This is a genomic window from Bacteroides sp. 11BF (assembly GCF_019633765.1).
GTDB classification, from domain to species: domain Bacteria; phylum Bacteroidota; class Bacteroidia; order Bacteroidales; family Bacteroidaceae; genus Bacteroides; species Bacteroides hominis.
Window position 1 is genome coordinate 230,685 of sequence record NZ_JAFKPJ010000004.1, and the last position, 57,671, is coordinate 288,355.

At 44.3% G+C, this 57,671-nt stretch carries 47 protein-coding genes and 2 pseudogenes (2 of these 49 cut by a window edge); 41 read left to right on the forward strand and 8 right to left on the reverse strand.

Going from position 1 to position 57,671, the window contains the following annotated elements; all coding sequences use genetic code 11:
• From JZY04_RS05870 to JZY04_RS05885, 4 genes are all read left to right on the forward strand, one after another.
• A protein-coding gene (locus JZY04_RS05870; RefSeq protein ID WP_250707167.1) for a DUF4906 domain-containing protein crosses the window boundary here: on the forward strand, window positions 1-1,720 show its 3' portion. The gene continues 749 nt to the left of window position 1, outside the view; 1,720 of the gene's 2,469 nt are visible here — the last part of the coding sequence; its start codon lies off the left edge, out of view; the stop codon is at window positions 1,718-1,720.
• 7 nt (window positions 1,721-1,727) lie between these two features.
• Complete coding sequence (locus JZY04_RS05875; RefSeq protein ID WP_220577420.1) at window positions 1,728-4,097, forward strand: DUF4906 domain-containing protein; 2,370 nt, start codon at window positions 1,728-1,730, stop codon at window positions 4,095-4,097.
• 89 nt (window positions 4,098-4,186) lie between these two features.
• Complete coding sequence (locus JZY04_RS05880) at window positions 4,187-5,758, forward strand: ATP-binding protein (RefSeq protein WP_122141733.1); 1,572 nt, start codon at window positions 4,187-4,189, stop codon at window positions 5,756-5,758.
• Window positions 5,759-6,041: 283 nt separating this feature from the next.
• Window positions 6,042-8,378 carry a DUF4906 domain-containing protein gene (locus tag JZY04_RS05885; RefSeq protein ID WP_255584427.1) on the forward strand — a complete coding sequence of 779 codons (2,337 nt, stop codon included), beginning with the start codon at window positions 6,042-6,044 and terminating at the stop codon, window positions 8,376-8,378.
• 127 nt (window positions 8,379-8,505) lie between these two features.
• Here the strand turns inward: JZY04_RS05885 and JZY04_RS05890 are convergent, their stop codons facing one another.
• On the reverse strand, window positions 8,506-8,910 hold the full coding sequence (locus JZY04_RS05890; RefSeq protein ID WP_005806973.1) for a DUF2721 domain-containing protein: 405 nt from the start codon (window positions 8,908-8,910) through the stop codon (window positions 8,506-8,508).
• 47 nt (window positions 8,911-8,957) lie between these two features.
• Window positions 8,958-10,145, reverse strand: a complete 1,188-nt coding sequence (gene kbl / locus JZY04_RS05895; protein WP_005806971.1) for a glycine C-acetyltransferase — start codon at window positions 10,143-10,145, stop codon at window positions 8,958-8,960.
• 136 nt (window positions 10,146-10,281) lie between these two features.
• On the opposite strand from kbl, the gene JZY04_RS05900 reads away from it, so the two are divergent.
• The 5 genes from JZY04_RS05900 to JZY04_RS05920 all read left to right on the forward strand — a co-directional run bounded on the left by JZY04_RS05900 (window position 10,282) and on the right by JZY04_RS05920 (window position 15,692).
• The gene (locus tag JZY04_RS05900; RefSeq protein ID WP_005780013.1) at window positions 10,282-11,235 is read left to right on the forward strand and encodes an NAD-dependent epimerase/dehydratase family protein; all 954 of its coding nucleotides are present in this window, start codon (window positions 10,282-10,284) and stop codon (window positions 11,233-11,235) included.
• Window positions 11,236-11,330: 95 nt separating this feature from the next.
• Window positions 11,331-12,185 carry a DUF4348 domain-containing protein gene (locus JZY04_RS05905; protein WP_122141834.1) on the forward strand — a complete coding sequence of 285 codons (855 nt, stop codon included), beginning with the start codon at window positions 11,331-11,333 and terminating at the stop codon, window positions 12,183-12,185.
• Window positions 12,186-12,203: 18 nt separating this feature from the next.
• The gene (murB, locus tag JZY04_RS05910; protein WP_032530492.1) at window positions 12,204-13,202 is read left to right on the forward strand and encodes a UDP-N-acetylmuramate dehydrogenase; all 999 of its coding nucleotides are present in this window, start codon (window positions 12,204-12,206) and stop codon (window positions 13,200-13,202) included.
• Between the two features lies 1 nt (window position 13,203).
• A complete protein-coding gene (locus tag JZY04_RS05915; RefSeq protein ID WP_022011891.1) occupies window positions 13,204-13,962 on the forward strand; it encodes an MBL fold metallo-hydrolase in 759 nt (252 codons plus the stop codon).
• A 92-nt stretch (window positions 13,963-14,054) separates the two neighbouring features.
• Window positions 14,055-15,692 (forward strand): hypothetical protein, encoded by a 1,638-nt coding sequence (locus JZY04_RS05920; RefSeq protein ID WP_005806963.1) that lies wholly within the window; start codon window positions 14,055-14,057, stop codon window positions 15,690-15,692.
• 78 nt (window positions 15,693-15,770) lie between these two features.
• Here the strand turns inward: JZY04_RS05920 and JZY04_RS05925 are convergent, their stop codons facing one another.
• Window positions 15,771-16,145: a DUF3127 domain-containing protein gene (locus JZY04_RS05925; protein WP_005780004.1), complete on the reverse strand. Its 375-nt coding sequence runs from the start codon at window positions 16,143-16,145 to the stop codon at window positions 15,771-15,773.
• 152 nt (window positions 16,146-16,297) lie between these two features.
• Here JZY04_RS05925 and dnaN point away from each other — a divergent pair, with 152 nt between their 5' ends.
• The 7 genes from dnaN (at window position 16,298) to JZY04_RS05960 (ending at window position 24,395) form a co-directional block, all read left to right on the forward strand.
• Window positions 16,298-17,422, forward strand: a complete 1,125-nt coding sequence (dnaN, locus tag JZY04_RS05930) for a DNA polymerase III subunit beta (RefSeq protein ID WP_005806961.1) — start codon at window positions 16,298-16,300, stop codon at window positions 17,420-17,422.
• 128 nt (window positions 17,423-17,550) lie between these two features.
• Window positions 17,551-18,324 carry a 3'-5' exonuclease gene (locus JZY04_RS05935; RefSeq protein ID WP_022011889.1) on the forward strand — a complete coding sequence of 258 codons (774 nt, stop codon included), beginning with the start codon at window positions 17,551-17,553 and terminating at the stop codon, window positions 18,322-18,324.
• 2 nt (window positions 18,325-18,326) lie between these two features.
• A complete protein-coding gene (gene coaBC, locus JZY04_RS05940) occupies window positions 18,327-19,520 on the forward strand; it encodes a bifunctional phosphopantothenoylcysteine decarboxylase/phosphopantothenate--cysteine ligase CoaBC (RefSeq protein ID WP_032530450.1) in 1,194 nt (397 codons plus the stop codon).
• A 3-nt stretch (window positions 19,521-19,523) separates the two neighbouring features.
• Complete coding sequence (gene recN, locus JZY04_RS05945) at window positions 19,524-21,209, forward strand: DNA repair protein RecN (RefSeq protein ID WP_005806955.1); 1,686 nt, start codon at window positions 19,524-19,526, stop codon at window positions 21,207-21,209.
• Between the two features lie 61 nt (window positions 21,210-21,270).
• Window positions 21,271-22,011, forward strand: coding sequence for a 23S rRNA (guanosine(2251)-2'-O)-methyltransferase RlmB (gene rlmB / locus JZY04_RS05950; protein ID WP_005779999.1), 741 nt, complete (start codon window positions 21,271-21,273; stop codon window positions 22,009-22,011).
• Between the two features lie 16 nt (window positions 22,012-22,027).
• Window positions 22,028-23,725 (forward strand): serine protease, encoded by a 1,698-nt coding sequence (locus JZY04_RS05955; protein WP_122141731.1) that lies wholly within the window; start codon window positions 22,028-22,030, stop codon window positions 23,723-23,725.
• A gap of 295 nt (window positions 23,726-24,020) precedes the next feature.
• A complete protein-coding gene (locus tag JZY04_RS05960; protein WP_122141730.1) occupies window positions 24,021-24,395 on the forward strand; it encodes a RidA family protein in 375 nt (124 codons plus the stop codon).
• On the opposite strand, the gene JZY04_RS05965 is transcribed toward JZY04_RS05960, so the two are convergent.
• On the reverse strand, window positions 24,363-25,739 hold the full coding sequence (locus JZY04_RS05965; RefSeq protein WP_122141729.1) for a folylpolyglutamate synthase/dihydrofolate synthase family protein: 1,377 nt from the start codon (window positions 25,737-25,739) through the stop codon (window positions 24,363-24,365). The two genes, JZY04_RS05960 and JZY04_RS05965, sit on opposite strands and share 33 nt — an antisense overlap.
• 128 nt (window positions 25,740-25,867) lie before the next feature.
• Here JZY04_RS05965 and JZY04_RS05970 point away from each other — a divergent pair, with 128 nt between their 5' ends.
• Entirely contained in the window at window positions 25,868-27,193 is a 1,326-nt protein-coding gene (locus tag JZY04_RS05970; RefSeq protein WP_005779995.1) for a PhoH family protein, read from the forward strand.
• Between the two features lie 160 nt (window positions 27,194-27,353).
• Window positions 27,354-29,258 (forward strand): nucleoside-diphosphate sugar epimerase/dehydratase, encoded by a 1,905-nt coding sequence (locus JZY04_RS05975; protein ID WP_005806946.1) that lies wholly within the window; start codon window positions 27,354-27,356, stop codon window positions 29,256-29,258.
• A 98-nt stretch (window positions 29,259-29,356) separates the two neighbouring features.
• Here JZY04_RS05975 and JZY04_RS05980 read toward each other — a convergent pair whose 3' ends face one another.
• Window positions 29,357-29,728, reverse strand: coding sequence for a hypothetical protein (locus tag JZY04_RS05980; RefSeq protein ID WP_122141728.1), 372 nt, complete (start codon window positions 29,726-29,728; stop codon window positions 29,357-29,359).
• Between the two features lie 376 nt (window positions 29,729-30,104).
• On the opposite strand from JZY04_RS05980, the pseudogene JZY04_RS05985 reads away from it, so the two are divergent.
• Both JZY04_RS05985 and JZY04_RS21455 read left to right on the forward strand, forming a co-directional pair.
• Window positions 30,105-30,260, forward strand: a pseudogene (locus JZY04_RS05985) (fused response regulator/phosphatase); the annotation flags it as partial.
• 121 nt (window positions 30,261-30,381) lie between these two features.
• Window positions 30,382-31,120: pseudogene (locus JZY04_RS21455) on the forward strand (N-acetylmuramidase domain-containing protein).
• Window positions 31,121-31,232: 112 nt separating this feature from the next.
• Here JZY04_RS21455 and JZY04_RS06000 read toward each other — a convergent pair.
• The 3 genes from JZY04_RS06000 to JZY04_RS06010 form a co-directional block, all read right to left on the reverse strand.
• Window positions 31,233-32,207, reverse strand: a complete 975-nt coding sequence (locus tag JZY04_RS06000; RefSeq protein ID WP_122141727.1) for a dihydroorotate dehydrogenase-like protein — start codon at window positions 32,205-32,207, stop codon at window positions 31,233-31,235.
• A gap of 54 nt (window positions 32,208-32,261) precedes the next feature.
• Window positions 32,262-32,930: a YggS family pyridoxal phosphate-dependent enzyme gene (locus JZY04_RS06005; protein ID WP_122141726.1), complete on the reverse strand. Its 669-nt coding sequence runs from the start codon at window positions 32,928-32,930 to the stop codon at window positions 32,262-32,264.
• Between the two features lie 136 nt (window positions 32,931-33,066).
• Entirely contained in the window at window positions 33,067-33,531 is a 465-nt protein-coding gene (locus JZY04_RS06010) for a DUF4494 domain-containing protein (protein ID WP_005788684.1), read from the reverse strand.
• A gap of 601 nt (window positions 33,532-34,132) precedes the next feature.
• Here JZY04_RS06010 and JZY04_RS06015 point away from each other — a divergent pair.
• The 21 genes from JZY04_RS06015 to JZY04_RS06115 all read left to right on the forward strand — a co-directional run.
• Window positions 34,133-35,770 carry a bifunctional UDP-sugar hydrolase/5'-nucleotidase gene (locus JZY04_RS06015; RefSeq protein ID WP_122141725.1) on the forward strand — a complete coding sequence of 546 codons (1,638 nt, stop codon included), beginning with the start codon at window positions 34,133-34,135 and terminating at the stop codon, window positions 35,768-35,770.
• Window positions 35,771-35,944: 174 nt separating this feature from the next.
• The gene (locus tag JZY04_RS06020) at window positions 35,945-36,202 is read left to right on the forward strand and encodes an OadG family protein (protein ID WP_005820754.1); all 258 of its coding nucleotides are present in this window, start codon (window positions 35,945-35,947) and stop codon (window positions 36,200-36,202) included.
• Between the two features lie 34 nt (window positions 36,203-36,236).
• Window positions 36,237-38,072: a biotin/lipoyl-containing protein gene (locus JZY04_RS06025; protein WP_032530457.1), complete on the forward strand. Its 1,836-nt coding sequence runs from the start codon at window positions 36,237-36,239 to the stop codon at window positions 38,070-38,072.
• Window positions 38,072-39,307 (forward strand): sodium ion-translocating decarboxylase subunit beta, encoded by a 1,236-nt coding sequence (locus tag JZY04_RS06030; protein WP_005806889.1) that lies wholly within the window; start codon window positions 38,072-38,074, stop codon window positions 39,305-39,307. Before JZY04_RS06025 ends, JZY04_RS06030 begins: the two co-directional genes overlap by 1 nt.
• Window positions 39,308-39,530: 223 nt before the next feature.
• A complete protein-coding gene (locus tag JZY04_RS06035; RefSeq protein WP_122141724.1) occupies window positions 39,531-40,070 on the forward strand; it encodes a DUF4255 domain-containing protein in 540 nt (179 codons plus the stop codon).
• On the forward strand, window positions 40,067-40,819 hold the full coding sequence (locus JZY04_RS06040; RefSeq protein WP_122141723.1) for a hypothetical protein: 753 nt from the start codon (window positions 40,067-40,069) through the stop codon (window positions 40,817-40,819). The genes JZY04_RS06035 and JZY04_RS06040 overlap by 4 nt, the downstream gene beginning before the upstream one ends.
• 37 nt (window positions 40,820-40,856) lie before the next feature.
• Window positions 40,857-42,350 carry a phage tail sheath C-terminal domain-containing protein gene (locus JZY04_RS06045; protein ID WP_122141722.1) on the forward strand — a complete coding sequence of 498 codons (1,494 nt, stop codon included), beginning with the start codon at window positions 40,857-40,859 and terminating at the stop codon, window positions 42,348-42,350.
• A 175-nt stretch (window positions 42,351-42,525) separates the two neighbouring features.
• Entirely contained in the window at window positions 42,526-42,978 is a 453-nt protein-coding gene (locus JZY04_RS06050; protein ID WP_122141721.1) for a phage tail protein, read from the forward strand.
• A gap of 14 nt (window positions 42,979-42,992) precedes the next feature.
• Complete coding sequence (locus JZY04_RS06055) at window positions 42,993-43,454, forward strand: phage tail protein (RefSeq protein WP_122141720.1); 462 nt, start codon at window positions 42,993-42,995, stop codon at window positions 43,452-43,454.
• A gap of 1 nt (window position 43,455) precedes the next feature.
• Entirely contained in the window at window positions 43,456-43,626 is a 171-nt protein-coding gene (locus JZY04_RS06060) for a DUF5908 family protein (RefSeq protein WP_181996269.1), read from the forward strand.
• 1 nt (window position 43,627) lies between these two features.
• Entirely contained in the window at window positions 43,628-44,302 is a 675-nt protein-coding gene (locus JZY04_RS06065) for a hypothetical protein (protein ID WP_122141719.1), read from the forward strand.
• A 10-nt stretch (window positions 44,303-44,312) separates the two neighbouring features.
• A complete protein-coding gene (vgrG, locus tag JZY04_RS06070; protein WP_122141718.1) occupies window positions 44,313-46,109 on the forward strand; it encodes a type VI secretion system tip protein VgrG in 1,797 nt (598 codons plus the stop codon).
• Window positions 46,110-46,135: 26 nt separating this feature from the next.
• Window positions 46,136-46,438: a PAAR domain-containing protein gene (locus tag JZY04_RS06075; protein ID WP_122141717.1), complete on the forward strand. Its 303-nt coding sequence runs from the start codon at window positions 46,136-46,138 to the stop codon at window positions 46,436-46,438.
• Window positions 46,439-46,443: 5 nt separating this feature from the next.
• Window positions 46,444-46,854, forward strand: a complete 411-nt coding sequence (locus JZY04_RS06080; protein WP_122141716.1) for a GPW/gp25 family protein — start codon at window positions 46,444-46,446, stop codon at window positions 46,852-46,854.
• Complete coding sequence (locus tag JZY04_RS06085; RefSeq protein ID WP_122141715.1) at window positions 46,838-50,041, forward strand: hypothetical protein; 3,204 nt, start codon at window positions 46,838-46,840, stop codon at window positions 50,039-50,041. The genes JZY04_RS06080 and JZY04_RS06085 overlap by 17 nt, the downstream gene beginning before the upstream one ends.
• 5 nt (window positions 50,042-50,046) lie before the next feature.
• Entirely contained in the window at window positions 50,047-50,769 is a 723-nt protein-coding gene (locus JZY04_RS06090; RefSeq protein ID WP_122141714.1) for a hypothetical protein, read from the forward strand.
• Window positions 50,770-52,566, forward strand: a complete 1,797-nt coding sequence (locus JZY04_RS06095) for a hypothetical protein (RefSeq protein ID WP_122141713.1) — start codon at window positions 50,770-50,772, stop codon at window positions 52,564-52,566.
• Window positions 52,553-55,510: a contractile injection system tape measure protein gene (locus JZY04_RS06100; protein WP_122141712.1), complete on the forward strand. Its 2,958-nt coding sequence runs from the start codon at window positions 52,553-52,555 to the stop codon at window positions 55,508-55,510. The genes JZY04_RS06095 and JZY04_RS06100 overlap by 14 nt, the downstream gene beginning before the upstream one ends.
• Window positions 55,507-56,091, forward strand: coding sequence for a DUF4157 domain-containing protein (locus JZY04_RS06105; RefSeq protein WP_122141711.1), 585 nt, complete (start codon window positions 55,507-55,509; stop codon window positions 56,089-56,091). Before JZY04_RS06100 ends, JZY04_RS06105 begins: the two co-directional genes overlap by 4 nt.
• A gap of 12 nt (window positions 56,092-56,103) precedes the next feature.
• Window positions 56,104-57,411, forward strand: a complete 1,308-nt coding sequence (locus JZY04_RS06110) for an ATP-binding protein (RefSeq protein ID WP_122141710.1) — start codon at window positions 56,104-56,106, stop codon at window positions 57,409-57,411.
• Between the two features lie 19 nt (window positions 57,412-57,430).
• Window positions 57,431-57,671, forward strand: partial view of a hypothetical protein gene (locus JZY04_RS06115; RefSeq protein WP_122141709.1) — the 5' end (the start) only. 1,526 nt of this gene lie beyond the right edge of the window; the window shows 241 of its 1,767 coding nt (coding positions 1-241); the start codon lies at window positions 57,431-57,433; the stop codon falls past the right edge of the window.

The window sequence follows — 57,671 nt, forward strand, 5'->3', positions numbered from 1 at the left end:
GCCGGCTGACTTCCGTCTGCTTCCTACGGAGACAGACACGGAGTGGGGAAAAACCTATCCGAGCGAATTGGTGGAGTATGTCGATTATTATCGCCTGACGAATGCCGCTGATCTGGCGGCGGGAGAGAAAACCGTATGGATACCCGCCAATGTGCGGGGTGCTTCGGCCAAGGCTACCTCTGCCTATTATCGTACGAAAGAGAATGCGCCTACCGCCGCTTCGTACATGGAGTTAGTGGTGGACAACGTAGAGAAGAAGGAGCGCCTCTACTACCGTGCTTATCTGGGCGGACGGGAGTCGGCAGACTTCAACCTTTACGAGAATAAGGATTATAACTGGGATGTGCATATCACATCGACTAATTATCAGGCCGACAGACGCATCCAACTGTTAGATCAGAGTCCGGTGCTAAGCACCAACCTGGTGGAGACCTCCAACTGCTTCATGATGAAGCCCGGTACGAATATCTGTTTTAATCCGTATAAGCACGAAGCGGGGATGAATGGTTATAATGTTCCGTTGAGTGGTTGGAATACACATCTGACGGATGGTGCGACGCTGGCCGATAACAAAAAAATAACGGATGTTAAGTTGATCTGGCAAACCAAGGATGATGCTACGTCGGGCGATTTGGTGATGGGGTATGCCATCAGTAGAGACGATCATTCAAATCTGGCGCGTATCACCGACGGAGGTGATCTGCAAAAAGCCCGTATCCACGTTAAAGTGCCGGTGAGCAAAGGGGGGAATGCCTTGATTGCTGCCTATTCCGGCAGTACGATTGTATGGAGCTGGCACCTTTGGATAACCGATTATGTGCCGCAGGGGATTACTTCCTCTGTCACTTATGCCCAGGCACAGCAGTTGACTCAGAACGGGAGTGTACATCAGTATGCTACTGATGCTTTCAAAGATGGAGGAGCGCATGTCGGGAAAGTGATTATGGACCGGAATCTGTGCGCGACTGCCGGAGGATTTCCCGGTGAGAATGCTTCATTGCTGGAATTTGCAAAGCGGATAGGCTATCTGTACTATTGGGGGCGCAAGGACCCGTTCTTGGGGTCGATAGACGGAACGGCGAATGAACTCAACGTTATTTATGACGGAGAAGGACGAGGGGTAAAACTGGGAAAGGTCGCTTATTCTAAGATTCCTTTAGTAGGTGGCAATACGTTGCAATATGTGATTGAGCATCCTGATAATATTATAACAGGTTCGGGCAGCGATCAGAACAATAGCAGGTGCTCTTGGTATAGTTTGAATGAAACTACTACGGAGTATCAGTATTTGTATAATAACTCTAAAACTCTTTATGACCCTTGTCCGGCAGGATGGAAGACTCCCTATCAAACAGTGTACAAGGGCTGGAACACGGGGCAGGGGTATTGGTTTAATGCGAATGGAGCGTTTGTGCAAAATGGTAGTGCACACGAGCGGGGTGGACGTCTGTATAATGTATCCGGTGGAAGTGGTGTGCCCTCTCCTCGTACGGAAGATAATGCGGCTTGGTTCCCGGTCACGGCATACCGGTCTTTTGCCAATGGAAATTTGATGTTTAATGGAGGTGCCGCCGGATACGAAGGAACGAATACGATAGCAAAGACTGGCAATAACTACCGGATATATTATACAAAAATAGCGGCAGGAGAATTGACTACTCCGGCTAATGGTTGGGGAGTTATCGGTGAGCCTTATCCGTTTCGATGTGTACAAGAATAATAATGATATGAAACAGACTTGGAAGAATAAATGGTTAATGCTCTTGGGAGGAGTGATCCTTTTGGGAGGGTTGAGTGGATGTGAGGACCGGACGGAAGAGGCGGTGGTTCCTTCGGCGGATGGTGAAGAGGTGACGGTATCGATGGTCTTCGGCTTTGCCGAAGATTCAAGTGATAATGATCCTCAACGGCTCGCCTCAACGGCTCGCCTCAACGGCTCGCCTCAACGGCTCGCCGTTAATAGCAGCAAAGCTGCTTTTGATGTGAACCTTTCGTCAGGAACGATGACTCGTGGCGGGACAAGCGTTCCGGATCAGTTATATAACCTGGAGATACGTCAGTATGACTCGAAAGGAGGTTATAAAAACGGGAAGGACTATGGCAATGTATTGCTTGGGCAACATCTGGAGGTCACTTTAAGCGCGCTGACGGACTGCCAGTTGGTGATTGTGGCACGTGGCAACGGGGGCGCGATAGCTGCTTTGGATGGTAAATCTTTGGAGCAGGTGCAGAAGATGGACGTAAGCTCGTCTGTGATAAATGCTATTGATCCTTCGAATAGTGAAGATATGAAGAAGATGCCTTATGTGCTCCATCTGGAGCATGTGAATGTGGTGCAGGTGGATGGAGAGTATTTGATTCAGAGTCCGGAGGGGAGCTATGATACCCGTCTGCTGCTGAAGCGTCTGGCTGCCCGGCTGACCGTAAACTGGAACTATGGCGTGAAAGATTATAAGCTAAGGCAACTGCTGGTTCAGAGCGTCCCGCTGAACTATTCGGTAGTGGACAAGGCGGAAAATGACGGAACGTACCCCTTGCTGGTATCGCAGTTCACTACGCTTGAAGTGCCTGTGACAGATACTAATGCGGCAGCGGGAACCTATTCATGCTGGGTGCCGGCCAATGCGCGAGGAGAGAGTGCGGCAGCAAGTTCGGACCCGCTGCGTACGAAGGCGAATGCTCCTACGGGAAGTGCATATCTGGACTTTGTGGCGGTAAACAACACGGATGTGAAGAAGAAGTTGCGCTACCGGGTTTATATTGGTTCGGGAGATCCGATGGACTTCAACCTGTATCGGAACAAGGAATATGTCTATACGGTCAACTTTAACCATGCGGATATTCCTACAACCGATAAACGTGTGACGTACGTCGATCCTATTCCCGCTTCGGAAAAAAACGGCAATGTGCTTCCTACGGCAAACTGTTTTATGGTGTCGCCGGGTGGTGCGTTCTGTTTCGATCCGTTCGCGTTTCAGCAGGGCAAGAACTCTATAACGAACAGTGTCCTGGCCGGTTGGTGCACGGGCGGTGTAGGTATCCGTTCGGTACGCCTGCTTTGGCAGACAAAGGAAAACGGGGATCTGGGAGATGTGGTGATGGGAATTGCCAACTCGGACGATGACCATACGAATATTGTGGATATAAAAGACAGGAACGGGAAAGACTTGACCGCGCCTGCTACAGGGATAGGACAATGCCTGGTTTATTGCCGGGTAGCTGCCAATACTTCGGGAGGGAGCGGTGTGATAGCGGCCTATGACGCGGAAGACGGGAAAGGGAATATTCTCTGGAGCTGGCATGTGTGGGTGACGGATTACCAACCGGATGTGACGGGAACCGAAACGGTGTTGACACCGGAGAATAAAAGAAAGTTCAAGTTGGGAGGATCGGCCACCGTGATGATGGACCGGAACCTGGGAGCCTATGACGGGGCGGTTTCTGTCCCCGGTACGATTCTGGAAAGGTCGCGTACCAGCGGTTTCCATTATCAGAAAGGCCGTAAGGATCCTTTCCCGAGTAGTTATACGACAGAAGAATTGCCGGAGGTATATAAGTTTACGTTGAGTGCGACTTCGCCTCCCAAACACATTATGAACCGTTACGAGGCAAATGGAATACGTGCGATCGTTCCGCCATCGATCGGTACTGGTGCAACCACCTTGAAGAATGCTTATCAGCATCCGGTATCCATGGCAGGAAATACGGTAAACAGTGGTAACGGGCAGTGGTGTACGGAGTATGGCAGTGTGCAATGGGCGGTCACGAAGACGGTACACGATCCTTGCCCGGCGGGATGGCGGATGCCACAAGGGGCGGACTTGGACATACTGAAGGGCTATAATAGCAGCATTCCGTCCGATGCGAAGGCGAAGGGAGGGGTGTTGCTGAAATATGATGATACGGAGAACCGTACTTATTTAAGGTTTACCGGGTATCCGCCTGCAATCACGCAGTTGAATTATGTAGGTACGGATGGATACATTAATGCGATGGAGCACGTTAGGGTAATGTCGGTCAATGCAAGATCGAATAGCATTTCGGTATCGGGAATGCAGGATTATGATGCGCATACGACTCGATGTGTGCAGGAATAAGATAATATTTCGTTCTTTGACATACTGGAATAACGGAAAACAATTAGTATCTTTGCGTGTAGTAGCAATGATATAAAAACAGAGGCGATATGGATATATGTAATACGATGTCCCGTAAACTTCCGATTGGGATACAGAGTTTTGAGAAACTTCGTACCGGAGGGTATCTCTATGTAGATAAAACGGAATTGGTTTACCGGCTGGCGAAGGCGGGGGTCCCCTGTTTCCTGAGCCGTCCTCGGAGGTTTGGCAAGAGCTTGTTGCTCTCTACGCTGGAAGCTTACTTTCTGGGAAAGAAAGACTTGTTCAAGGGGCTTGCCATTGAGCGGTTGGAGCAGGACTGGCTTGTGTATCCGGTGATGCACCTCAGCCTGAATGCAGAGAAATATGACAGTAACGAGCGCTTGGCCAATCTGCTTGAAAGCCAGCTTGAAGCGTGGGAGGCGGAATACGGGGTGACAGAGATTAACCGGAGTTACTCGATTCGTTTTATGACCGTCATCCGCCGTGCCTATGAACAGACAGGCAGGCGTGTAGTGGTGCTGGTAGACGAATATGACAAGCCGATGCTTCGCTCGTTTGATAATCCGGAACTGCAACGTGACTTTCGTGAGACGTTGATGGCGTTTTATACTGTATTGAAGGATGCCGATGCTTATTTGCAGCTGGTCTTTATCACGGGAGTGACCAAGTTTGCTCAAATGGGTATTTTCAGTAATCTGAACCAATTGCAGGACATCAGTCTGCATCCGGCCTATACTACTTTGTGTGGTATGACCCGTGCGGAAATAGAAGCCGTTTTTGCTCCGGAACTTCAATCTCTTGCCCGGGGCAACGGATTGACGTATGAAGAGGCGATGGATAAGCTTGGGCGGCAATATGACGGTTATCATTTTAATTACCGTAACTGGGAAGGTATGTTCAATCCTTTCAGTGTACTGAATACTTTCTCGACCGGTCTGTTTGAGAACGCTTGGTTTGCGAGCGGTACTCCTACGTTTCTGGCTGAAATGTTGCGTAAGACGGACTTTGACCTGCGTGACCTGGATGGTATTGAAGTGAGCTCGGCTTCATTGAGCGACGACCGCGCCGATATACATAATCCGGTTCCGATGATTTATCAGAGTGGTTATCTTACCATCAAGAAGTATGATCCGCAATTCGGGTTGTATACGCTTGGTTTCCCCAACGAAGAGGTGAAGTATGGCTTCCTTAACTTTGTGGCTCCTTTTTATACTCCGGTGGCTTCTACGGATACGGCTTTTTATATAGGTAAGTTTGTCCGGGAGCTGACAAGTGGTGATGTGGAGGCTTTTCTTGAACGCCTGCGTTGCTTTTTCGCTGATTTCCCTTATGAGTTGAATACAAAGACAGAACGTCATTATCAGGTGGTATTTTATCTTGTATTCAAGTTGATGGGACAATTTACGGAGGCAGAGGTTCGTTCTGCCCGGGGGCGTGCGGATGCTGTGGTGAAAACAGCTGATTATACATATGTTTTTGAATTCAAACTGGACGGCAGTGCCGAGGCGGCTTTACAACAGATTGAGGAAAAAGGGTATTCGTTCCCTTACGGGGCTGATGGCAGGAAACTGGTAAAGGTTGGTGTTTCGTTCGATGCGGAACAGCGTAATTTAGGGGAATGGCTGATAGTTGAGTAGGCAGGGCTGACAGGACAATATAGTTTTCCGTCCCGCTTTGTGTATCTGGAGATGCACAAGGCGGGACGGACTGTTTTCCGGGGTTTCGGGATTAGACAGTAATTTAAAAATAATGATATGAAACAGAGACTGAAAAACAAATGGTGGATGCTGTTGGGACTAATGGTACTGAACGGCGGATTGAGCGGATGTGAGGACCGAACGGAAGAGCCGGTGGTTCCTCCGGCGGATGGTGAAGAGGTGACGGTATCGATGGTCTTCGGCTTTGCCGAAGATTCAAGTGATGATGAATCCTCAACGGCTCGCCTCAACGGCTCGCCTCAACGGCTCGCCTCAACGGCTCGCCTCAACGGCTCGCCTCAACGGCTCGCCTCAACGGCTCGCCGTTGAAAGCAGCAAAGCTGCTTTTGATGTGAAACGATCATTAAAGGCGGTGACTCGTGCTTCGACAGACGTACCCGACCAGTTATATAATTTGGAAATCTACCAGTATGATGGGCAAACAAAGGCCCGTTTGAATGGAGGAGCATACGGTGATGTAAAGATCGGTCAGAGTTTTAACGTGACATTAACTCCTAAGAATGGCTGTCAATTGCTGTTAGTGGCGCGGGGTAATGGAAATGCCATAGCTACACTGAGTAATAACAAATCTTTATCGGATGTGCAGGCGATGGAGGTAGATGCGTCGGTGATCAATGCGATTGATCCTTCGAATAGTGAAGATATGAAGAAGATGCCTTATGTACTCTATCTGGAGCATGTGAATGTGGCGCAAGTAGATGGTGAGTATGTGATTCAGAGTCCGGAGGGGAGTTATGATACCCGCCTGTTGCTGAAACGCCTGGCTGCACGGCTGACGGTGAGCTGGAACTACAACGTGAGCGGATATACTTTGAAACAACTGTTGCTCCAGAGTGTCCCGTTAAACTATGCGGTTATCCCTACCCCCGATAGTGAGGGAAATTATCCTTCTATCCTGGATCAGTTTACTACTTTGCAGATAAAAGATGTGGCACAAAGCGGAAGTTACTCTTGCTGGGTACCGACCAATATGCGCGGAGAGAAACCGGCAGCGAACTCTGAAACCCAACGGACAAAAGAGAATGCTCCTAAAGGAAGTTCTTTCTTTAACTTTGTCGCGGTGAGCGATCAGGATGCAAAAGTTAAACTGGACTATCGTGTTTATATCGGCGGGAGGCAGTCGACGAATTTCGACATTAAGAGCAATGCGAATTATGATTATACGGTGAACTTTGCACATAGCGGTATCCCGACAAGTGATAAACGGGTGACCTATATCAACCCTGTACCCGCTTCGGAAAATAATGAAAACTTTGTACCTACGGCCAATTGCTTTATGGTATCCGCCGGAGGCGGCTTCTGCTTTGATCCTCTGGCATACCAACAGAATGGAGATCCGGATAAAACGAACGATGTATTGAAAGGTTGGTGTGAGGCTTCCGGAGGAATCACTACGATGAAACTGCTCTGGCAGACCAAAGAGGATGGAGACATCGGTGAGCCGGTAATGGGAATCGTAACTTCGGAGGATGACCATACGAACATCGTGGATTTGAAACGGACAGATGGAACCGATCCGACGTTGTATCCGGTGAAGAATAAAGGGGAAGCCCGTGTTTATTGCCGTGTGGCTCCGGGAACTACCGGTGGTAGCGGGGTGATTGCCGCTTATGGTGCGGATGGTAAGATACTCTGGAGCTGGCATGTGTGGGTGACGGACTACCGCCCGGACGCGACAGGTGATGCGGATGTGCAAGAGCCGTTGACTAAAAGAAAACTGAAATTTACATATGGCAATCATGGAAACCAGTTACCGATGATGGATCGTAATCTGGGGGCTATGGCCGGATATGCCGGCGTGCCGCCGTCGGATGTGGAGAAGTTTAAGACACATGGATTCCATTATCAATGGGGAAGGAAAGATCCGTATCCGAGCAGTTATTCGAATAAGCTGATCACGAAAGTGAATCTCCCTACTCTGATGGCTAAACCGATTGTGGGAATATTAAGCTTATATAAGCCGGATGGAGTCACTTTTCAGCCTTTTGATCCGGCTGTAAATGCTCAGGCGACTTATCGGACGGCTTACCAGAATCCGTTGAACATATATAAAAGGAAAGATGTGAATAAATGGATTGATAATTCTGAGGATTATAATGCCTACAAAAATATCTGGAATACTCCGAAGACGGTTCATGATCCGTGCCCCGCCGGATGGCGTGTAGCGCTGATTGAAAACTACCTTTCGTTATTTTCTAATAAAGATCAAACTGTCGTAAGTGGTAATGCCTCTGTAAATGTGAAGAATCTGAATAGCTTAGCGGCAGATGGAGGGATGATACTGACTTATGATGCGGATGGGCAGCAGAGTACCTATATACGGTTTACGGGATACTATTTTATGAACACTGAGTTTAACTATATTGGACAGTATGCGCTTATCTGGTGTGGAAGTACGTTAGTGCCAGATAAAACTGCAGGTAGTTCTGTGAGATATTTTAAGGTAATAAATGATTCGAAAAATCCTGGTAGTATTGTGTATGGTGGACATGAACGTGAAGCGATTCCCCTACGTTGCATTCAGGAGCGGGCTGACTGACCGGTATGGATTGATAAAGTTATAAACGATCTGTTGTTTTGTTTGTGAAAGTTCCGCTTGCTTCCGGTGGGGAGGAGCGGAACTTTATTTATGTGGCTCCTATGGGCGTGGTGTAGAAAAGTAATTTTTAATGTTTTAGTTTTCCTTCCATTGTGCTCAGGTAGATGTCCAAGGCACGAGTCGATATCTGTATCTCACGGAGAGAAACGCCTAAAGAGGCGATTAACAGAAGCAGTGCGAGTCCGAAAATATAGATGGAAAGCAGGAACAACCCGATGTAGATAAGAAACATGGTAACTACGCAGAAGAATAGGCTGGCAATGCCGAACACCTGCATCATGCGGGTCAGGTTGAGGCGTTTGCGCAGATTCTCAATTTGAGCTACATTGATATCAGAGGGATCTTCCATATAACGGTCGCGAAGAGTGCGTACCAATTGGGCATACGAGAGAAAACGGTTGGTGTATGCCAAAAGAATAAGTGAAACGGCTGAAAATAGCAGCGCGGGTGTCGTGAGTGTAAGTTCTTCCATTGTTATCATACTTTTATATACAATAACAATGGAAGAGAAATAAAGGTTTACTTCAGTACACCTAATTCTTTACCTACTTTGATGAATGCAGCGATACATTTATCGAGGTGTTCTTTCTCGTGACCGGCTGAAATCTGTACACGGATACGTGCCTGGTCTTTCGGAACTACCGGATAGTAGAAACCTGTTACATAAATACCTTCTTCCTGCATGCGGGCTGCATAAACCTGTGACAGTTTGGCATCGTACAGCATCACGGCACAGATAGCACTCTGAGTCGGTTTGATGTCAAATCCGGCTGCGGTCATCTTGTCGCGGAAGTAGTTTACGTTTTCTACCAGTTTGTCATGGATTTCGTTGCTTTCTTTCAGCATCTTGAATACTTCGAGGCTGGCACCGATAATACCCGGAGCAAGTGAGTTTGAGAACAGGTACGGACGGCTGCGCTGGCGAAGCAGGTCGATGATCTCTTTGCGGCCGGTTGTGAATCCGCCCAAAGCACCACCAAAGGCTTTACCCAGAGTTCCGGTGTAGATATCTACACGTCCGTAAGTGTTGTACTGTTCGCTTACTCCATGACCGGTTGCACCAACTACACCGGCAGAGTGAGATTCGTCTACCATCACCAGGGCATCGTACTTCTCGGCCAGATCACAGATTTTGTCCATTGGAGCTACATTACCGTCCATTGAGAATACGCCGTCGGTAACGATAATGCGGAAACGCTGGGCTTGTGCTTCCTGCAGGCAACGTTCCAGATCGGCCATGTCTGCATTGGCATAACGATAGCGTTTTGCCTTGCAAAGACGTACTCCGTCGATGATAGAAGCGTGGTTCAGTGAGTCGGAGATGATGGCATCTTCGTCGGTGAACAACGGTTCGAACACACCGCCGTTGGCATCAAAGCAAGCCGCGTACAAAATAGTGTCTTCGGTTTTGAAATAGTCTGAAATTGCGGCTTCCAGCTCCTTATGTATATCTTGAGTTCCGCAGATGAAACGTACAGAAGACATACCGTATCCACGACGGTCCATCATCTTCTTTGCACCTTCGATCAGGCGGGGATGGTTAGACAATCCAAGGTAGTTGTTGGCACAGAAATTCAGTACTTCCTTGCCTTTAACAGTGATAGCAGCTTGTTGTGCACTTTCGATTAAGCGTTCCTCTTTGTAGAGGCCTGCTTCTTTAATTTCAGCAATCGTGTTGCTGAGGTGTTCTTTCATTTTACCGTACATAGTGTTTGGGGTTTTAGTTTCTTTTGCAAAGGACACAATTTTTCTTGGAATAAACAACATATATTTGGTATAAAAATGAAAAAAAAGTGCTTACTTTGCGCACCATTTAGCTTAATACACCTTATTAGTAAAGATAATGAAAAATATTTTGGTAATTGGAGCAACCGGCCAGATTGGTTCGGAGCTCACGATGGAACTACGTAAACGCTACGGAAACACACATGTAGTAGCAGGTTATATTCACGGGGCAGAACCCAAAGGGGAATTGAAAGAATCCGGTCCGTCGGCGGTAGTCGATGTAACAGATCAGGAGATGATCGCCTCTGTAGTGAAGGAGTATAATATCGACACAATCTACAACCTGGCAGCCCTGCTGTCTGTTGTGGCCGAATCGAAGCCCAAACTGGCTTGGAAAATCGGTATCGACGGATTATGGAATGTACTCGAAGTGGCCCGCGAAAACAAATGCGCCGTGTTCACTCCGAGTTCGATCGGTTCGTTTGGCGAAAGCACACCTCACGTGCAGACACCGCAGGATACCATTCAGCGTCCGCGCACTATGTATGGTATCAGCAAGGTAACCACGGAGTTGCTGAGCGACTATTATTTTAATAAGTATGGCGTAGATACACGTGCCGTGCGTTTCCCGGGAATCATTTCGAATGTGACACCTCCGGGAGGTGGTACGACTGACTACGCAGTAGACATCTACTACTCTGCCGTAAAAGGAGAGAAGTTTATCTGTCCGATTCCGGAAGGAACACTGATGGATATGATGTATATGCCGGATGCGCTGAACGCAGCTATCTCGCTGATGGAAGCTGATCCGACGAAACTGGTACACCGTAATGCTTTCAACATCGCTTCTATGAGCTTTGCACCCGAAACAATTTATGCTGCCATCAAGAAACATGTTCCTGACTTTGAAATGGAATATAAGGTAGACCCGCTGAAACAGCGCATCGCCAACAGCTGGCCTGACAGTATGGATGATTCTTGTGCCCGCGAAGAGTGGGGCTGGAAACCGGCTTACGATTTGGAAAGTATGACAGTAGATATGCTTGAAAAACTAAGAGCTAAATTAAAATAATGTGATGATATAGGCCCATGTGCCCGCCGGAATAATGAAATGGTTTTGAAAACCGGTTGGCACATGGGAATATCGACACATTGCTAACTATTAAAATGAAAACAATAATGGCGGGAGTCACCGTCCTGGTGTTGTTTACCGCATGTGGAAACAATAAAAAGACTGACGCTGACCCCTTTGCATCTATTACACATCTGGTAGATTCGGCTATGGTGAACAAAGCCGACTCCATTGATAAAGAGAAGGCTTCGGACGAACCTAAACCGATTGAAGCTGACGAATCGTTTGACGACTTTATCTATAACTTTGCTTCTGATGACGCTCTGCAAAGGCAGCGCGTAGTGTTTCCGTTGCCCTACTACAACGGAGAACGGGCTTCAAAAATTGATAAGAAGTACTGGAAGCACGATGACTTGTTTACTAAACAGAGTTATTATACCTTGCTCTTCGACCGGGAAGAGGACATGGACATGGTAGGGGATACTTCACTCACTTCCGTTCAGGTGGAATGGATTTTCATCAAGAAACGAATGGTGAAGAAATATTATTTTGAAAGAATTAAAGGGGCGTGGATGCTTGAAGCAATCAATCTGCGTCCGATTGAGAAAAGCGAGAACGAGGATTTCGTCGAATTCTATGGGCACTTTGCAACAGACAGTATCTTCCAGAGTCACCGAATCCGGCAGCCGCTTGCGTTTGTTACCACTGATCCGGATGACGATTTCTCAATACTCGAAACTACACTTGACTTGAACCAGTGGTTTGCCTTTAAGCCGGTATTGCCTACTGATAAGCTTTCGAATATTAATTACGGACAGCAGAATGATGACAATACTTCACGCAAGATATTGGCATTGAAAGGTATTGGCAACGGGTTCTCCAATATCCTCTATTTTCAGCGCAAAGACAGCGGATGGGAACTGTATAAGTTTGAGGATACAAGTATTTAGTGATTGCTTTTTATGATTATGGAACAAAAATACTCTCTTTTATCACATAACACTTTTGGCATCGATGTGTCCGCAGCTCGTTTTTTGGAGTACGCTTCAGTGGATGAATTGCATCGGTTGATTGATTCAGGACAAGTGACTTCTCCTTATTTGCACATTGGGGGGGGCAGTAACCTGCTGTTTACTAAAGATTACGAAGGTACTGTTTTACACTCGCGTATCGAAGGAGTAGAGGTGGCGGACGAAACGGATGATGAAATTGTCGTTCGTGTAGGTGCAGGTGTAGTCTGGGACGACTTTGTGGATTATTGCGTGAAGCATAATTGGTACGGTGCGGAAAACCTCTCCCTGATTCCCGGAGAAGTGGGAGCCAGTGCGGTGCAGAATATCGGAGCTTATGGGGTTGAGGTAAAAGATCTGATTGTGCGGGTGGAGACCTTGAACATTGAGGGGAAAGAACGTGTTTATGATATTTCGGAGTGTGGATATTCCTATCGAGACAGTATCTTTAAGCGTCCTGCAAATAAGAGTGTTTTTGTCACTTATGTCAGCTTTAAGTTAAGTAAGAAGGAATATTATACGTTGGATTACGGTACTATCCGCCGGGAATTGGAGAAGTATCCTACGGTGACATTGGAGACCGTGCGCCGGGTGATTATCGCCATCCGTGAGGAAAAATTGCCGGATCCCCGGGTGATGGGTAATGCGGGAAGTTTCTTTATGAATCCGATTGTGTCCCGCATCAAATTTGAAGCGTTGCAAGAAGAATATCCACATATGCCTTTTTACGAAATAGATGCCGATCGGATAAAGATTCCTGCCGGTTGGATGATTGATCAGTGTGGCTGGAAAGGTAAAGCTTTGGGACCGGCAGCGGTACATGATAAGCAAGCGCTGGTACTGGTGAATCGCGGAGGAGCCAGAGGCGCGGATGTTATAGCACTTTCGGATGCAGTACGCGCTTCGGTTAGAGAGAAGTTTGGAATAGATATTCATCCGGAGGTGAATTTTATCTGAAATGAAAATAAGAATACTTGGTAGCGGGACTTCTACCGGAGTGCCCGAGATTGGATGCACTTGTGCGGTTTGCACTTCAAAAGATCCGAGAGATCATCGTCTTCGTACCTCGGCGTTGGTGCAGACCGGGGATGCTACTTTATTGCTGGACTGCGGTCCGGATTTCAGGGAACAGATGTTACATGTCCCGTTTGGTAAAATTGATGCCGTATTGATTTCCCACGAACATTATGACCATGTGGGAGGTTTGGATGACTTACGTCCTTTCTGTCGTTTCGGAGAGGTACCTATTTATGCCGAAACGTATACGGCTGAGCGTTTGCGTAGCCGGATGCCTTATTGCTTTGTGGAACATACTTATCCGGGAGTTCCGAATATTCCTTTGCGTGAGATTGAACCCAATCGTCCGTTTCTTGTTAATCATACCGAAGTGCTACCCTTGAGGGTGATGCACGGCAAACTGCCCATTCTGGGATATCGGATCGGAAAGCTCGGATATATTACTGATATGCTAACCATGCCCGATGAATCGTTTGAGCAGTTACAAGGGGTAGATGTGCTGGTGATGAATGCATTGCGTGTAGCGCCACACAACACCCATCAAAGCCTTTCTGAAGCGCTGGAGGCTGTGAAACGCATTGGGGCAAAGGAAACCTGGTTTATTCACATGAGTCATCATATCGGACTTCAGGCAGATGTGGAAAAACTACTTCCTCCGCATGTGCATTTTGCATTCGACGGGCTTGAAATAGAATGTTAGTGATTTATGCTTAATAATTCTTTCTTTAAGTATATTTTGTTTTATTTGGAGAATTTATTATTTTTGCAGTGAGCCGATAAACAACGAACGCCATGAAACTCCGTACGATAGTGAAAATAGCCGTAATCTCGTCTGTTGTACTACTGTGTACAGGCTTTGCTATGTTTTCTTTTTTCAGATTATCGGCGGTTGAGGGGCGTAAAGACTTTAATCTTTATACGCTTGTTCCGCGCTCGGCCACTGTGGTTCTCGAAACGGATGATCTTGCCGGGATGATACAGAGTATCAATGAACTGAGCTGTAGCAAAGATCAGCATTTCCTTTATATTTCCAAATTATTTTCTTATTTGAAACTCCATCTTTATACATTGTTGGAAGATACGCCTCACGGGTTGAGTAAACAGATGAATAAGGTGTTGCTGAGTTTTCATGAGCCGGATAATGACCGCAACCAGGTGTTGTATTGCAGTTTGGGAAATGGTGACTATGAGTTAGTGGAGAAATTTATACGTAAATACTGTTCAAGCAGTTTCCCATCAAAACTGTTTGATTATAAAGGGGAGGAGATACGTATCTATCCGATGCCGGATGATAGCTTTTTAGCTTGCTACTTCACTTCCGATTTTTTGGCGGTGAGCTATCAGAAGAAGCTGATAGAACAAGTGATCGACGCACGTTTGTCGAAAAAGTCTTTGCTGACCGACAGCTCTTTTGTAAAAGTGCATGAAGACAAGCGTGCCCGTGTAGCGGCTACTATTTATGCTCGTATGCAACCCCTGAGTATGGGCAAGGCTACCGATGGGATTCGTTCGTGTACACAATTGGGGGGATGGACCGAATTTGATATGAAAATGAACGGGGATGCCATTTACTTTTCTGGAGTCAGTCATGATACTGATACCTGTATGACTTTTATGAACGTGCTTCGGCAACAACAACCTGTAGAAGACTTTCCGGGAGACATCCTGCCGGCTTCTACTTTCTTTTTCAATAAACGGTCGGTGACGGATATGCAGGCGATGCTTGACTTTACTGCCCGGCAGGAATATACAACATCAACCTATTCAGACTATATCAGGGACCGGGACGGAGAACTGCTTGCATTCCTCAAGGATAATGCCGGAGGCGAACTTGTGACCTGCCTGTTCCATTCGGCGGACACTCTTGCGAATCCTTGTGCGGTGATGACTATTCCCTTGAAGGATGTCCAGCAGGCTGAGCGGGTGTTGCAAGGAGTACTCCGGAGTGCTCCGAAAGAAGTGGACGGCCCTCCGAAGCCACGTACTACTTTCTGTAAAACGCCTTCAAGAGCTTATACGCTTTATGTGTTGCCACGTAATACATTGTTTACGCAATTGACCGGAATTACGGAATCTGCCTTATATGTCTATGCTTGTTTCTATGGAGAGAGACTGATTTTGGCTCCGGATGCGGAGAGTCTTGCCACATATGTCCGTTGCCTGGATAAAAAAGAAATTCTGAACGATACTCCCGGATACGAGGAAGCGGTAGTAAATCTTTCTCCGTCATATAACTTTATGATGGTGGCTGACTTGGGAGAAACCTTTTCCCAGCCGGAGAACTACGTCAGGTTGATACCTGCATTTTTCTTTCGCAATCAGGAGTTCTTCCGTCATTTTATTCTTTCTGCACAGTTTACCTGTACTGACGGAGTTGTCTATCCTAATGTGGTTTTGATTTATAAAGGTGATTCTGACGATGTTTCCTGACTACGGTAAGAGACACAAAACCCCGAAAGAAATTGGATAGCTTTCGGGGTTTTGTGTCTTATACCAAGGCATGTTTGCTTAGAAAGGCAAGTCGTCTTTTGCATCACCGGCAATGAATTCCGGTGCTGAAGATGGTGCCGGAGGAGGAACCGGAGCTCCCGGAGTCATGGGTGCGCCTGCGCCTACACGCTCTACTTTCCATGCACGGATACTGTTGAACCAACGATCCTGCCATTGACGTGCATCGATATCGAATGATACGGTCAACTCTTCACCCATCTGGATGTTGAATTGTTCTATTTTGTCTGCTCCGAAGATGTCGAAACACATTTTCTTTGGATATTGATCATGATTTTCGATTACATACTCCTGAGCCTTCCATTCGTTGCCGCTTGTCTTAGAAACTCCACCTCTGGGCTGGAGTATAGCGATAATTTTTCCTGTAAATTCCATTGCGATAATTTTAAATTGTGCGGCGAAGTTACAATTTTTTAGGGATATCCGACGAATATTCTCCTGTTTTTTCTTCTCTTTTATTGTGCTGCCTCGATCTTTTTTGTAACTTTGTGCTTTGCAAAAATATAAAATTTAAAATCACAGATTATATGAAATTTATCGTTTCAAGTACTGCACTTTCCAGCCATTTACAGGCTGTTAGCCGTGTGATAAACTCAAAAAATGCGCTGCCTATTTTAGATTGTTTTCTCTTTCAGTTGGAGGACGGAACACTGTCTGTGACTGTTTCTGATAGTGAAACTACGATGGTAACCTCGGTTGAGGTGAACGAGAGTGATTCTAACGGAAAGTTTGCCGTCGCTGCAAAAACGTTGCTCGATGCATTGAAAGAGATTCCGGAACAACCGTTGACATTCGAAATAAAGCCGGATACCTATGAAATTACGGTACAGTACCAAAATGGTAAATATAGCCTGATGGGGCAGAATGCCGACGAGTTTCCGCAATCGGCTACACTCGGTGATAATGCGGTTCGTGTGGAGATGGAAGCACAGATATTGCTGGGAGGCATTAACCGTTCGGTATTTGCTACTGCCGATGACGAACTCCGTCCGGTGATGAATGGTATCTACTTTGACATTACGACTGAAGACATTACAATGGTAGCTTCGGACGGGCACAAGTTGGTACGTTGTAAAACATTGGCTGCACGCGGAAATGAACGTGCTGCATTTATTTTGCCCAAAAAACCGGCAACTTTGTTGAAGAACCTGTTGCCTAAGGAATCGGGTATGGTGGTGATCGAGTTTGACGAACGCAATGCTGTCTTCACGCTCGAAAGTTATCGTATGGTTTGCCGTCTGATTGAAGGACGCTACCCCAATTATAATTCAGTGATTCCACAAAACAATCCGCACAAAGTGACGGTAGACCGTATGCAGCTGATAGGTGCTTTGCGTCGTGTATCCATTTTCTCTTCACAGGCAAGCAGTCTTATCAAACTCCGTATGCAGGAAAACCAGATAGTGGTTTCGGCTCAGGATATTGATTTCTCTACTTCTGCAGAGGAAACACAGGTGTGCCAATATGCCGGTGCAGCAATGAGTATTGGCTTTAAATCTACTTTCCTGATCGATATTCTGAATAATATCTCGGCAGAGGAAGTGATCATCGAATTGGCTGATCCGTCAAGAGCAGGTGTCATTATTCCGGTAGAACAGGAAGAAAACGAAGATTTGTTGATGCTGCTGATGCCGATGATGCTGAACGACTAACTGCGGAACAGAAATAGAATCGGATTCATTACAGAGGACACAAAGATCACAGAGACATCATTCTTTGGAATTGAAGCTCTGTGCACTCGGTGTCCTCTGTGGTGAATTTAAACAAAACCGTATAAATAATGAAACTCAACCTAAAGAACCCTATTGTCTTTTTCGACCTGGAAACGACCGGGACTAACATCAACTCAGACCGAATTGTAGAAATCTGTTATCTTAAAGTATATCCGAACGGGAATGAAGAGTCGAAAACTCTCCGTATTAATCCCGAAATGCCTATTCCTGCCGAATCATCTGCCGTTCATGGTATTTTTGATGCTGACGTAGCTGATTGTCCTACTTTTAAGGAGGTGGCAAAAAGCATTGCGAATGACATTGAAGGTTGTGATCTGGCTGGTTTCAACTCCAACCGTTTTGACATTCCCGTGTTGGCGGAGGAGTTTCTTCGTGCCGGGGTTGATATTGATATGAGTAAGCGCAAGTTTGTTGATGTACAGGTGATTTTCCATAAGATGGAACAACGTACTCTTTCGGCTGCTTATAAATTCTATTGTGGCCGTAATTTGGAAGATGCACATACAGCGGAAGCCGATACCCGCGCCACGTACGAGGTCTTGATGGCTCAACTTGACCGCTATCCGGAAGATTTGCAAAACGATATGTCTTTCCTGGCCGATTACTCAAGCTATAACAAGAATGTGGATTTTGCCGGACGTATGGTGTATGATGACAACGGAGTGGAGGTTTTTAATTTTGGCAAATACAAAGGCCAGTCGGTGAGTGAAGTGCTGAAAAAAGATCCCGGATATTACAGTTGGATTCTCAATAGTGACTTTACGCTGAATACAAAAGCCATGTTGACGAAGATTCGCCTGCGTGAGTTAACGGGAAAATAACTATGCTGAACGGAAAGAAAATTATACTTGGCATTACCGGTAGTATTGCTGCTTATAAGGCTTGCTACATTATACGCGGCCTGATTAAACAGGGAGCGGAGGTACAGGTCGTAATTACTCCTGCCGGAAAGGAGTTTATTACTCCGATAACTTTGTCCGCTTTGACCAGTAAGCCTGTTATCAGTGAGTTTTTTGCCCAGCGGGACGGAACGTGGAACAGCCACGTAGACTTGGGGCTTTGGGCAGATGCTATGCTGATAGCGCCTGCGACGGCTTCTACCATTGGTAAAATGGCAAATGGCATAGCAGACAATATGCTGATCACGACTTATCTGTCAGCGAAGGCACCGGTGTTTGTCGCTCCGGCCATGGACTTGGATATGTTTGCGCATCCCAGTACCCAGAAGAATCTGGATACGCTGCGTTCATACGGTAATCATATCATTGAACCGGCTTCGGGAGAATTGGCAAGCCATTTGGTAGGTAAGGGGCGCATGGAAGAACCGGAGAATATTATCCGGGTACTTGATGAGTTCTTTTCCTCTACGGGCGAGCTGGCTGGAAAGAAAGTGCTGATTACAGCCGGACCAACTTATGAAAAGATTGATCCGGTACGTTTCATTGGTAATTATTCTTCCGGTAAAATGGGATTTGCATTGGCAGAGGAGTGTGCCCGTCGCGGAGCGGAGGTAGTGCTGATAGCCGGACCGGTGCAACAGAAGGTATATCATTCACACATTACCCGTATTGATGTGGAGTCTGCTCAGGAAATGTATGAGGCTGCTATGGCGCAATACCCATTGGTGGATGCCGGAATATTATGTGCTGCAGTAGCAGATTTTACTCCGGATGTTGTAGCCGATAAGAAGATAAAACGGGAGGGAGATGATTTGATGTTACATCTCAAGCCCACCCACGATATTGCCGCTGCATTGGGTAAACTGAAGACACCGGGGCAGAAATTAATCGGTTTTGCTCTTGAAACGAATGATGAACAGCGTAATGCCGAAGGAAAACTGATCCGGAAGAACTTCGATTTTATTGTGCTGAATTCATTGAATGATGCAGGTGCGGGTTTCCGTTACGATACAAATAAAATCAGTATTCTCAGTTGTAGAGGCAGAACCGATTATCCGTTAAAATCCAAGACTGAAGTAGCCAGAGATATTATTGATCGAATGATAAAAGAATTGTGATTTATGTTACGTTCATTATACATCCAGAATTATGCTCTGATTGAGAAACTTGATATCCGTTTCGAAACCGGATTTTCTGTGATTACCGGTGAAACCGGTGCCGGGAAATCCATTATTCTGGGCGCAATCGGACTTTTACTCGGACAGCGTGCTGATGTGAAGGCTATTCGGCAAGGTGCTTCGAAATGTATTATTGAGGCCAGGTTCGATATATCAGCTTATCATATGGAAGCTTTTTTCGAAGAGAACGAGCTGGAGTACGAGCCCGAATGTATACTTCGCCGTGAGGTACAGTCTTCCGGCAAAAGCAGAGCATTTATTAACGATACGCCTGCATCGCTTACACAAATGAAAGAATTGGGCGAGCAATTGATCGATGTACATTCGCAGCACCAGAATCTGTTGCTTAACAAAGAAGGTTTTCAGCTTAATGTACTTGATATACTTTCCCACAACGAAGAGGCTTTGGATGTATATCATCATTTATATCAGGAATGGAAAAAGCTCAGTAAAGAACTTGACGAACTGATTGTACTGGCCGAACAGAGCAAAACGGATGAAGATTATATCCGTTTCCAGTTAGAACAATTGGAGGAGGCACATCTTTCTGCCGGAGAGCAGGAAGAATTGGAACAGGAGGCCGAAACATTGGCACATGCCGAAGATATCAAAGCCGGATTATATCGGGTAGAGCAAACTCTTGCCTCAGACGAAGGAGGACTGTTGCCTGCTTTGAAAGAGAGTTTGGGTACTCTGAATGGATTGCAGCGGGTATACCAGCCTGCCGGAGAATTGGCTGAACGGATGGAGAGCACTTATATAGAACTGAAAGATATAGCTCAGGAAATATCGGATCAGGGAGAGAGTGTCGAGTTCAATCCATCCCGGCTGGAAGAAGTGAATGACCGGTTGAACCTGATCTATTCTTTGGAACAAAAACATCGTGTTCAGACAGTAGAAGAGTTGATCGTCCTTTCAGAGCAATATGCAACGAAACTTGCTGCCATTACTTCGTATGATGATCGGATAGCTCAATTGACGGAACAGAGAGATGCGCAATATAATAAGGTAAAGAAACAGGCGTTTGTCCTGACGAAGGCCCGTACGGAGATTGCCCGTAAAGTGGAAAAGCAGATGGCAGCTCGTCTGATTCCTTTGGGAATGCCCAATGTCCGCTTCCAGGTGGAAATGGGGCTGAAAAAAGAATTGGGTCCCCAAGGAGAAGATACGGTGAACTTCTTATTCTCTGCCAATAAGAACGGAGCGCTGCAGAGTATATCCTCAGTTGCGTCCGGTGGTGAAATAGCTCGTGTTATGCTGTCTATCAAGGCAATGATAGCAGGAGCCGTAAAATTGCCCACTATTGTGTTCGATGAAATCGATACCGGAGTATCCGGTGAGATTGCAGATCGCATGGCGGACATCATGCAAGAGATGGGTGAACAAAACAGGCAGGTGATCAGTATCACCCACTTGCCTCAGATTGCTGCCCGTGGACGTGCCCATTATAAGGTATACAAGCGGGATAATGATACGGAAACGAATAGCCATATTCGTCGTCTGACTGACGAAGAACGGGTAGAAGAGTTGGCACATATGTTGAGTGGTGCCACTTTGACCGAGGCTGCACTAAGCAATGCAAGGGCATTGCTGGAACCTTCTTTGAAAGAGAGAAAAATAATAAAATAAGTATATAGTGGCGTGCAATGAACAATGGCGAGTTGCATACTCTAAAAATGCAGACAATTACATGATTGATAAAAGCGAAATGATTTTTGGCGTCCGTGCCGTGATTGAAGCCATTCAGGCTGGTAAAGAGATAGACAAGATTTTGGTGAAGAAAGACATTCAGAGTGACTTGTCCAAGGAGCTGTTTGCTGCTCTGAAAGGTACGCTGATTCCTGTTCAGCGCGTCCCGGTGGAACGTATCAACCGCATCACCCGTAAAAATCATCAGGGTGTAGTGGCATTCATATCTTCGGTGACGTATCAGAAGACCGAAGATCTGGTACCTTTCCTCTTTGAGGAAGGTAAGAGTCCGTTCTTTGTTATGCTCGACGGGATTACGGATGTGCGTAATTTTGGTGCCATAGCCCGTACTTGCGAATGTGCCGGAGTGGACGCTGTCATTATTCCTGCGAAAGGAAGTGTTACGGTCAATGCGGATGCGATGAAGACTTCAGCCGGAGCTCTGCATACTTTGCCTGTCTGTCGTGAACAGAACTTAAAGACAACTTTACAATATCTGAAAGATAGTGGATTCCGCATTGTGGCTGCTACCGAAAAGGGTGATTATGATTATACGAAGGCCGACTATACCGGTCCGATGTGCATCATTATGGGCGCCGAGGATACCGGTGTTTCGTACGATAACCTTGCGTTATGCGACGAATGGGTCAAGATTCCGATGTTGGGCAGTATTGAGTCACTCAATGTGTCGGTAGCCGCTGGTATCCTGATTTATGAAGGCGTGAAACAACGTACAAACTAAAACAACATTCAAATACATGAAAAAGAGCATATTATTCACATTTGTGCTTTGTCTCCTGTCACAATGGAGTGTAGCGCAAGCCCCCAAATGGGTAGAGAAGGCGAAACGATCGGTGTTTTCCATCGTTACGTATGATAAAGACGACAAAATTCAGAATACCGGTAACGGATTTTTTGTGACCGAAGACGGAGTGGCTCTGTCTGACTATTCTTTGTTTAAAGGAGCTCAGCGTGCTGTTATCATTAATTCCGAAGGAGAGAAAATGCCGGTTGAATGTATTCTGGGAGCCAATGATATGTATGATATCATAAAGTTCCGTGTCGGCATTACAGTAAAGAAGGTGCCGGCATTACAGGTGTCCACTGTAGCTCCGGCTGTAGGTGCCGAAGTCTATCTGTTACCTTATTCCACTCAGAAAGGTGGAAACGTGACCAGCGGCAAAGTGAAAAAGGTGGATAATATCGGTGGTGATAAATATCATTATTATACACTGGATATGGTATTGAAAGATAAGATGGTAAGTTGTCCGGTAACGACAGCAGACGGTAAAGTGTTCGGAGTGGCACAAAAAGCTTCCGGACAGGATACTACCTCTATTAGTTATGCAGCAGGTGCAGCTTTTGCCATGTCACAGAATATCAATGCTCTTGCACTGAGCGACGCCGCGCTGAATGCAATCGGTATAAAGAAAGGCTTGCCTGAAGATGAAGATCAGGCTTTGGTTTACTTGTTTATCGCTTCTACACAAACTACTCCTGAGGCTTATGCCGTTGCCCTTGATGATTTTATCAAAACTTTCCCGAACAGTGCGGATGGCTATCTTCGCCGTGCAGGGAACTATGTGTTTGCAGGTAAAGATATGGATAAAGCAGCTGTCGATTTGGAGCATGCCCTGAAGGTTGCACAGAAAAAGGATGATGTTTATTATAACATAGCCAAGTTGATATACAACTACCAATTGAGTAAACCTGAAACCACTTATAAGGATTGGACGTATGATAAGGCTCTGGCGGATGTGCGTAGTGCGATAGCTGTTCAGGATTTACCTGTATATCGTCAACTTGAAGGAGATATTCTTTTTGCCAAGCAGGATTATGCCAGTGCATTTACCAGCTATGACAAAGTGAACGGAACCGAATTGGCATCTCCGGCTTCCTTCTTCAGTGCTGCCAAGGCAAAGGAATTGAGTAAAGCTGCTCCCGAAGAGGTAGTTGCTTTGCTGGATAGTTGTATTGCCCATTGTCCGACGCCCATTACAGCAGATTTGGCTCCCTATCTGTTGGAACGTGCCCAGATGTATATGAATGTAGAAAAGTATCGTCCGGCGCTGGTCGATTATGATGCATATTTCAATGCAGTGAATGGCAGTGTTAACGATTTGTTTTATTATTATCGGGAACAGGCTGCCTTCAAAGCCAAACAATTCCAGCGTGCTTTGGATGATATCACAAAGGCAATCGAGCTGAATCCGGAAGATCTCACTTATCGGGCAGAGTTGGCAGTGGTCAACCTGCGTGTGGGACGCTATGCGGAGGCCGAGAAAGCATTGAAAGATGCATTGACTGTTGATCCGAAATATGCCGAAGCATATCGTTTGTTAGGAATTTGCCAGATTCAGTTGAAGCAAGAAAAAGAGGCTTGTGCAAGTTTTGCCAAAGCAAAAGAACTTGGCGATCCTAATGTGGATGAACTGATTAAGAAGCATTGTAAATAAAGTGCCGGAAATATAAAAGAGAAGAGGTTATCGTCATTGCGATAACCTCTTTCTTTATGTGGGAGATCCATTTCTAACATCTCCATTTTGTTAAAGTTTAGGTCTTATTCGGTTAAAGTTATTCTGATTCTTTTGTGTATTCATATATATAAATACGTTTGTTTGCCAAATACTGCATAGCTCTTATATTTTTTTCTTATCTTTGTTTTCATAAGAACTTTCCTGATAGGAGTTTTTTATCATCCTCAGGATATCAACTTTACCATAAATGTCAATCATTAATAAACCAAGTAAAATGAAAAAAGTAATTTGCAGTGATAAGGCACCGGGAGCTATCGGTCCTTACAGTCAAGCTATTGAAGCGAATGGAATGGTATTTGTTTCCGGTCAGCTTCCAATCGATGCAGCTACGGGGCTGATGCCTGACGGTGTGGAAGCACAAGCCCGCCAGTCTCTTGAAAACATAAAACATATCCTTGAGGCTGCCGGTCTGACCATGTCAGATATTGTAAAAACGACAGTTTTCCTCCAGGATATGTCTTTGTTTGCCGGAATGAATGGGGTATATGCAACTTATTTTGAAGGCGTATTTCCCGCCCGTTCGGCTGTTGCCGTGAAAGCCTTGCCTAAAGATGCTTTAGTCGAGATCGAGTGTATCGCGGCACGATAATAAGTCGGCTACAATAAAGCTACTGCCTCCTACGAAGATCAAGTCTTCTGGGAGGCTTTTTTCTTGTGCGGCCTTTACGGCCGATTGAACATCAGGATAAGTTTTACCCTGCAGTCCGGCAGAGGCTCCGATTTGCTGTAACAGAGTCTCTGACAGAGCTCTTTTGACGCTCGCTTTGGTGAAATAGTAGACTGCATTTTTAGGCAGTAAAGCCAGTACTCCACTGACGTCTTTGTCATTCACCATACCGATGACCATGTGGAGGCGTTCATATTTCATTTGCTTTAGTTGCTCTACGATATAAGAGATACCTGCGACATTGTGTCCCGTGTCACAAATGATGGTGGGAGAGTTTCTCAATTTTTGCCAGCGTCCTTGTAGTCCGGTCATTTGGTCTACTTGCCGGAAACCGTTTCTTACGTCATTGTCACTGATCTTATAACCTGACTTCCTTAGGATGGGAAGAGCAGACAGGAGTGTATTTGTGTTTTTTAGTTGATATGAACCTCCCAATACTCCTTCCAGTTCGGGATATGTCTCGTTTTCGTAGATCCAGCCGGAAACAGCTTCTGCTTCTTCTGCTTGTACAGCACTGGAGTGTTTTTCCGGACATTCTGTCCATTTTCTGTTCGTACAGGTTTTGAATTTTGTTGCTCCTTTTAGTCTTTGTTCTTCTTCTGCGAAGATGATAGGAGCTTCCACTTCCTGAGCTTTCTGCAAAAATACGGGCTTAGTCTCTTCGGTTGTTTCACCAATGATAACCGGTACACCTTTTTTTATGATACCTGCTTTTTCTGTCGCTATTTTTGCCAGTGTATTGCCCAGAAACTGCATGTGGTCGAAACTGATATTGGTGATAATACTCAAATCCGGATGAATGATGTTGGTGCAATCCAGGCGTCCTCCCAGTCCAACTTCGATTACAGCTACGTCGATATGCCGGTCGGCAAAGTATCGGAATGCCATGGCTGTAGTCAGCTCGAAGAACGAAGGATGCAATGGTTCAAAAAAAGAACGGTGGCTTTCCACAAAACGGATCACATATTCTTGTGAAATGGTCTCGCCATTGATGCGGATACGTTCGCGGAAGTCGACTAAATGGGGCGAAGTATAGAGCCCGACTTTATATCCGGCCGACTGCAAAATTGCTGCCAATGTGTGTGAACAAGAGCCTTTTCCATTAGTCCCGGCGATGTGGATACTTTGAAACGTGGTGTGAGGATGTCCCAAATATTCGTCTAATGCATGGGTGTTTTCCAGTCCCTCTTTGTATGCACTGCTTCCTACCTGTTGGAACATGGGAACGCTGTTGTATAGGTAGTCTAAAGTTTCCTGATAATTCATGTTTTATAATATTTAACGGGCAACTTCTTTTGTTTGCCTTTTTATTTGTTATCTTAGTTGCAACAATTCAACACAGAGGTGTCAATTGTCTTTTTGATTGCAAATATCAACATTTAAATCTAAGAATCATGGGAACAAAGAAAAATTTTGTGCTCGACACGAATGTTATTCTCCACGACTACAATTGCCTGAAGAATTTTCAGGAGAATGATATTTATCTTCCGATTGTTGTTTTGGAAGAATTGGATAAATTCAAGAAAGGTAACGAACAAATCAATTACAATGCACGTGAGTTTGTGCGCGAACTTGATTTAATAACCGACGATAGCCTGTTCACCCATGGCGCCCCTTTGGGCGAAGGACTGGGCAAGTTGTTTATTATAACAGGTGATTCGGAAGCTCCTAAAGTACATGAATCGTTTCCTGCCCGTAAACCGGATCATCAGATATTGGCTGTAGCCGAGTTTCTGGCACGGAAATATCCGAAAATGAAAAATATCCTGGTGACTAAGGATGTCAACTTACGGATGAAAGCCCGTTCCATAGGGATACTTTGCGAGGACTATATCACCGATAAGGTTGTGAATGTCGATATTTTTGAAAAATCGAACGAGGTATTCGAAAACATAGAACCGGAGTTGATCGACCGTATTTACTCGTCCAGAGAAGGGCTGGATATCAATGAATTTGATTTTAAGGACATTCTTCGTCCCAACGAATGTTTCATTCTTAAGAGTGATCGCAGCAGTGTGCTTGCCCGTTACAATCCCTTTACACACATGGTCTGCCGGGTAAATAAAACGAAAAATTATGGAATCGAACCGCGTAATGCGGAACAGAGTTTCGCTTTCGAAATTCTGAATGATCCCGATATAAAACTGGTGGCTTTGACAGGTAAGGCCGGAACCGGTAAAACATTGCTTGCCCTGGCCGCAGCTTTGGGAAAACTTACTGAATATAAACAAATTCTGCTGGCACGTCCTATTGTAGCCCTTTCTAATAAAGATTTGGGATTCCTTCCGGGAGATGCGACCGAAAAGGTAGCACCCTATATGCAACCCCTGTTCGATAACCTGAATGTAATAAAACGTCAGTTTGCCTCAAACTCTACCGAAGTGAAGCGGTTGGAAGATATGCAGAAGAGCGAGCAATTGGTGATCGAGGCTTTGGCATTCATTCGCGGACGAAGCCTTAGCGAAACCTACTGCATAATTGACGAAGCACAGAATCTGACCCCACACGAAATTAAAACTATTATCACCCGTGCCGGAGAGGGAACCAAGATGGTGTTTACCGGAGATATCCAACAGATTGACCAACCTTATCTGGACAGTCAGTCTAATGGTCTGGTGTATATGATCGATCGCATGAAAGATCAGAATCTGTTTGCACATGTCAATCTGGTGAAAGGTGAACGCAGCGAATTGAGTGAATTGGCAAGTAACTTAATGTAATATCCATATTTTAAAGGGACGGAAGAAGAGAATTCCGTCCCTTTTTTACACTATTATTCCACTTTTATTGTGTTAAAAACTTTATTTTGTCAAATAAAAACGCACGGGTTAGTGAAAATAGTGTATCTTTGCACCGCCTAAAACAAAAACTGTAAAACAAATGAAACAGAATTTTTTCCATCGGTATCTTTCCGCGAAGGTACTGCCCATTTGGACTATCCTATTGATTGACATATTTATTATTGTCGCATCCTGTTTGCTTGCCTATTCGCTTCGTTACGATTTTCGCAGCATTTTTCTGGATTCGTCTACGATAGATAAGACCATTCTTTGGACAGTAGTGGCTAATTTGATTTTCTTCCGGGTATTCCGTACCTATTCAAATGTGCTTCGCTTTTCTTCGTTTGTGGACATTATGCGCATTTTTGTGTCGCTTACGGTCTCTTATGGGGTACTGATGATTCTGAGTGTTCTGCTGGACGCTTATCTGGGTGTCCGGATTGGTGCCATCAGCGTGCTGTTTATGGCGTACGTGATCAATTTTGCCATGATGGCTTGTTCGCGTATAGTAGTTAAGATGTTTTTTGAAGTGCTCAACTTCGATGGTAGTCATACCACTAACGTATTTATTTATGGTGCCAAAGAGGCCGGAGTGAATATAGCCAAGTCTCTGCGTGTAAATTTGCGTAATCATTATCGTCTTCGTGGTTTTATAGCCGACGAGCCGGAGTTGATTGGTAAAGTTATGATGGGAGCTAAGGTATTTCCAAACGACGAACTACTAATTGAAAACATGAACGACCGTGATGTGCATACCATCATCGTTTCTCCGGTTAAGATGGAGAAACTGAAAAAGTCCGATATGATTGATACGCTGCTCTCCAATAACGTGAAGTTGCTGACCGCTCCTCCTCTGAGCGAATGGGGCGGACAATCACTCAATAAAACCCAACTGAAGGAAATACAGATTGAAGATCTCTTGCAACGCGAACCTATCGAGGTAGATATTCATAAGATTGCTTCCCATTTGGAAGGTAAACGAGTGATGATTACCGGTGCTGCCGGTTCTATTGGTAGTGAAATTATGCGTCAGGTTGCTTCTTTCAACCCATATAAGTTGATCCTGATTGATCAGGCTGAGACTCCGTTACATGACATTCGTCTGGAATTACAAGATCGTTGGCGTGATATCGATGCTGAAACGATTGTTGCTGATATATCGAACGCTACCCGCATGGAAGCTATTTTCCGTGAATACAAGCCTCAATACATATTTCATGCAGCTGCGTACAAGCATGTGCCGATGATGGAAGACAACGTGTCGGAGTCTATTCAGATTAATGTGTCGGGTACACGTACGCTTGCCGATCTTGCCGTTAAATTCGGTTCGGAGAAATTTGTGATGATTTCTACGGATAAGGCTGTCAATCCGACCAATGTAATGGGATGTTCAAAGCGTATCTGTGAAATCTATGTACAGTCATTAGCGAAAAAATTACAGAAGGAAGGCACTCGTTCGGTGCAGTTCATTACCACTCGTTTCGGTAATGTATTAGGCTCTAACGGTTCGGTTATTCCCCGTTTCCGCGATCAGATTCAGCGTGGAGGTCCTGTGACTGTTACTCACCCTGAGATTATCCGTTATTTCATGACTATACCCGAAGCTTGTCGTCTGGTATTGGAGGCCGGTAGTATGGGTAATGGCGGAGAAATCTACATCTTCGATATGGGTAAACCCGTGAAGATTGTCGATCTGGCTAAGCGAATGATCAGCCTTTCGGGACGTACGGACGTGAAGATTGAATTTACCGGTTTGCGCCATGGTGAGAAGCTGTACGAAGAGTTGCTCAACGTGAAAGAGCTGACCAAGCCCACTTACCACGAAAAGATTATGATTGCCACTGTGCGTGAGTATGATTATGACGAAGTGAAAGAGAGAATCCAGAAATTAATCGATGTAAGTTATACCTATGATCAGATGAAGATCGTAGCTGCCATGAAAGATATTGTTCCGGAGTTTGTGAGCAAAAACTCTTGTTTTGAGGCATTGGATAAGAAAGACTAATCATCAGAACCTGCCGGAATATCTTGATCTTAATTATATAATCAGAAGCTATAGGTTTAACTATAACTTCTGATTTTTTTATGTATTAATACCTTCTGCTATTTCGCAAATTTGTTAAACATATCTTTTACTTTGCCTGTTTCAGGCATATTCAATAAATAGAACTTTTCACAGGTACTTGCTCCGTATTGGCAGTTTACTGTACCGAAATCTTCTTCTTTACCCGACCGGTTATTTCCGTCCATGCGGAGAAATACCCCGGGATACTTTACTGATTCAATGGTAAACGTACCATTTTTCTGTTCTTGTACTTTAAATGCTCCGGTAGGAGACATATTTTTCTGGCAACTTACTTTTCCTGTACCTGCACCATTGGCTTGGGTAATTCCATTTCCATCCATCCGAAGGAATACATCTTTGAAAGCTACTGATTGAATCAGCAGCGGTTTCGAGAAATTTACTTTAATCATAATTCTTCTTGAGAAATATTTTATTCTCCTGTATTGAAGAGAACTTTCTTCCTACTCTATTTCCGGCTTTTCGGTTCCTCCCGTTTTTATTTATTCTTTGTAAGCTTACGACAGCAAAAGTGAAAAGAAAAGCCCTATCCTGAAAATATAAATTCCGAATAAGCTATAGTTCCTTTTAAAAGGAGGGATCGGTCTTTTGATTGCTTCCCTTGGGGGACAAGGACATGCGGCCCTGTATGCTTATAAGACAATAGCGTTCATTCGGAAAAACATTCTTCCGGTTTAAAATATAAAATTGTAACCGGGTCGGGCACTCTCTATTTTTGCCGTCATAAAAGTCTGAATAGAAAATTGAAATTTATAAATAATCACAGATATGGCTGCAAAAATATTAAGTGTAGATGATGAACTCGATTTAGAGGTATTGCTTACCTAGTACTTCAGGCGACAGATACGAAAAGGTGAATACGAGTTTGCCTTTGCCCATAATGGGTTGGAGGCTTTACAGAAACTTCTGGAAACTCCTGATTTCTTCCAGTTTATATATCTACCTATAAGTCGCTTTACGAGCAGGAAAAGGCAGGACAGAGGAGATGATAAATAAAAACTAATTGGATTATGAAGGCGAAGAAGCTCTCTTGTTGTGTTAGGAGCTGAAATGCAATGGCTATTCAGTAAATGAAAGCTGGATTTTCACACAGTAAATGAAAGAATCGGTTGTTGATTTTCAACAGAAAAGCCAACTGAATGCTGATGGGATCGTGGGATACCGTACCTGGGAATCCCTGTTTTTTACAGGGCGTCCCACTATTGAACGTTTGACAGAAGAAGACTTTGTTCTTGTTGCCCGATTGCTCGATGTGGAAGTGGCTGCTTTAAAAGCCGTACAGCAAGTGGAGACAGGCGGAAAAAGGAGGATTCTTTTCTCCCGATAAGCCTGCTATCCTTTTCGAAGGTCATATTTTCTGGAATCAGTTGAAAAAGCGGAATATCAATCCTGAATCGCATGTGAAAGGGAATGAAAACATTCTTTATCCCAAATGGGAGAAAGGACATTATAAAGGCGGTATGGGTGAATACGATCGTTTGGAACAAGCCCGTAAGATCAATCATGAAGCAGCGGATGCTTCTGCCAGTTGGGGGATGTTCCAGATTATGGGTTTTAACTATGCGGCCTGCGGAGAGAAGAGTGTCGACAGTTTTGTAAAAGCTATGTGTGCGAGTGAATGCAGCCAGTTAATATTGTCTGCCCGATTTATCAAACAATCCGGAATGCTTCCCGCTTTGCAAGCCAAAGACTGGGCAGAGTTTGCCAGACGTTACAATGGTCCTGCTTATAAGGAGAATCGTTATGATGAAAAATTAGCAAAAGCTTACCAGAAATTTTTGTAGGCCAATTACAGACCTGAAGCGTCTCAATGAAATTTGAATTTAAAAAGAACTATGGATTAAAAAGAGCGGTGAGCAAGCTGTGAAGCTTGTTCACCGTTCATCGTTATTATCTTTATTTCTCAGAAAAATATTTCAGGAATTGAGTACGTTCAAACATATTGATACCTTCTACATCTTTGGCGTTCAATTTACCTTTGAATTGCGAGATGTGTTTGAAGCCTTTTCTTTCCATCCATGCACCCAGAAAACGGTTCATTTCTCCTATAAACAAGTTGGTGTTCTGGTAAATGGCACTGCATACCTCTATGGCAGATGCTCCGGCTAAAATGGCTTTTACGATTGCGTCCGGTTTATGAATACCTCCCGAAGCGGCATAATCTATTTTAGTAACCAATGATGAAGAAATGCCTATCCAACGCAGGGTTGCCGAAAGGTCGGATGTGTTGCTGAACACGTCTCCTGAAGTATGCTCCATCTTCTCTACATCAATATCCGGTTGGTAGAAACGGTTGAAGAGAACAACTGCCGCTGCACCGTTGGCATATAGTTGATCGATCAGGGCTACCGGATTCGTAAAGTTACTGCCCAACTTCATAATAACCGGAATACGAATCGTTTTCTTTATATGGCTTAAGATATCGATGTGACGCTGTTCAAATGAACCATATTTATATTGGACGTCCGATTGCAAAGCAAGAATGTTGATTTCCAGCGCATCTGCACCGGCTTCTTCTATTTGTTTGGCAAAGTTTATCCATTCTGAGTCAGTATAGCAGTTTATACTTGCAATGACGGGAATGGTGCAGGCCTTTTTGCTTTCTTTAATCAGTTCCAGATATTCAGCCAGTTTGTGATTGCGGATATATTCAGCCAGATAGTCACTTCCTTCCGGATAATAAGACGGGTTCCTCAAGCGGTCAGCTTCCAGCATAATTTGCTCTTCGAACAGTGATTTCAGGACAATAGCTCCTGCACCGGCTGCTTCCAGCTTAGCGTTTTTAGAAGCGCTGTTAGTGAGTCCCGAACTACTGATGATAACAGGATTTTTTAAAGTCAATCCCGCAAAGGTTGTTTTTAAGTCGGCCATGGTAATTATTGTTAATGGTTTTTCAATGAATTTTCTGTCTCATTGTTTCAATTATTAATAAACTCTTTCCCCGAAAATTTTACTTCCTACTCTTACCAGCGTGCTGCCTTCTGCAATGGCGAGGTGATAATCGTGGGACATACCCATTGAGAGTTCGCAAAAAGTCGGTTCGTCAGCAAAATATTGTTTTTTCACTTCGTGGAAAAAACAATTTAAAGAACGGAATTCCCGTTCGATTTGTTCTTCCGAATCTGTGTTGGTAGCCATTCCCATCAGTCCGCATATCTGTATGTTTGCCAGTGCTTTCCATTTGTCGGCATTCAACATCTCCTTGCATTCGTCAAAACTGAAACCAAATTTGGTTTCTTCCTGGGCAATATGTATTTGCAGCAAACAGCGAATGACTCTTCCTGCTTTGATAGCTTGTTTATTTACTTCCGCTAACAACTTGTACGAGTCGATTCCATGGATCATGGACACATACGGAGCCATATATTTGATTTTGTTTGTCTGCAAGTGCCCGATAAAATGCCACTCAATGTCCTTGGGCAGGCTTTCATACTTGCCTGTCATCTCCTGCACTTTGCTTTCTCCGAAAATTCTCTGTCCTGCACGATAAGCTTCTTCAATAGCTTCGTTCGGATGGAATTTCGAGACTGCAACCAGTCGAACGCCGGATGGCAATTCGGCCAGAACCTGCTTTAAGTTATCAGTAACATTCATTTTTTACCAGTTTTGAGTTCACCACAGATTACACAGATTAACACAGATATTTTAATTTAACTCTCAGTAAAATAAATTATTAATCTGTGAGAATCCGTGTAATCTGTGGCGAGTTATATTTATTTCTATTCCAAAATTATACTTCCGGTTTATCATTAGGCTCAGAACTATACGGATATACATCCATAATTGCTGTTTCAGCAACAGAACCGATCTGATAATCAGCCATTGTACCTTTCATGCCTTCATCCAGCTTCTTTACAGCATCGCGCAGATCGGCGGCCTGTACCAAAACTTGAGTCGATGTTTTCTTTTCGGCACCGCTTTTTTCGTCCAGTGTGATAAAAATCAGTTTACACTTAAACCAGCGGTCAGCAGCTTCTTCTTCGCTGGGGAAAAGTTCACTATAGTTGGCTCGTTTGATATCCGATACGGTAAATTCTCCTGTAATGAACGGAGTCATCTCCTCAATAATGCGTGCTTCTGCTTCTGTAAAGCTGAGTGCATCCACGAGATAAGGTTCAGTAACTTTCTTGTTCATTCCGTTTTCCATCAATTTCTCGTAACGGATCTTACACTCAAACCAAGTATGCATTGACATATTCTCTTTTGATTTTTAAGTAGTTAATATATGATTTACTATATAGATCTGCTTGTTTGCTAATCTATTCTACCACAAAGATAGTTCAAAATCTCTCTTTATGCTGTGATAAAGATAAGAATTTATTGCCAGTTTATTGTAATTTATCACCTCGCAGCCCGGAATAGAGGCTTGTTGGGGGATTTTTAGTTGATGAATTCGTAAGTTGGCACTTGAGATACCAAAAAGATGATCAAGAAGAAATTTTTTTGAATATGTATTTAATATTTTGATAATTAGTTGTTTGTGTGTGATCTGTTTTCCTTTTTTATGAAGTTAACATCGTACTAAATATGGAGTTAATATTGTAACTTTACGAAGTTAACGATGTAAATGCAAGAAGTGAACTTCTTGGAATTATGATATTAACAAGAAGATATAATAGATTCATTGTATTAGTATTATAAAGGAAAGCCGGCTGGAATATTTGAAAAATTCCGGCCGGCTTTCCTTTATATATATATGGGAATACAAGAAAACTAAATTTTACTTTTCCGGGAAACGAATTGCTTTTGAATATATTTCTTTTACCTTTGTGAGAAAATACTTAAAATAAATTGCTATGGAAAAATTATACTTTCAAAGAGCTGCTTCATTAGGACTGCTTTTCTGTCTTCTTGCAGGAACATGGGCTCAGACACCTCTGAAAACAAAGAAGAAAAAAGAACATAAGTTGCAAACAGAAGTATCGGTAAACGAATGCGTATCGGTGGATACGTTGTCTTTGGTATCGTTTAACGATTTCCATGGAGCCTTTGCCAGTGATAAGGGAGTGCCCGGGGCAGGGAAATTAGTACAAACTATCTTGACTCAGAAAGAACAAAACAAAAATACAATAGTGCTTTCGGTCGGCGATAATTTCAGCGGGAGTTATTTCTCAAGAATTACAAGAGGTAATCCGTTGCCTGAAATGTTTCGGGAGATGGATGTCAAGATGTCAGCGGTAGGTAACCATGAATTTGACTGGGGATTACCTTATCTGACGGATACAGCCAAAGTATATATGAACTTTGTAGCTGCCAATATCATTTCAGAACGGGGGGATTCGTTGGAGTGGGCAAAACCCTACCGGATTGTGAATCTGGAGATGAAAAACGGAGGAATGGTGCGTGTTGCTTTTGTTGGATTGACAACAACGGAAACTGCCCATAAGACGAGTCCGGAAAATATCAGAGGATTGGCTTTTGTACATCCCACATATGTTGCCCGTGTCGAGACGGCTTGCCGGTTGAAGAAAGAGGGGAAGGTGGATCTGGTGGTGCTTCTGATGCACATTGGTACCAATATGAAAAATAAAGATATTATTGAAGAAGAGAATGCCAAGTCACTTCCTTATCTTAATGGAGTGGACGCTATCATTTCCGGTCATTCCCATGAAGTGGTGCTTAGTAAGGTGAACGATGTTCCCATCATTCAGGCAGGAGTCAACGGTACACACGTCGGTAAACTGGATTTCAAGGTTGTCAGAGAAGGAGGGAGTTGTAAGGTTTCTTATATCGGTGGCGATACTATTCGTACCGGTGAGGTTTCGAATCCATATATTGATTCATTGGTCAATAATGTACTGGAAGAATATGGATTGTCGGATAGTTTGACTAATGCTAAGGATGCTTTGATCCATGACCGTACCGTCAATAAGTGGGACTATACATCTGTGGGAGCTTATGTGACTGCTGCCTACGTGCAGAGTTTCTTGCAAAGTGAATGTGTGGCGGATGAATTGAAAAAATTACCTGTGATTGGAGTGAATCATTACGGGGGCTTACGTGCCAGTATTCCGGCCGGAAAGGTCACAAGGCTGCGTGCCGGTAATGTGCTTCCATTCGGTGGCAATGTGGTGGCTTATCGGTTTACGGGTAAACGATTGAAGCAGTTGTTGGACGATGGACGCAGAAATAAAAATGGTTTTCTGCAAATGTCCTATTTAAAACTACATTTGAATTCTAAAGGAAATATTGAAACGATAACCGACTGCCGTACCAATAAGATAATCCGTGATGAAGATAAATGTATTGTTGTGTTGGATGCTTTCATTACTTCCGGTGGTGACGGTTATGACAGCAAATTATTTTCAGGTTATGAAATAGGAGATTTTAATAATCAGAAACTTGAAACAACCACGGCTTTTATCGATTATTTGAAGAGTCTGAAAGGATTTATTTCGTCTGCGGCTGCACCGATACCCATAGTGCAAAAGTAAAAAAATAGAGCTAAGATAAAAGCGATCAGGCGGTTTAAAATGTAATTACACATTTTGAGCCGTCTGATCGCTTTTGTGTTTTTTAAGTTTTTTGTCTTTCACTTATTAATAAATTATTGCTAAATTCGAACGATTTTTTGCAAATCGACATTGTTTACTAATAATTTAATTTATATGGAAAATCTGGAAACAGCGCTTCTGCTGATGGTAGTCGGAATGGCAACTGTCTTTGCTATTCTCCTTCTTGTGATCTATTTAGGAAAATTACTCATCTCTTTAGTTAATAAATATGCCCCTGAGGAACAACCTCTTGTGAAACAGGGAGCTAAAGTATCAGCTCCTATTCCCGGTAATATTGTTGCAGCCATTACAGCGGCTGTCAATGTAGTGACACAAGGAAAAGGGAAAGTGACTAAAATCGAGAAAATCTGAAAATTAATCTTATAGAATAATACCGAAAACGGAAATGAAAAGAGAAGTAAAATTTAGTCTGGTTTTTAGAGACATGTGGCAGTCTGCCGGTAAATATGTGCCTCGGGTAGACCAGTTAGTGAAGGTAGCACCTGCTATTGTTGAAATGGGATGTTTTGCCCGGGTAGAAACAAACGGCGGTGGTTTTGAACAAGTAAATCTATTGTTTGGTGAGAACCCCAATAAATCTGTGCGTGCATGGACGAAGCCCTTCCATGAAGCCGGAATACAAACCCATATGTTGGATCGTGCCCTTAACGGGCTTCGTATGAGCCCTGTTCCGGCCGATGTGCGTAAGTTGTTTTATAAAGTAAAGAAAGCACAGGGGACGGATATCACCCGTACATTCTGTGGGCTGAATGATGTACGTAACATTGCACCTTCCATCACTTATGCCAAAGAAGCGGGAATGATTTCGCAGTGTTCACTCTGCATCACCCATTCGCCGATCCATACGGTGGAATATTACACCAATATGGCACTGGAACTGATAAAACTGGGGGCGGATGAGATTTGCATTAAAGACATGGCAGGTATCGGACGCCCTGTTTCTTTGGGCAAGATTGTGGCAAATATCAAAGCTGCACATCCCGATATCCCTATTCAATATCACAGTCATGCGGGACCGGGCTTTAATATGGCCAGCATTTTGGAAGTCTGTGAAGCCGGGTGTGATTATGTGGATGTCGGAATGGAACCGTTGTCATGGGGAACGGGACATGCCGATTTGTTGAGTGTGCAGGCCATGTTGAAGGATGCGGGATTCCGGGTGCCTGAGATTAATATGGAGGCTTATATGAAGGTGCGGGCCCTGATTCAGGAATTCATGGACGACTTTCTGGGGCTGTATATCAGTCCGAAAAACCGGCTGATGAATTCATTATTGATAGCTCCGGGACTTCCGGGCGGAATGATGGGAAGCCTGATGGCGGATTTGGAAACGAATCTGGAATCCATTAATAAGTATAAGGCAAAACACAATCTTCCTTTCATGACACAAGATCAGCTTCTGATCAAGTTGTTCAATGAAGTGGCTTATGTATGGCCCCGCGTCGGATATCCTCCTTTGGTAACTCCCTTTAGCCAGTATGTGAAAAATCTCTCGATGATGAATGTTATCGCGATGGAGAAAGGAAAAGAGCGTTGGGGAATGATCGCTGATGATATTTGGGATATGATTCTGGGTAAAGCCGGACGCCTGCCGGGCAAGCTCGCTCCTGAGATAATAGAGAAAGCCGAGAGAGAAGGAAGGAAATTCTTTGAGGGAAATCCGCAGGATAACTATCCGGACGATCTTGACAAATATCGCAAACTGATGAAAGAAAAGAAGTGGGAGACAGGCGAGGACGATGAAGAACTCTTTGAATATGCGATGCATCCGGCTCAATATGAAGCTTATAAGAGCGGGAAAGCGAAAGAAGATTTCTTGGCCGATGTGGCAAAACGCAGGGCGGAGAAAGAACAGGCGCCTGCTGAAGAGGCAAAACCCAAAACACTTACAGTACAGGTAGACGGGCAAGCTTACCGGGTGACAGTTGCTTACGGAGATACGGAACTGCCTGTTGCACCGGCTTCACAGCCGTCTGCTGCTGCAGGTGAGGGAAAAGAGGTGCTTTCTCCGCTTGAAGGAAAATTCTTCCTGGTGAAGAATGCGCAGGAGACTCCACTCAAAGTAGGCGATGCGGTAAAAGAAGGTGATGTGCTTTGCTACGTGGAAGCAATGAAAACCTATAATGCCATCCGTGCCGAATTTGGTGGAACGGTAACAGCTATTTCTGCAAATCCCGGCGATACGGTTTCTGAAGATGACGTATTAATGAAGATAGGATGATGAACGGAATATTTGAAAAATTATATGATATGACTGCTTTCAGCAATATTGTTGCCGAACCGCAGTTTTTGGTGATGTATGTCATTGCCTTCGTTCTCTTGTATCTGGGTATAAAGAAACAATACGAGCCACTTTTATTGGTACCGATTGCCTTTGGAGTATTGCTGGCTAACTTCCCCGGTGGAGGGATGGGAGTGATACAGGCTGACGAGAATGGCATGATCCTGGTGAACGGAGTAATGAAGAATATCTGGGAGATGCCTCTCCATGATATTGCTCATGAATTGGGACTGATGAACTTTGTATATTATATGCTTATAAAGACAGGGTTTCTTCCCCCGATCATTTTTATGGGAGTGGGAGCATTGACGGACTTCGGGCCGATGCTTCGCAATCTGCGTCTGTCGATTTTCGGGGCTGCAGCCCAATTGGGTATCTTCACCGTATTGTTGGTAGCTATCCTGATGGGATTTACACCCAGTGAAGCGGCTTCTTTGGGAATTATCGGTGGTGCGGACGGGCCTACGGCTATCTTTACCACCATCAAGTTGGCTCCTCATCTGTTGGGACCGATTGCCATTGCCGCCTATTCTTATATGGCACTGGTTCCGGTTATCATACCATTGGTCGTTCGGCTTTTGTGTACCAAGAAGGAACTGAGCATTAATATGAAAGAGCAGGAAAAGAAATACCCTTCGAAAACGGAAATCAAAAATCTCCGCGTACTGAAGATTGTTTTCCCGATTGTGGTGACTACGGTCGTAGCCCTTTTTGTACCGAGTGCAGTGCCTTTGATCGGTATGCTGATGTTCGGTAACCTGGTGAAAGAGATCGGTGCCAATACTTTCCGTCTGTTTGATGCGGCTTCAAATAGTATAATGAATGCGGCAACCATTTTTCTGGGTTTGTCGGTAGGAGCCACTATGACGAGTGAAGCCTTCCTGAATTGGACGACTATCGGCATTGTGGTAGGAGGATTCCTGGCTTTTGCCTTGTCTATAGCAGGAGGTATCTTCTTTGTGAAACTGGTGAACCTGTTTACGAAGAAAAAGATTAATCCGCTGATTGGTGCTACGGGACTTAGTGCCGTTCCTATGGCCAGCCGTGTAGCCAATGACATTGCCTTGAAATATGATTCTAAAAATCATGTATTGCAATATTGCATGGCCAGCAATATCTCGGGAGTGATCGGGTCTGCTGTAGCGGCAGGGGTGCTGATCTCTTTTCTGTCTTAATAGAGCCGGAAAGATATCCGGTTCATCATAGGTGATAAAAAGCGTCCGCTTATCCTGTAATGGGATACCGGACGCTTTTTAATTAAGTATTTTAAAATCATGCGTTTTTTCTTTATTAATTATTTGCATAATTAAAATATAATGTTTTAATTTGGGAATGCGTAACAATGTTTTTCCGGAAGATTGTTGCAAAGCATGTTTGTTGACTAAAATGTAGGAAATTATGATAAACCGGATATTGACCATGTATGCCGGTCAAATGGAACAATACATGGAAACTTACTTCCATCGGCCGGAAGGCATGGTAGAGGTTGGAGCGATCGGAGCACAAGTAGACGAAGAACCATGTAAAATACAGATTTCTTTGTTGAATGTAGAGCGTGAAACTGCCCAAGGGATGAATATGGGAAAAGTGGGAACTTCAGGAAGGTTTTCCGGTTTGTCTTATCCGCTCATACATGTTAACCTGGATGTGATCATAGCTGCTGTTTTTAATGAAAAGAGATATCGTGAATCTCTGTCGGTCCTCTCGTTGGCAATTACTTTTCTTCAGTCTAACCCTGTTTTTATGGTAGAAAACACAAAGTATACCATCGAAATGATAACTCCTTCACTTCAGGATCAAAGTAATGTATGGACACTGTTTGGTGGACGATATTATCCTTCTATCTTCTGTAAAATCAGGAGGTTGACATTTGATGGCCGTGAAGTGAAACAGGTGATAGCAGATATAACGGACAATAAGTCGACCGTAAAAAAATGATAAAGATTATTTGGAGTCTTTGGCTGAAGCATGAATATTATAAGATATTTCCGGAGAAAGGGCTATCGTTGATTTTATCGGACGAATCGCGGCGGCTTTTACTTAGGCGGGGAATGATGTGGCGTTATGATGGCAACGGCAGATGGCTTTTGTTTTCGTTGGACGGTGATCATGGACAACCGGCCGAGGAAGACAGGGTGGTGATTGATTTTCGTGTGGAGGATAAATCGTTATCGTATGTGACGGATTGGAACTGGAATTTAGCAGGTGCATGTGAACAACTGGAACTGTCGGAGGGTAGGGAATCTATTAGGATGAATGCCCTTCATGGGGCTCTGGTACCGGTACATCCCGGGGTTTGTTTTCGACTTGTTTTTTTATTTGATAAGATCGGGGATCAGTCATTGCCTTATGAAACCGAACTTGTATTTAATTCTTTCAATAGACAGGTGGAATATTTGTTTTTGCTTCGTGATGAAAATACAGAACGGAAATTGATGATAGAGGATATGGAGAATACGGTTCTGTTTGACGGTCCTGTAGAGGCTGATTTTATGGGAAAGAAAGTAATACGTTTCCGATCGAAAGAAAAGGTGAAGATGAAAGAGTTTCCGGATTACCGTTTGCGGCTGTGGGAAATTTATCCTTCCGGTAAAAGGGAGATCTTTCGTCAATTGCCCTATCCGGTTCCCGGAAATATTATGGGCGACGCTTATAAGGACATTCTTTGCCGATTATTGTATATATGAAATAGACTGATTTTCTTAATATAAAAATTAAATGCTTATGGGACCAATGAAAACACCCGGCGTATATATCGTCGAGAAAAGTGCATTTCCGAGTTCGACAGTTGAAGTGGCTACGGCTGTGCCTGCTTTTATCGGGTATACCGAAATGGCTTTGAATGGTAACGTTTCGTTGTTGAACAAACCTTTCCGTATCACTTCGATGGCCGAATATCACTCTTTTTTTGGAGGAGCACCGACTCCTTTGTTTACTTTGGAGGATGCGGCCGACGGTGAGATGCCGACAATGGTTTGCGGAACTAAAAAAATGGTGGCAAAGCGTACCAGTGTACCTTTTACTCTGTACTACCATATGTTGATGTTCTTTGCAAACGGCGGGGGACCTTGCTACATTGTTTCCGTAGGTGATTATACAGCCGACAGCCTCGACGCTGATGCGTTCAAGGCAGGTATCGACACGTTACTGAAAGAACAGGAACCGACAATGGTACTGTGTCCCGAAGCCGTCAATCTGAATGACAAAGAATTATGTTACGGTGTGCAGACTGCTATGTTGAGCCATTGCGGATACAAGATGCGCAATCGTATCACGATTCTGGATATATACGACGGCTACAAGGACCGTCGGGATCCTAAAGGAGATGTGGTGAATGAATTCCGCGAAAAGATAGGCAGTGCTTTCCTTGATTTCGGGGCCGCATATTATCCCTGGATTAACACTTCTGTCGTACAGGATCGCGACCTGTCTTTCCTGAACCTGGATGCTGAAAGTCTGAAAGCATTGCTTGAAGAAGAATTGAAGAGACAGCCGGAAGAGAAAAAGCAGTTGATAAAAGAACAGATTGATAAACTGGGTACGGAGATGACTGACGTGGAACAAGACGGGCTGCATAAAACGCTGATGTTGATTTGTCCGATCTACATAGCCGTGCTAAAGGAACTCAAAAGGGTACTTAACTTGCTTGCGCCTTCGGCTGCAATGGCGGGCATTTATACAATGGTGGACAACACACGAGGAGTGTGGAAAGCACCTGCCAATGTCTCGGTTAATACAGTAATCTCTCCGGCTTTGAATATCACCCATGATGAACAGGAAGACCTGAACGTACCTTTGTCGGGTAAAGCCATCAATGCCATACGCACGTTTGTGGGCGAAGGAATCAAGGTATGGGGTGCCCGTACATTGGACGGTAATTCGCTCGATTGGCGTTATATTAACGTCCGCCGTACCATGATCATGCTTGAGGAGTCGGTGAAGAATGCAAGCCGGGCGTATGTTTTCGAGCCTAATGTGGCGTCTACCTGGTTAAACCTGAAAAGTATGATTCAAAACTTCCTGACCGGTATCTGGAAGCGGGGAGGACTGGCCGGAGCTACTCCGGATGATGCTTTCAGCGTACATGTCGGCTTGGGAGACACAATGACTCCGGAAGATGTGCTGGAGGGTATTCTTCGCGTGACGGTTCTGGTAGCTATTGTCCGTCCGGCAGAGTTTATCGAAATCACATTCCAGCAGCAGATGCAAAAAAGTTAGCGAAGGAGGCAAGGTGTTTCTCAACAAAAAGACTTAAGTCTTCGGAGTGAAACGTTTAAGTCTTCGGACTGAAACTCTTAAGTCTTTTCAGAAAACGTCTAAGTCTTTCCGAAAAACACTTTAGCCTTTATCGAAATAAGATAAACAGATTATTTATAATTTAATACTAAAGATTATGGCAGGAGAAAAACAAGATAGCGTATGGCCGTTGCCGGTGTTCTATTTCAAAGTGGAGATTGGCAGTTTGGGTGAGATTGCCTTTAAAGAAGTTTCGGGAATGGATGCTGAGGCACAAGTGATAGAGTACAGGCATGGAAACAGTCCGCAGTTTTCTACAATCAAGATGCCGGGCATCAAGAAATATAGCAATGTCACTCTGAAAAAAGGAGTTTTCGCTCAGGACAACAAGCTATTCGACTGGTTCAATACCATCAAGATGAATACCATTCAAAGAGAACCGGTTACGATCAGTTTGCTGGACGAGGAAGGAAATCCGACAATGGTATGGAAACTTGCCAATGCGTGGCCTACCAAAGTGAGCGGTGTCAGCCTGAAGTCGGATGGCAACGAGGCGGCTATCGAGCAGTTAGATATAGCGCACGAAGGAATAACTATTGAAAACGGATAATAAAGATAAGCTGAATGCTCGAATTAGATCATATCATACCGCCTCCTACTGTATTCTACTTCAATGTACAGTTTCTGGCTCCTTTTCCCATTCCGGATATGGCTTTTCTTGAAGTATCCGGACTTACCATGGAGTTGGAAACCATAGAAATAGAAGAGGGTGGAGGGCCGAGAGTGAAACTACCGGGCTACCGGAAACATGGAAACTTGGTATGTAAAAGACCTATGAAGCGATTGGGATTAAGTGCCCTGTCGATGTGGACAACAGCGACGATGCAAATGGAGTATACCACTCCGGTATTGACCAGTGAGATTATGGTGACTCTGTTGGGAGCTTTCGGTGAACCTACATGCGGGTGGCTGATTACGGATGCCTATCCGGTGAAGTGGGAGGTTGGTGCATTCGATTCAAAGAAAAATGATGTAGCGATTGAGACGCTTGAGTTTGTGTATTATTCTGTAAATCGTGTATTGTGATATGCCTATTATTATTAAGGAAGTAATTGTAAGAACTACTGTGGAGTCTAAAAAGGCTCCACAGGAGACTTTCCCGAAGGAGTGGATGGAGAAGATGAAGCGGGAAGTGGTCGAGGAATTGAGACAGGAGAACCGGAGTATAAGAACGGGAAAAATCAGAAAGGACAGGTAAAATGGATATCAGATGGCTTAAAAAACTTGAAATTATCGGGTATAAGGACGGAACGTTCAATACTTTGAGTGGCCATCGCTTTAGGTTGATGATTAATCCGAAGGACTATGAGTCTAAAAAAGAAATAAAGTATTGCGTTGAAAACTGGATTGGAGGACCTGTTTTCAAAAGCTATAATCAAGAAGGACTGGAACTTGAATTTGTGCTTGATACTACAGGAGTATTGACTAAGCTCGGAGACGATAAATTTGGGAAAAGCCTGAAATCTCTGATTAATGATTTGAGCGAAACCGTTTACCAATATATAGGGACTGTTCATCAGCCGGGGTTTGTTAAGGTGATTTGGGGAGAACTTAACTTTCAGGGACGGTTGCAACAGATGGATATCAAATATACCATGTTCGATCCGAATGGTGCTCCGCTGCGTGCAACCGTGCAACTCAAGTTGATAAGGTATACGGATGTGAAAACCTTCCGGTTGCAGATGTCGAACAGTTCTCCGGATCTCTCGCATGTGGTTACTGTAAAAGACGGAGATACACTTCCTGACCTTTGTCGGAAGATTTATGATAATACAGCCTATTGTACGGAGGTGGCGCGCATCAATGGGCTTACGGGTTTCAGGTACATTGAACCCGGAACACAGTTGTTTTTTCCACCATTAACTAACGAGTAAATAGAAATCTATGAATGATAATTCACCAAGTAAAAATGCCGGAAAACTGGTCACATATACCGTTTATAGTAACGGGACTAAAATAAGTGATAAATATCAGTTTAAAAATATAGAAGTATGTCGTGAGGTAAATCGGATAGGAAGTGCTGTACTGAAGATTTATGCCGGGGATATGCCTAAATCGAATGTGCCGGAAAGTGAGTCGGACGACTTCAAACCCGGTCAAAAAATAAAGATTGAGTTGGGATATGAATGCACGGATAACTCGGTTTTTGAAGGTATAGTCGTGGCTCAAAGAATCTATATTCCACGAGAAGCGGAGGCTGCCGTATTATTAATTGTAGAGTGTAAGAATGAAGCGGTCAAGGCTACCGTAGCCCGTAAGAATCGGGTATTTGAGAAGAAGAAAGACAGTGATGCCATTATAACGGTTCTTTCCGATTGCGGGTTGTCGGTTGATGTGGATGGTACGAATGTGGAACATACTCAACTGGTACAATATTATTGCACCGATTGGGATTTTGCCTTGTCACGGGCCGATGCTTGTGGTATGATTGTGATAACAGACGGAAATAAAGTAACCGTGGGTAAACCTAAAGTGTCGGAGGCTCCGGTTCTGAAAGTGGAGTATGGCACGGACTTGCTTTCATTTGACGGTGAGCTGTATGTCGAAGACCAATTTTCAAAAGTAGAAAGCGTGGGATGGGATCCGATTACTCAGAAAGCAGTTATTGCCAATGCGGCAACTCCTTCTTTAAATAAGCAGGGAAATCTTTCGACTGCAGATATTCTTTCTGTTGCCGGTACGGATAGAGTGACTTTACAGACAGATGCGCTATCAGCAAAGGATGTACTGCAAAACTGGGCGGATGCCACATTGTTGAAAACGGGATTGTCACGTTTCAGGGGTACCTTCTCTTTTCAGGGGAATGCATCTGTTACACCGGGATGTATCATCGAACTGACCGGCATGGGAGCACGGTTCAATGGGAAGATATTTGTGGGATCGGTGACACACACTGTACAAAATGGTTCGTGGATAACGGAAGTGGAGATGGGCATTTCGCCCATGAACATCACTCAACGTACGGATGTGATGGCTCCTCCGGCATCGGGATGGATTCCCGGTATTGAAGGACTGCACATCGGTAAGGTTTCAAAACTTACTGATGATCCGGATTCAAACTACCGTATTCAGGTGGAAGTGCCGTTATTGAATTCCTCTCGGGATACCGTATGGGCACGTTTATCTCAATTTGCGGCTTCCAATGGGATGGGAAGTTACTTTGTACCTTCGGTTGGCGATGAAGTAGTACTGGGATTTATTAATAACGATCCGAATCAGGCTGTCATATTGGGTTGTATGTATAGCAGCAAGCAGGCGCCTCCGTACAATGCAGATGAAAAGAACTATAAGCGTGCTATTATCACTCCCGAGAAACTGACGGTGGAACTGGATGATGAGAAAAAAATGATAACTATCAGCACACCTTGCAAGAACTCGATTGTGATAAGCGATGATGCCAAAGGAATCAAAGTGAAAGATCAGAATAGGAATGAATGCATGATGGACGATAAAGGTATTAAACTGACTTCCGCAAAAGATATTGTTCTGTCGGCAAAAGGGAATATACAATTGGATGCAAAGGGGAAAATTGCTGTCAAAGCTACACAGGATGTATCGATTGAAGGGATGAATGTGACTGCCAAAGCACAGACCTCCCTGAAAGTTACCGGTTCTGCTTCTGCCGAACTTTCAGCTTCCGGACAGACTACTGTCAAAGGTGCTATGGTGATGATTAATTGATTGTTTCATACTAAAAATATAAAATTATGCCTCCAGCTGCCAGATTAACTGATATGCACTCTTGTCCCATGCAGACTCCTGCATGGCCGTCACCTATTCCGCATGTGGGCGGGCCAATTATAGGGCCCGGTGCCCCTACCGTACTGATAGGTAAGTTGCCTGCTGCCGTAATGGGTGATAGTTGCGTGTGTGTAGGACCTCCTGATTCGATTATCAAAGGATCGGCTACTGTAATGATATGTGGAAAACCTGCTGCCCGTATGGGGGATACGACTGCCCATGGCGGTTCGATTGTTGCCGGTTGCCCGACTGTCCAAATAGGAGGATAGCTTTTATGGATACGGATAAGGACCGTTCTTTTCTGGGAAAAGGGTGGGCTTTCCCACCGGTTTTCCATACGGGTGTGTCTCCGACAGCGATGGTGTCGGATGAAGAAGATATCCGACAGAGTTTGCACATTATCTTATCCACACGTTTGGGAGAGAGGGTGATGCGCCCTGAGTTCGGTTCGGAGGTACATAATATGGTCTATCACAATATGGATCTGACTGCACGTACTCAACTACGGGCAGCTATTGAAAACGCGATACTTCATTTTGAAAGGCGCATTACGTTGACCGACGTGGAGTTTGACGTAAGTGAAGAACGGGTGGGTAAAATGAGTATTATACTGGAATACACCATACGCCTGACAAATGCCCGCGGTAATTTGGTTTATCCTTATTATTATGACGAACATTTCTGACACAGACGGGTTGAGTAGGGCAAAACGCCTGGAGCGCTTTGAATCTTCGGTTGTTTTGCCGGTACTGGAAGAGCGGTTTCCGGTACTCCTTGCTCATGTCTTATGCGGTTCGGAATTTTCGTCTTATTACCATTGGCAGCCATTAATGGTATGGCTCGATATGGTACGTTTTCACGACTTTGATGATGCGGGACAAATCTATCATGTTCTGCGGGAATGGAGAAAGAGGTTGGAGTACGCTTGTCTGGAAGGGCCTTCTTTGGGGCTGCTGAAAGATATCAGCGGACAAATAGACCTTCACATCCGTCCTGTACAGGTTGCTGTAGGAGAGCAGCCGGAAGATGAAAGTGTCCGGCGTCGTTTTCATCTGCTGTTGCAAGGGGTGGTACGCTGGTTGCAATCCAGGAGGGAAACGTATTTGACGGAAATCTGTACTTTCGGAAGGATGGACCCTTCACTTGCCTTACTGGTTGCTTTTCTGCACAATTATGCCGGAATCGTTTCATCGTTCAATCTGCGTTGGGAACGATTGCAGGACTTCTATCAGAAAGAGATTCTGAAAGGAATTGCCCGAAAAAGAAAACCTTGTTCCACTTGGCTTTCTTTCGAAAAATCACCTGCTGTGAATTCTGTTTTACTTCAGCGCAATATATATTTCAAAGCAGGAAAAGATGAAAAAGTAGCAGGCTATAAGTTGCTATCCGATATGTGTGTAACGGGGATGAAAGTAGCTGGAGTAAGTATAATCCGAGTAGAGAAAAAGTCAGACCGTTATCCGGAAGCGGCATTAGGCTATGTAACTTCGGTACTTCAGTCTACTTTGAAAGACCGGACGGCTCGTCCGGAACCTATCGGACTCCGTATCCATTCGATGCTGTTACTATTGAGTGAGGGCGAGCGGGAGGTTTCCGTATGGTTCGAACTGAACCGGGAGTCTCAGCAACGATGGGTAGGGATGGTTGATGAAGTGGCTAAAGCTCAGGAAATCAATCCCGATGAAGCTGCCTTTAAGATTCTGAATGATTCATTTCTACTCAAAGTGAGTACTTCGGAGGGAGATCGGGAAGTAGATCGTTTCCATCTTCGCTGGCAGGAAGGAATCGGATTGCGGTTGACATTCCGTTTGGATGAAAGTTTCCCTCCCGTATGTCCGGACAAAGGAGAAGGTGCTCCGGCATTGAGCTTACTGATGAATACTGAGGCATGGTTGTTCCCTTACTCGTGGGCACGTAGGCTTGAAGTGCGTTCAGTGAGGATACATGTGAAGGTGAACGGACTCAGAGAGTTCAGTTTGTATAATGAACTGGGACAGGTCGATGCCCGTCAGCCTTTTTCGCCCTTTGGTATACAGGGAGATAAAGGAGCATGGATGGCGTTTGGTTGTTATGAAATGGCATTAAAACTGGTGACGCATGTAGAACTGCATTTCCGCTGGCTACATCTTCCGGTGGGCAATGGCGGATTGGAGGAGCATTATCGGGAATATAATAAAGGGCTGAATAATCGTTCGTTTCGGGCCCGGACAGAGTTTTTGCATAACCGGGAATGGAAACAGACGTCCGGAATAGAAGAACATTATCTGTTTTGTACTTCATCAGCGTCTGTTCCTATAGCTGCAGACGCGGTGAAGGAAGAGACGAAGATCGTGTTTGAAGTTCCCGAGGTGGTTTTACCTCCATTGGACGACATCACCCGTTTTCGTCTCGGGGAGGTTCGCTCCGGCTTCTATCGTCTGGTGTTGAGTGCTCCGGATATGGGATTCGGAATGCATGAATATCGTCGGCTTTTTGCTGAAGTGATGATGGAAAACAGTTATCGCCGCCGTAAGAAACGTCCTTTGCCGGAACCTCCGCTGTCTTTGCAAATGGATGCCGTATCACTGAATTATATAGCGGAAGAAGAGGTACAATTTGCAGTCGGATGTCATTCGGAAATCAGATTTTCATACATCCGTCCGTTGTCCGGAACTGTAGATGCTACCCCCGATATGAGCCATCCGATCACTTTGGCGGACGGACCGGACGATGAAGGCAATATCCTGATAGGCATAGCAGATGCGATAGGTGAGAATATAATCCGGTTGTATATCGGAATGGAACTGTTGCGGCGTGAGATCGACCATGAGTATTTGCCATCTGTGGACTGGTACTATAGGGATTCTTACCGTTGGGTGAAAGTGGACCCTGTGTATGTATTGCGGGATGATACCGGGGGATTGATGCATAGTGGTGCAGTCATCATTCAGTTTCCTTTTAGTATTTCTCTGGAGATGACAGATACGGAGGGAGTTTTCTGGATTTGTGCGGGTATACACTCTAATGTATGTAACTGTTCGGTGTTGCGGAGTGTGAGTTTGAATGTAGCCGAGGTGGCATGGACAACGGAAGAAGAAACGGAGAAGTCTGTCCCAGGTTTACTCTCTTACCAGAGAGTCGGATTACTTGATACGACTGCTGCTGAGGAATCGGAAACAGAGATGAAAGCACGTTTGAGCGAACGGATTGCACATCGTCAGCGTCCTCTTTTACCTTGTGAATATGAACAGTTGGTATTGCAGGAATTCCCTGGATTGGCAAAAGTGAAGTGCTTACGGGGAATTGATGCGAAATCCCTGAATCGTGCAACTGTGGTTACATTGGTCGCCATACGCAATCGTATCAGTAAAGACTGGCCCTTGTGCACCGATCAGCTGCTTTGCAGGATAGAGAGTTTTTTACGTCCTTATACATCGCCATTTGCCAAGATTGATGCGATTAATCCGGTTTATGAAGAAGTGACTGTTTTTTGTGGCGTCAGCTTGAAGGAAGGACAGCAAGCCGGCGAAGCTATTTCGGACATTAACCGGAATCTGTGCAGATGCATTGCTCCTTGGAACGAAGAGCAGAAAGAACCTGTTTTAGGGTACTGTTTCTCCATACGCGATCTGATAAGTTGTATCAAAGAAAATCCGTCTGTAGAGGCATTGCACGGCATAAAACTTTTGCAGGTCATTGGTGAAGAGGCGAAGTTCGGATTGAAAGAATATACGGGTGAGCAGGATGAGAATCAGACGATTGCTCCTTCTGTGCCTTGGGGTATATTGGTACCGGCTGTACGGCAATACGTGAAGTTGGTGGAGGCTGGTGAATGGCGTCAGGATATTGAGTTTGGAGATTTGGAAGTAGAGAATACCTTTGTAATACAATAGCGAATATGGCAAAAACGAATCGTAAGACTTTGAAAGAGTATTTCGGTAAAGGTAAGAAACCGGATCATACACAATTTGTCGATCTGATTGATTCTATGCTGAACGTTGTGGATGATGGATTCAATAAATCGGCAGAGAGGGGGATGCTCCTTTCACCGCTGAATGATGACGGAGCTGTCATGGAGATACGCCGGAATATATTGGACGGAGTTCCGGCTTGGATCATATCTCTTGGTAAGGAGAGGGAACTGCATATTCACCGGGGAGAGGATGAAAAGGCCTTGGTGACTTTGTGTGCCGACGGAACAATAAGGATGGGAGATAACGGCAAGGTGAAGCTGCAGGTGAACGGTTCGGTTCAAGCAGATAGTTTTGTGGGAGGGCATATGCAGGGAAAGGTTCCCGCTAACGGATTGTGGCATGATATTGGAGGGATGGAATATGGTTGTCTGGCTTACCATATTGTGGCAGCTTGCGGACTAAAATGGAAAGGTAAATATGCCATAGCAGATGTAACTGCGATGAATTGCTTCGGACAGCATCCTCGCATTTGGAACCGTCGTTCCTGGTTTGGGACTCGTTTCAACAAAATACAATTTCGGTGGCGACGAGGAGAAGGAAGGACATGTGGGTTGCAGGTTCGGACGAGTTCCAACTACGGAGAAGATGTCTGGCTTCACTATCGTGTCAGTTCAATGCTTGATATGGATTTTGTAACAAAAGAATAAATGGAAGAGCACGTTACCATACAACGGAAAGGGGAGGGACAGGATCTTTATACGCAACTCCAGGAGAAAGCGCTGGCAAAAGTTCAGGAGCTGGCAGGGGAGTTGTGGACGGACTATAACGAACACGATCCTGGAGTAACGGTGCTGGATATACTGAATTATGCTTTGTTGGAGACAGATTATCGTTTGGGTTTTGATCTACAGGATTATCTGACTGCCGAAGAACAACGCTTTTCTCCCGGAGAGCATGCTCTTTTCCTTCCTTCTGAAGTCTTTCCAGTAAATCCTGTTACGGTTGCTGATTACCGGAAATTATTCATTGCGGGGATTGAGGGATTGTTGGATGTACAAGTGGTGGTTCATCACGAATCCGGCATTTATGACTTTGTATTGGATGCAGGTCCCGAAGTACATGTGAAACGAAAGCATGAAATACTGAAGGAAGTTTACAGATTGTTTCATGCCCATCGCAATCTCTGTGAGAATGTAGGTGAAGTGAGCTTCCTTACTTATGAACCTCTGCAACTCTATGCCGAAATTGAGATAGATGAAACGGAAGATGCCAATCATATGATGGCACGTTTGTATTTTGAAGTCCGTGAGTTTTTGGGCGGAGGTGTGCGTTTCTGCCGAGTAGACGAATTATTGGACAAAGGCATGACTATTGATGAGATTCTGGAAGGTCCCGTACAACAACGAATGGTGATTGACGAGTCTACCATGTGTACCGGAAGAATGGTGTATGATGTCCTTAGTCTCTATCAACGAGTAAAAGCAATGCCCGGGATACATCGGGTTATTTCCCTTTACTTTATGGAGAATGGGCGGACATTGAAGCAATTTATTCGTAGAAAAAGTCCTTTACAAGCTTATTCCATATCTCCTTTTAGCGGGGCAGAAGAAGGAGTTGTATTAAAAAAGAATGGAAAGCGTGCAGCGGTGGAACCGGGAGTGGTGCAGAGGGTGATTGCTTCTATGCGTGCGGCTACCTATGGGGTACAAAACCAGACTATGGACAAAGCAATATTGGATGACTGTCCCGAAGGAACCTACAGGAATATCTTCACACATTGTCCGGTTCGTCAGGATCTTCCGGAAATTTATGGCGCTGTTGAGCAAGAAAGTTTCAAAGAGTATCTTGCTCTTTTTGACGGACAGTTTATTTCTGTTCTGAATGAATTAGAATCCCTTCCCTTTTGGATGCGGACTGATGAGACCGATCTGAATGATAAAAAAGAGGCATGGATGGATATTCTCGATCGTTTGTATGGAGAAGACAGTAATCCTACTTTTCTGAGGAAATATGAAACAGACGAAGAACGGCGAAAACGGCGGATCAATTTTTTGAGTTGTCTTCCTGAATGGGGACGGGATAGGAACCGTGCATTTAATTTACAAGATTCTTCTCCGGAAAATCGTTCCGGATTAGAGAAATATATAGATTGTCTGCTTCATCTTGAAAGATACGAAGCTGAAATATTTGTAGTGGAACATCCTCTATTGGAACTACACTTGAAAAAAGGAGAAGACGGTTCTTCTTTTCGGATTTCAGTGATATGGACTGCGGGTGAGCGTTGGATACGGGATGAAGAGTTCAAGCATAACTGCGAGCAACTGGTTCTTTCACGTATACCTGCCCATATTCACGCCTGCGTTTATTGGTTGGAAAAAGAAAGGGGTGCGGATTTCAGAACTGATTTCCGGTTGTGGAAATATGCACTTTCCACTTCCAGAGATTGGAAAATAGAGATATTGACTGATAAACTAAAAAAATGGCTGACGAATGATTTCAATTGACTCGGTGAAATTTGACTTTCTGGCAGATAACGAGCTTTTTGCACAAAGGCTGAATGCACGTTGGGACTACTCTTATGAAAAAGATTTCGAAGAAGTGTGGGAGGAAGTCATGTGTCACTATGACCGGGAAGATAAGGCTATTATCATAGAGCGTTTGCCGCTCGATTTGGGTATTCTAAAAGAAGAAGAGTTTGATGACCGGTTTGCGGAACGGCTACGCATTGCCTTGCATGAATATTGCCGGAAGTGGCTAAGTGAGGATACTTCATTTCCGGATCAGGGCATCCGGAAAGAGACGTTGCCCCATACAGCGTTGGAATTACTCGGTTTTTTTCTTTTGCACGGATACTTCCCTTCTTTTGTCGAACAGCGTTTGATGGATATCAGTTATCTTTTGTCGCTTGTTCTTCGTAAAGATGCCTATTCTTTCCGTGAGTTTTTGGAAACATATGGTCATTATGATTTCCTGTATCGTCGAATGGTATTTCAGTTCACTGATGAAGAGTTGGAAAATATCGTGCAAACAGTCAGACCTTCCGAGAGCAAGTTTATTAATCTTTATGTTCGTATCCAGCTACGAACCTATACTTTGATGAAACGGGCAGATATCGGACAATATGATTACAGAAATCTAGTTTGGACGCTGGTGCTTGCTTATCTGCTTTCGGAAAGCAGAGGCCGATTTGACCGAAAACAATTGTTGGTGCATACGCTTCACGGGATAGCTGCCCACTTCAACTTCTCTTTTGCGGAAATGACGTTGCTCCTGACCGAAGGCATCAGGGAGTTAGAAAATAAAGTGGTGCAATTACCCGAATTGTGGAGTATCCTGAAAGAGATCAGAACTGATGTACAAGCAGGATTACGTGCATTGGAGGGTACTTTCTACACGATCATGTTTAGGGAAATTAGGGTTTGTCTGAGGCACCTGGCAGGAGAGGAAGAAGCATTTGTTATTTTGTCTGCCAATCGGTTGAAGCAGATTTTCTCAGACAGGAAACTAACCCGTGAATTGCTAAGTTCTCTGAGCAAAGAAGAAATTCATATACTGGTCGGAGTGCTTATTCCGACGGAAAAAGAGTTTATTGTTTTTTATGCTCATACCCTTGACAGACGTAAGAATGCCGGTACTTTTTCCGGTAAGGCCGGAGATGAATTCCGCATACTGAAATGGGAGTTTATTTTTGCGGTATTGGTTCGACTGCCTGCCTCTGTCTTCAGTCGTAAGGTGTTTGTTCTTTCTGTTTTACAGCAACTGGCCGCACATTATAATTTATCCGTCGGTAGTTTGATCTTGTTGCTAACTGAGGACGAAAGCTTACAGGGAACTTTTCTGTCTGTGCAGTTACTTTCGGTATTGCTGGAGTTGAAACAGGAGTTGGTTCCTCAAACAGTTGAAGAATTTTCCTGGGAGAAACTTTCTCCGGAAAGTATAATCACAATTTGGGCAACTCCACTTCTTTGCCGGCATTTTTTAGAACCATTCTCTGAACAGCAAATAGAAGAGGTTGTGGCACGTGTATTACCGGGAAAATATGAATTTATCCGAGCTTATGCCCGATTGCTTGACAGAGGGCATACCCATGGGCTTCTTGAAGGAAAAGCAGGAAGTGATTTCCGTACATTGAAGTGGGAGTTCATCTTTTCCTGTATACTCCCCGGCAAAGAAAGCTTTTTTCACCGAAAGAGTTTCGTTTACTCCGTGTTGTTGCGGTTGGCAACTCATTATAATCTGAGTGTTTCTGAATTACTGGGCTATTTCTTCCGCGAACTAAAAGAAATGCCGGACTTTGTTGCAAATAATGGATTAAGTGAGGTTCTGGAAGAACTTTATAAAGAACATCTGCTTCCTTTGGCTATTCCCGAGGTGGTGAGACGGTTGGACCGGAGGGAATTAGAATCCTGGTTATTTCATCTTTTCGGAGAATCAGCGATTCTTCGGGATGCCGGAAAAGAAATCTATTGTGAGAAATGGCTTATTTATTTATTGGATGAACAAAATGAGTTATTTCGTTCTCTTTGGAAAACCGGGCGACTGAATTCGTCGTTTATATTGAGCCTGATAAACCGGAAGGCTTCTTTGCAAAGACTTTGGCTCCGAAGAATCGGAGATATGAGATTACTGACTATTTATCAGGAGCTTTTATCTGTTTATGCAGTCCTGCGTACTCACTGCACTGAATTCTATTTTTTACAGTCGATAGCCGAATATTTATCTGTTTGGATGGTGGAGCTGACAGCAAAACCTTTTACAGCCTGGTCCGAAGAGGAAATCATTCGCTTTCTTATGGGACGTATTCGGCAAGCTGTTCCTCCCGGAGTAATGGGAGTATTGGATAAAGTGTATCTGAGAAATGATAAAAATATTACAGAGATAATTAACTACATTAACCAATTAAACAAAAATGTAATGATTATGGAAACAAGTAATTTTGAAATCCCGAATGCGGGTATTGTTCTTTTGGCTCCTTTTTTTCCTCGTCTTTTTATGATGGCTGAGTATCTGTCGGATGATCGCAGGCAATTTAAAAATGAAGAGTTGCAAAATCATGCTATCTTCTTATTGCAGTATATTATATATGGTGAGGAAAAAGAGTGGCTCGAAAGAGATTTGCTGTTGAATAAGGTTTTAGTAGGGATGAATGTTGAAGCTCCTTTACCTTCTAAGGTTGCGTTGACTGAAAAGGAAAAAGAGTTGGCCAATAGCCTCTTGGAAAATGTTAAATCTATGTGGAGTAAAATAAAGAATATATCCACCAGAGCTTTTCGAGAGGCTTTTTTAATACGTAAAGGCTCTTTGAGTATGAAAGATGACCGTTGGACATTGAGCGTAGAACGCAAAGCCTACGATGTACTTCTTGACAGTATACCATGGAGCTATAGTATGCTACGAACTCCGTGGATGCATTCGCTTTTAATGGTAAACTGGAGGACAAAAGAATGAATGCGGAAAAAGTGAATACAGAGGCTGTACCTATAAGGGTACAGCAATCTAAGAAAGGGCTGTCTGCTGTTTCAATGATTGATAATCGGGACTTGGCAACCATGCAAGCGAAGATGACTGAAGTCGTCCAGAGGATGGGAGACGATGATGACGAGTTATTGCAAGGTAGGTTTGTTGCACAGCGTGAAGAAGATGATGATGAATTATTGCAAGGAAAGCTTGAACAGTCTGTGCAAAGAAAAGCTGAGAACCGAACTGGAATTCCGGATGGTGTGAAACAGAATATGGAAGAGTCGTTGGGGGTGGATTTTTCTTCTGTCCGCGTGCATCCTGAGTCGTCAAAAGCACCGGAAGTCGGTGCATTAGCTTATACCCAGGGAACGGATATACATTTTGCCCCCGGGCAGTTTAGGCCGGATACTTCTTACGGAAAACAATTGTTGGGACATGAACTGGCCCATGTGGTTCAACAGGTAGAGGGACGTGTACAACCAACGACCGAAATAGGAGGAATGGCTGTAAATGATGATGCCGGGTTGGAACATGAAGCGGATGTGTTGGGAGCGAAAGCGGCACAATAAAAAGTAGGTCCTATGAAAGAACTGATTGATTGGTTTCAGCAGGTGCTTGATGTGAGTATTCGTTTGTACTTCAGGCAGGAGTGTGAAGTGACCTCTCTGTTTGAAGTACAACCTCCTGTCAATTCATGGTGGAGGGAGATAACGGGTAAACCTTCATCTCAGATCACTTTTGAAGAAAAAGTGGTCATAATGCTTGCTTTGATGCCTCATTGTTATCCTCAGGCTTTGGACATTTTCTTTGTGAACAATAAGAATTTTGATCGTCCATATACTGAGTTTGGCGGTTGGAAAGGTGTTTCGCATGGGGGCTTTCTTCCTACAGGCGAGACTGCTGCTTTCATGTTGATCGGCGAGGATGTGGAAAAACGGCAATCGGTGATTCGTCTGTTTGAACGTGACCATTGGTTTTATACTCATAATATCTTACGGTTGGAAGGTTCCGGAGATGGAGAACCTTTCTTAAGCGGGCAGCTTCGTGCATCGGATGAATTGCTCAGTAGGGTGCTTTATGGTAAAGAATATAAGCCGGATTACAGTATCGGTTTTCCGGCAAAACGAATCGTGACTCCGCTTTCCTGGAATGATTTGGTTGTAGATTATCAGGTTGCCGGACAACTGGAGGAAATTAATACCTGGATTACCAGTCATCATACGGTGATGGAGAAGTGGAACCTGAAACGTATTCTGAAGCCCGGTTACCGTTCTTTGTTTTATGGTCCTCCCGGAACAGGTAAAACACTGGCAGCAACGTTGCTTGGTAAACGCAATCAAATGGATGTTTACCGGGTAGACTTGTCCATGATTGTTTCGAAGTATATTGGCGAGACTGAAAAGAATCTCGCTCGTGTATTCGATTTGGCAGAGAATCGCAATTGGATCTTGTTTTTTGATGAAGCAGATGCTTTGTTTGGTAAAAGGACTTCTACGCAGACTTCCAATGACCGGCATGCCAATCAGGAGGTTGCCTATTTGTTACAACGTATTGAAGATTTTCCCGGTACGGTGATACTTGCTACTAATCTGCGTTCGAATATTGACGAAGCTTTTTCCCGGAGGTTTCAGTCCACTATTTATTTTCCGATGCCGGATGAATATATTCGTAAGGCATTATGGGATAAAATGCTGCCGGTAGTCTGGACTCCCCGGAATCGTGAAGAGTTGATAAATAAAATAGCAACTTATTCATTTTCGGGAGGTGCTATGACCAATATCATTCGTCGTTGCGCTTTGCAGTTGGTTGCGAGCCATACTCAAGTCATCGATGAATCCATGTTGCTTGCCGCTGTGCGTCAGGAGCAGGCTAAAGAAGGTGCAAACTGAATAATAAATTGATATACTTATGAAGAAGTTCTTGTTAGCCGTCAGTGTGATGTTTTTGGGGTATCTGTCGCTTTCTGCACAGAATAGCTTCACAAATGCCTATCAGAAATTTCGCCCTTACCATTATCAGACTCCTCAGGGATGGAATCGAATCCGCTTAGAAGTTTTAACTCATGGACGTCAGAAATGGCCGTTAATCCCAACTGAGCAACGGGATATGCGACTTGCCGGAGGCTGGAAAGGATTGATTCCTTCTCCTG

What these genes read in the sequence shown, in the direction of transcription:
- JZY04_RS05875 (WP_220577420.1), top strand. Translation starts at nt 1,728, where the DNA reads ATGAAACAGACTTGGAAGAATAAATGGTTAATGCTCTTGGGAGGAGTG.
- JZY04_RS05880 (WP_122141733.1), top strand. Translation starts at nt 4,187, where the DNA reads ATGGATATATGTAATACGATGTCCCGTAAACTTCCGATTGGGATACAG.
- JZY04_RS05885 (WP_255584427.1), top strand. Translation starts at nt 6,042, where the DNA reads ATGATGAATCCTCAACGGCTCGCCTCAACGGCTCGCCTCAACGGCTCG.
- JZY04_RS05890 (WP_005806973.1), bottom strand. Translation starts at nt 8,910, where the DNA reads ATGGAAGAACTTACACTCACGACACCCGCGCTGCTATTTTCAGCCGTT.
- kbl (WP_005806971.1), bottom strand. Translation starts at nt 10,145, where the DNA reads ATGTACGGTAAAATGAAAGAACACCTCAGCAACACGATTGCTGAAATT.
- JZY04_RS05900 (WP_005780013.1), top strand. Translation starts at nt 10,282, where the DNA reads ATGAAAAATATTTTGGTAATTGGAGCAACCGGCCAGATTGGTTCGGAG.
- JZY04_RS05905 (WP_122141834.1), top strand. Translation starts at nt 11,331, where the DNA reads ATGAAAACAATAATGGCGGGAGTCACCGTCCTGGTGTTGTTTACCGCA.
- murB (WP_032530492.1), top strand. Translation starts at nt 12,204, where the DNA reads ATGGAACAAAAATACTCTCTTTTATCACATAACACTTTTGGCATCGAT.
- JZY04_RS05915 (WP_022011891.1), top strand. Translation starts at nt 13,204, where the DNA reads ATGAAAATAAGAATACTTGGTAGCGGGACTTCTACCGGAGTGCCCGAG.
- JZY04_RS05920 (WP_005806963.1), top strand. Translation starts at nt 14,055, where the DNA reads ATGAAACTCCGTACGATAGTGAAAATAGCCGTAATCTCGTCTGTTGTA.
- JZY04_RS05925 (WP_005780004.1), bottom strand. Translation starts at nt 16,145, where the DNA reads ATGGAATTTACAGGAAAAATTATCGCTATACTCCAGCCCAGAGGTGGA.
- dnaN (WP_005806961.1), top strand. Translation starts at nt 16,298, where the DNA reads ATGAAATTTATCGTTTCAAGTACTGCACTTTCCAGCCATTTACAGGCT.
- JZY04_RS05935 (WP_022011889.1), top strand. Translation starts at nt 17,551, where the DNA reads ATGAAACTCAACCTAAAGAACCCTATTGTCTTTTTCGACCTGGAAACG.
- coaBC (WP_032530450.1), top strand. Translation starts at nt 18,327, where the DNA reads ATGCTGAACGGAAAGAAAATTATACTTGGCATTACCGGTAGTATTGCT.
- recN (WP_005806955.1), top strand. Translation starts at nt 19,524, where the DNA reads ATGTTACGTTCATTATACATCCAGAATTATGCTCTGATTGAGAAACTT.
- rlmB (WP_005779999.1), top strand. Translation starts at nt 21,271, where the DNA reads ATGATTGATAAAAGCGAAATGATTTTTGGCGTCCGTGCCGTGATTGAA.
- JZY04_RS05955 (WP_122141731.1), top strand. Translation starts at nt 22,028, where the DNA reads ATGAAAAAGAGCATATTATTCACATTTGTGCTTTGTCTCCTGTCACAA.
- JZY04_RS05960 (WP_122141730.1), top strand. Translation starts at nt 24,021, where the DNA reads ATGAAAAAAGTAATTTGCAGTGATAAGGCACCGGGAGCTATCGGTCCT.
- JZY04_RS05965 (WP_122141729.1), bottom strand. Translation starts at nt 25,739, where the DNA reads ATGAATTATCAGGAAACTTTAGACTACCTATACAACAGCGTTCCCATG.
- JZY04_RS05970 (WP_005779995.1), top strand. Translation starts at nt 25,868, where the DNA reads ATGGGAACAAAGAAAAATTTTGTGCTCGACACGAATGTTATTCTCCAC.
- JZY04_RS05975 (WP_005806946.1), top strand. Translation starts at nt 27,354, where the DNA reads ATGAAACAGAATTTTTTCCATCGGTATCTTTCCGCGAAGGTACTGCCC.
- JZY04_RS05980 (WP_122141728.1), bottom strand. Translation starts at nt 29,728, where the DNA reads ATGATTAAAGTAAATTTCTCGAAACCGCTGCTGATTCAATCAGTAGCT.
- JZY04_RS06000 (WP_122141727.1), bottom strand. Translation starts at nt 32,207, where the DNA reads ATGGCCGACTTAAAAACAACCTTTGCGGGATTGACTTTAAAAAATCCT.
- JZY04_RS06005 (WP_122141726.1), bottom strand. Translation starts at nt 32,930, where the DNA reads ATGAATGTTACTGATAACTTAAAGCAGGTTCTGGCCGAATTGCCATCC.
- JZY04_RS06010 (WP_005788684.1), bottom strand. Translation starts at nt 33,531, where the DNA reads ATGTCAATGCATACTTGGTTTGAGTGTAAGATCCGTTACGAGAAATTG.
- JZY04_RS06015 (WP_122141725.1), top strand. Translation starts at nt 34,133, where the DNA reads ATGGAAAAATTATACTTTCAAAGAGCTGCTTCATTAGGACTGCTTTTC.
- JZY04_RS06020 (WP_005820754.1), top strand. Translation starts at nt 35,945, where the DNA reads ATGGAAAATCTGGAAACAGCGCTTCTGCTGATGGTAGTCGGAATGGCA.
- JZY04_RS06025 (WP_032530457.1), top strand. Translation starts at nt 36,237, where the DNA reads ATGAAAAGAGAAGTAAAATTTAGTCTGGTTTTTAGAGACATGTGGCAG.
- JZY04_RS06030 (WP_005806889.1), top strand. Translation starts at nt 38,072, where the DNA reads ATGAACGGAATATTTGAAAAATTATATGATATGACTGCTTTCAGCAAT.
- JZY04_RS06035 (WP_122141724.1), top strand. Translation starts at nt 39,531, where the DNA reads ATGATAAACCGGATATTGACCATGTATGCCGGTCAAATGGAACAATAC.
- JZY04_RS06040 (WP_122141723.1), top strand. Translation starts at nt 40,067, where the DNA reads ATGATAAAGATTATTTGGAGTCTTTGGCTGAAGCATGAATATTATAAG.
- JZY04_RS06045 (WP_122141722.1), top strand. Translation starts at nt 40,857, where the DNA reads ATGGGACCAATGAAAACACCCGGCGTATATATCGTCGAGAAAAGTGCA.
- JZY04_RS06050 (WP_122141721.1), top strand. Translation starts at nt 42,526, where the DNA reads ATGGCAGGAGAAAAACAAGATAGCGTATGGCCGTTGCCGGTGTTCTAT.
- JZY04_RS06055 (WP_122141720.1), top strand. Translation starts at nt 42,993, where the DNA reads ATGCTCGAATTAGATCATATCATACCGCCTCCTACTGTATTCTACTTC.
- JZY04_RS06060 (WP_181996269.1), top strand. Translation starts at nt 43,456, where the DNA reads ATGCCTATTATTATTAAGGAAGTAATTGTAAGAACTACTGTGGAGTCT.
- JZY04_RS06065 (WP_122141719.1), top strand. Translation starts at nt 43,628, where the DNA reads ATGGATATCAGATGGCTTAAAAAACTTGAAATTATCGGGTATAAGGAC.
- vgrG (WP_122141718.1), top strand. Translation starts at nt 44,313, where the DNA reads ATGAATGATAATTCACCAAGTAAAAATGCCGGAAAACTGGTCACATAT.
- JZY04_RS06075 (WP_122141717.1), top strand. Translation starts at nt 46,136, where the DNA reads ATGCCTCCAGCTGCCAGATTAACTGATATGCACTCTTGTCCCATGCAG.
- JZY04_RS06080 (WP_122141716.1), top strand. Translation starts at nt 46,444, where the DNA reads ATGGATACGGATAAGGACCGTTCTTTTCTGGGAAAAGGGTGGGCTTTC.
- JZY04_RS06085 (WP_122141715.1), top strand. Translation starts at nt 46,838, where the DNA reads ATGACGAACATTTCTGACACAGACGGGTTGAGTAGGGCAAAACGCCTG.
- JZY04_RS06090 (WP_122141714.1), top strand. Translation starts at nt 50,047, where the DNA reads ATGGCAAAAACGAATCGTAAGACTTTGAAAGAGTATTTCGGTAAAGGT.
- JZY04_RS06095 (WP_122141713.1), top strand. Translation starts at nt 50,770, where the DNA reads ATGGAAGAGCACGTTACCATACAACGGAAAGGGGAGGGACAGGATCTT.
- JZY04_RS06100 (WP_122141712.1), top strand. Translation starts at nt 52,553, where the DNA reads ATGATTTCAATTGACTCGGTGAAATTTGACTTTCTGGCAGATAACGAG.
- JZY04_RS06105 (WP_122141711.1), top strand. Translation starts at nt 55,507, where the DNA reads ATGAATGCGGAAAAAGTGAATACAGAGGCTGTACCTATAAGGGTACAG.
- JZY04_RS06110 (WP_122141710.1), top strand. Translation starts at nt 56,104, where the DNA reads ATGAAAGAACTGATTGATTGGTTTCAGCAGGTGCTTGATGTGAGTATT.